30 protein-coding genes are annotated in these 46,485 nt (G+C 70.6%); 20 read left to right on the top strand and 10 right to left on the bottom strand.

Translation table 11 applies throughout. The annotated features are described in order from the left end of the window. Positions 1-130 precede the first annotated feature (130 nt). Positions 131-1,456 carry a dGTP triphosphohydrolase gene (gene dgt, locus AB0I10_RS28470; RefSeq protein ID WP_363155501.1) on the top strand — a complete coding sequence of 442 codons (1,326 nt, stop codon included), beginning with the start codon at positions 131-133 and terminating at the stop codon, positions 1,454-1,456. Positions 1,457-1,542: 86 nt separating this feature from the next. On the opposite strand, the gene AB0I10_RS28465 is transcribed toward dgt, so the two are convergent. The 7 genes from AB0I10_RS28465 to AB0I10_RS28435 all read right to left on the bottom strand — a co-directional run bounded on the left by AB0I10_RS28465 (position 1,543) and on the right by AB0I10_RS28435 (position 8,572). Further along, positions 1,543-2,376: a cytochrome c biogenesis CcdA family protein gene (locus tag AB0I10_RS28465; RefSeq protein ID WP_363155500.1), complete on the bottom strand. Its 834-nt coding sequence runs from the start codon at positions 2,374-2,376 to the stop codon at positions 1,543-1,545. Further along, positions 2,373-3,149, bottom strand: a complete 777-nt coding sequence (locus AB0I10_RS28460; protein WP_363155499.1) for a thioredoxin domain-containing protein — start codon at positions 3,147-3,149, stop codon at positions 2,373-2,375. The genes AB0I10_RS28465 and AB0I10_RS28460 overlap by 4 nt, the downstream gene beginning before the upstream one ends. 54 nt (positions 3,150-3,203) lie before the next feature. Continuing rightward, a complete protein-coding gene (locus AB0I10_RS28455) occupies positions 3,204-3,671 on the bottom strand; it encodes a hypothetical protein (RefSeq protein ID WP_363155498.1) in 468 nt (155 codons plus the stop codon). A gap of 439 nt (positions 3,672-4,110) precedes the next feature. Further along, positions 4,111-4,650 carry an ATP-binding protein gene (locus tag AB0I10_RS28450; protein WP_363155497.1) on the bottom strand — a complete coding sequence of 180 codons (540 nt, stop codon included), beginning with the start codon at positions 4,648-4,650 and terminating at the stop codon, positions 4,111-4,113. Between the two features lie 264 nt (positions 4,651-4,914). After that, positions 4,915-5,682 carry an enoyl-CoA hydratase-related protein gene (locus AB0I10_RS28445; RefSeq protein ID WP_363155496.1) on the bottom strand — a complete coding sequence of 256 codons (768 nt, stop codon included), beginning with the start codon at positions 5,680-5,682 and terminating at the stop codon, positions 4,915-4,917. 88 nt (positions 5,683-5,770) lie between these two features. After that, entirely contained in the window at positions 5,771-6,925 is a 1,155-nt protein-coding gene (locus AB0I10_RS28440) for an Ig-like domain-containing protein (RefSeq protein WP_363155506.1), read from the bottom strand. Between the two features lie 348 nt (positions 6,926-7,273). Beyond that, entirely contained in the window at positions 7,274-8,572 is a 1,299-nt protein-coding gene (locus AB0I10_RS28435; protein WP_363155495.1) for an Ig-like domain-containing protein, read from the bottom strand. A 338-nt stretch (positions 8,573-8,910) separates the two neighbouring features. On the opposite strand from AB0I10_RS28435, the gene glgX reads away from it, so the two are divergent. From glgX to AB0I10_RS28400, 7 genes are all read left to right on the top strand, one after another. Continuing rightward, complete coding sequence (glgX, locus tag AB0I10_RS28430; protein WP_363155505.1) at positions 8,911-11,160, top strand: glycogen debranching protein GlgX; 2,250 nt, start codon at positions 8,911-8,913, stop codon at positions 11,158-11,160. Between the two features lie 137 nt (positions 11,161-11,297). Continuing rightward, on the top strand, positions 11,298-13,253 hold the full coding sequence (locus AB0I10_RS28425) for an ABC transporter ATP-binding protein (protein ID WP_363155494.1): 1,956 nt from the start codon (positions 11,298-11,300) through the stop codon (positions 13,251-13,253). Beyond that, positions 13,250-15,139: an ABC transporter ATP-binding protein gene (locus AB0I10_RS28420; RefSeq protein WP_363155493.1), complete on the top strand. Its 1,890-nt coding sequence runs from the start codon at positions 13,250-13,252 to the stop codon at positions 15,137-15,139. The genes AB0I10_RS28425 and AB0I10_RS28420 overlap by 4 nt, the downstream gene beginning before the upstream one ends. A gap of 370 nt (positions 15,140-15,509) precedes the next feature. Beyond that, positions 15,510-17,516, top strand: coding sequence for a M4 family metallopeptidase (locus AB0I10_RS28415; protein ID WP_363155492.1), 2,007 nt, complete (start codon positions 15,510-15,512; stop codon positions 17,514-17,516). 285 nt (positions 17,517-17,801) lie between these two features. After that, the gene (locus AB0I10_RS28410) at positions 17,802-19,433 is read left to right on the top strand and encodes a M4 family metallopeptidase (protein WP_363155491.1); all 1,632 of its coding nucleotides are present in this window, start codon (positions 17,802-17,804) and stop codon (positions 19,431-19,433) included. A 170-nt stretch (positions 19,434-19,603) separates the two neighbouring features. After that, complete coding sequence (locus tag AB0I10_RS28405) at positions 19,604-20,260, top strand: response regulator transcription factor (RefSeq protein ID WP_363155504.1); 657 nt, start codon at positions 19,604-19,606, stop codon at positions 20,258-20,260. Next, positions 20,257-21,831, top strand: a complete 1,575-nt coding sequence (locus AB0I10_RS28400; protein ID WP_363155490.1) for a histidine kinase — start codon at positions 20,257-20,259, stop codon at positions 21,829-21,831. Before AB0I10_RS28405 ends, AB0I10_RS28400 begins: the two co-directional genes overlap by 4 nt. A gap of 114 nt (positions 21,832-21,945) precedes the next feature. On the opposite strand, the gene glgP is transcribed toward AB0I10_RS28400, so the two are convergent. After that, positions 21,946-24,612 (bottom strand): alpha-glucan family phosphorylase, encoded by a 2,667-nt coding sequence (glgP, locus tag AB0I10_RS28395; RefSeq protein WP_363155489.1) that lies wholly within the window; start codon positions 24,610-24,612, stop codon positions 21,946-21,948. A gap of 581 nt (positions 24,613-25,193) precedes the next feature. Between glgP and AB0I10_RS28390 the strand changes: the two genes are divergently transcribed. The 4 genes from AB0I10_RS28390 to glgB all read left to right on the top strand — a co-directional run bounded on the left by AB0I10_RS28390 (position 25,194) and on the right by glgB (position 33,768). Next, positions 25,194-27,197, top strand: coding sequence for an alpha-1,4-glucan--maltose-1-phosphate maltosyltransferase (locus tag AB0I10_RS28390; RefSeq protein ID WP_363155488.1), 2,004 nt, complete (start codon positions 25,194-25,196; stop codon positions 27,195-27,197). After that, positions 27,194-28,912, top strand: coding sequence for a maltose alpha-D-glucosyltransferase (gene treS / locus AB0I10_RS28385; RefSeq protein WP_363155487.1), 1,719 nt, complete (start codon positions 27,194-27,196; stop codon positions 28,910-28,912). Before AB0I10_RS28390 ends, treS begins: the two co-directional genes overlap by 4 nt. A gap of 339 nt (positions 28,913-29,251) precedes the next feature. Beyond that, complete coding sequence (locus AB0I10_RS28380) at positions 29,252-30,850, top strand: phosphotransferase (protein ID WP_363155486.1); 1,599 nt, start codon at positions 29,252-29,254, stop codon at positions 30,848-30,850. Between the two features lie 698 nt (positions 30,851-31,548). After that, positions 31,549-33,768 carry a 1,4-alpha-glucan branching enzyme gene (gene glgB, locus AB0I10_RS28375; RefSeq protein ID WP_363155503.1) on the top strand — a complete coding sequence of 740 codons (2,220 nt, stop codon included), beginning with the start codon at positions 31,549-31,551 and terminating at the stop codon, positions 33,766-33,768. Positions 33,769-33,848: 80 nt separating this feature from the next. On the opposite strand, the gene AB0I10_RS28370 is transcribed toward glgB, so the two are convergent. Beyond that, on the bottom strand, positions 33,849-34,268 hold the full coding sequence (locus AB0I10_RS28370; protein ID WP_363155485.1) for a DUF4259 domain-containing protein: 420 nt from the start codon (positions 34,266-34,268) through the stop codon (positions 33,849-33,851). Positions 34,269-34,600: 332 nt separating this feature from the next. Beyond that, a complete protein-coding gene (locus AB0I10_RS28365) occupies positions 34,601-36,016 on the bottom strand; it encodes a cation:dicarboxylase symporter family transporter (protein WP_363155484.1) in 1,416 nt (471 codons plus the stop codon). A gap of 142 nt (positions 36,017-36,158) precedes the next feature. On the opposite strand from AB0I10_RS28365, the gene AB0I10_RS28360 reads away from it, so the two are divergent. The 8 genes from AB0I10_RS28360 (at position 36,159) to AB0I10_RS28325 (ending at position 46,385) form a co-directional block, all read left to right on the top strand. Then, entirely contained in the window at positions 36,159-37,820 is a 1,662-nt protein-coding gene (locus AB0I10_RS28360) for a sensor histidine kinase (protein WP_363155483.1), read from the top strand. A gap of 46 nt (positions 37,821-37,866) precedes the next feature. Then, a complete protein-coding gene (locus AB0I10_RS28355) occupies positions 37,867-38,565 on the top strand; it encodes a response regulator (RefSeq protein ID WP_363155482.1) in 699 nt (232 codons plus the stop codon). 77 nt (positions 38,566-38,642) lie between these two features. Then, the gene (locus tag AB0I10_RS28350; protein WP_363155481.1) at positions 38,643-40,007 is read left to right on the top strand and encodes an extracellular solute-binding protein; all 1,365 of its coding nucleotides are present in this window, start codon (positions 38,643-38,645) and stop codon (positions 40,005-40,007) included. Beyond that, positions 40,004-40,918, top strand: coding sequence for a sugar ABC transporter permease (locus tag AB0I10_RS28345; protein ID WP_363155480.1), 915 nt, complete (start codon positions 40,004-40,006; stop codon positions 40,916-40,918). Before AB0I10_RS28350 ends, AB0I10_RS28345 begins: the two co-directional genes overlap by 4 nt. Next, on the top strand, positions 40,918-41,814 hold the full coding sequence (locus tag AB0I10_RS28340) for a carbohydrate ABC transporter permease (protein WP_363155479.1): 897 nt from the start codon (positions 40,918-40,920) through the stop codon (positions 41,812-41,814). Before AB0I10_RS28345 ends, AB0I10_RS28340 begins: the two co-directional genes overlap by 1 nt. A 137-nt stretch (positions 41,815-41,951) precedes the next feature. Continuing rightward, positions 41,952-42,659, top strand: coding sequence for a helix-turn-helix transcriptional regulator (locus AB0I10_RS28335; protein ID WP_363155502.1), 708 nt, complete (start codon positions 41,952-41,954; stop codon positions 42,657-42,659). Between the two features lie 237 nt (positions 42,660-42,896). Further along, positions 42,897-43,700, top strand: a complete 804-nt coding sequence (locus AB0I10_RS28330; RefSeq protein WP_363155478.1) for an ABC transporter ATP-binding protein — start codon at positions 42,897-42,899, stop codon at positions 43,698-43,700. Positions 43,701-43,802: 102 nt separating this feature from the next. Beyond that, complete coding sequence (locus AB0I10_RS28325; protein WP_363155477.1) at positions 43,803-46,385, top strand: FtsX-like permease family protein; 2,583 nt, start codon at positions 43,803-43,805, stop codon at positions 46,383-46,385. Positions 46,386-46,485: the final 100 nt, after the last annotated feature.

Genomic DNA, 46,485 nt, shown 5'->3' with positions numbered 1-46,485 from the left:
CCAATAGCTCCGCTATCGGGCCGCTCCGGCGCCTTGCGATGCACCGCACCAGACGCCGCGGCCTTTCCGACCCTGACCCATCGGACAGACCCTAGACGGGTCCGCCACCGGCACGGCGTAGCATCCGCGCATGCGACCTGCCAGATACAGCGATGAGGATCTTGAGCAGCACTCCCTGCGGCGCCGGGTGCCCGATGACGGGCAGCGGTCCGGGTTCGAGCACGACGTCGACCGGATCCTGTACTCGACGCAGTGGCGGGCGCTGGCCGGCAAGAGCCAGGTGGTGGCGAGCGCCGAGCTGGGCGCGTACCACACCCGGCTGACGCACTCCATGAAGGTGGCACAGCTCGGCCGGCGGATGGCCGAGCGCCTGGAGCGCAAATACGGCGGGCCGAATCCGGCCCTCGTCGAGGCGGCCTGTATGGCGCACGACATAGGCCATCCGCCGTTCGGGCACGCCGGCGAGCTGGCGCTGCGCGCCACGATGGACGAGCTGCACTTCGCCGAGGGTGTGCTGGACAGCTTCGAGGGCAATGCGCAGACCCTGCGGGTGCTGACCTTCCTCGCCGCCCACAAATACCCGGGCCACCGCGGACTGCATCTGACCCGTGCCTGTCTGGACGCGTCCACCAAATACCCGTGGGAGAGGGCGCCGGTCGACCAGGATCCGGCGCGGCATGTGAAGTGGGGCGTGTATGTCGCCGACCGGGAGGCGTTCGCGTGGGTGCGGGCGGGCCGCACCGACACCGCAGTACCGGTCGAGGAACAGGTCATGGACTGGGCGGACGATGTCACCTACGCCTGTCATGACGTCGAGGACTTCTACCGAACGGGCCTGATCCCGCTGGCCGCGCTGTTCCCACCGGACGGGTCCGCGGGTAGCGATACGGAACGGGAGATCCGCCGCTTCCTGGACTATGTGCAGGCCAAGCGGACGCGGGCAGGGGAGGCGTTCGACCGTGAGGCGGCGCTGCTGCTGATGGCGGACATCGGCAAGCGGCTCGCGGTGCACGCCCCGTACAGCGGCAGCCACGAGGACGCGGTCGCGGTCAACCGCCGTACCGCCGACCTGATTTCGTACTTCACCCGCGGGATCGAGCTGGAGGTGGGCGGTACGGCGGCGATCCGGTACGGGGCGCGGCTGGTGATCCCGGCGGAGCGGCGGGCGGCCTGCGATCTGCTCAAGGAACTGGTGTGGTGCTACGTCATCGACCGCCCGGCGCTCGCCACCCAGCAGCACGGCAAACGGCGGGTGGTCAGCGAGCTGCTGCGCTGGAGCCATGACGCCCCCGAGCTGCTGCCGCCGGACCGCACCGAGGAACTGGCGCAGCACGGCGACCGTCTGCGCGCCGCGGCCGACCATGTCGCCTCGCTCACCGAGGACCAGGCGCTGGCCCTGCACCGTCGGCTGTCCGGCACGGGCCTGGGGTCGGTCAACGACAACGTGTGGCTGTGAGCCGGAAACCGGAAAACGGAGTACCGGAAAAGGGAGTACCGGAGAACGGATACATGGCCGCCGCCGTTCTCCGGCCCCGCCCTCGGCTATTCGCCCCGCGGTTTCTTCTCCGGCCGCAGCGCGATACGGCCCAGCACCGCAGCGACGGCCAGTGCGGCCACCGCGATCAGCACATAGTCCGGCACGGCGTTTCCGATCCGCGCCGCCCATTCCTCGACCCGGATTTCGGCGTCCGGGTCGAGAATTCCCGGCAGTGCGCTGGTCCCGTTGAAGACCAGGAACAGGACGCCGATTCCGATGAAGAACACCCCGGACAGCACGGATGTGGTGTGCAACCGCAGCTTTCCGAGGGTGAATTCGCGGCCGCGCAGCCAGCCCCGTGTGCCGAGCTTGAAGCGGTCCCACAGCAGCGCGAGCACGAACAGCGGCAGCGCCATCCCCAGCGCGTAGACGGCGAGCATCGAGGCGCCGTACACCGGCGAGCCACTGACCGCTGTCACCGTCAGTACCGCGCCGAGGATCGGTCCCGCGCAGAAGCCGGCGAGGCCGTAGACACAGCCGAGGAGGAAGGTGGAGGCGGCCGAGCGCGGGGTGATCTTTGCGGCGGCCGCCTGGGCGCGCTTGGAGGCGAAACCCAGACCCAGGATCTGCGCGACGCCCATCGCGATGACGACCCAGCCACCGATGGCGACCAGTAGATCGCGGTGGCCGTTGAACAGCCGGCTGGCCGCCGTACTGGCCGCGCCGAGCGGGACCAGCGTTGTCGCGAGCCCCAGATAGAACACTCCGGTGCGGGCCAGCAGCCGGCCCGGATTCGAGAGCGAGTACGCGAAGAACGCGGGCAACAGCAGCGCGCTGCACGGGCTGAGCAGCGCGAGCGCGCCGCCGAGAAAGGCCGCGAGGTAGCCGATGTCGGTCACTTCCCGGCCCCTTCGCTCTTCTTCGCCGCGGCCGCCGCGGCGTCCTTGATGACCTGCTCGAAGACGTCGGTCTGCATGGCGCCGGCGACCGGCCGCCCGTTGATCAGGAAGGACGGCGTGGACTGCACACCCAGCCCATAGCCCTCCTCCTGGTCCCGCTTCAGCGCGCGCTCGGCACCCTGGCTGTTCATGTCCTTACGGAACTTCTCGATGTCCGGTACTCCGCTCGCCCGCGCCATGTCGACGAGCTTGTCCTCGGCCAGCGCGTCGCCCTTGCGGGTCTTGGCGTACAGCTCATGGTGCAGCTGCCAGAACGTGCCCTGCTGCCCGGCGGCCCAGGCTGCACGGGCGGCCCGCTCCGAGTCGGCGCCGAAGACGGGGAAGTTGCGGAACTCGATCCGCAGCGTGCCCGCGTCGACATACTTCTTGACCAGCTCCGGCTGGGTCTCGCGGGTGAAGCGCCCGCAGAACGAGCACTGGTAGTCGGCGTATTCGACGAGGACGACCGGGGCGTCCTTCTTGCCGACGGCCAGCGCGTCGCCGTCCTCGCGCCGGTTGGTCTGCTTGGCGAGGGCGTCGTACATCTTCTGCTGTCCGGCGTCCTCCGGGGCCGGGCCGGACGCGGCGGCACGGGGTGCGCCGGTGCCGTCGCCGTCGCGGCCGCCCTCGACGGCCTTGCCGACGGCGACGGCGACGGCGATCACGGCCACGACGAGCGCGATGATCGCGCCGATGGCGGCCAGTTTGCGGGTGGGAGAGGCGGATGTGGGCATGCGGAAGCTCCAGTCGTACGGGGAGGGAAGGTGGCCGGGTGCGTCGGCAGCGGCCTATATCCGTAGGACGGGGCGGAGCGAGGTGTGTTCGGTGGCGGGCGAGCTGCCCGTCGGGGGCCGGGCGAGCGCGAACTGCGCGGCTGCGTCGGTGGCGAGCGGCGCCGGGCCGGCGGCGACGGGGGCGAGCGGCTCGCCGCGGTGCGGGGTGGGCAGCGGGACGGACTCATCGGGTGCCGGCGCGTGCCGGCCCGAGCACTTCTTCGGCGTATCGGCCATGGCGATGGGTGCGGCGGCGTCGGGCGCCTGGCCCGAACTCGCCGTCAACACCGCATCGGGTATCTGGCCCGAACTCGCCGTCAACACCGCATCGGGTATCTGGCCCGAACTCGCCGTCAGCGCGGCCTCCGACGACCGGCCCGCCAGCCACGCCTGGTCGCCGCCGATCCGGCACAGCAGCGGCCCGAAGGTGACCGCGAGGAGAAGCAGCAGGGTCATCGCGGCCGACCGGCGCACTTGCTGCATGTCCCCTCCTCCGCGGTACGTGGCGCGAGCATGAACGTCCCATCCTACGGACCGCGCCCGGGCATCCTGAGCCCGGACCGTCCGGCCGCCGCGCCGCGTCACACCCTCCACGCCACGCCGCCGTGCGCGCTCACCACGACCGTATAACCATCGCCAGAAGCGGTTGCACAACCGGCATTCATAAGGCCGGTGGCACAGCTCACCATTGATCACACACCAATAAGTGCCACTACATCCCGACATGCCCGCGTTTGCACCTTTTGGCAAGGTCCTGCCCGAGCTGCGATAGTCGACCGCGGCGCCCCCCGTTACGGACCGGGCCGCTCAAGACCCCGCGGGCACCCCCCTTCCGCCCGCCGGAGGCCGGCACTGGGGCCCGACCCGCGTCACCGCGGGAGGGCCCCAGTCCGCTTCCGGAGTCATGCGGGCGGCGCGCCCCTCAGCGGTCGGTGACCCGGATCTCGAACCAGGTCGTCTTGCCGCGCGGCAGCAGATCCACGCCCCAGCGGTCGGAGAGCTTGTCGACGAGGAAGAGACCACGGCCACTGGTGTCCATTTCCTGGACCGGCATGAGACACGGCAGACCGCGGGACGGGTCGCGCACCTCGATCCGGATCCAGCCACGGCGGCGGAGCATCCGCAGCCCGAAGCAGCGGGCGCCGGTGTGCCGTACGGCGTTGCCGACCAGCTCCGAGACCAGCAGTACGGCATGCTCGGCGAGCTGCGGCGAGAGGGACCACTGCTTCAGCAGGACGGCGGCGGTCAGCCGGCGGGCGATGCCGGCGGACTGGGGGCGCGAGGGCAGTCGGACCTCGTCGAGAGTCGGGTCACCGACCAGTTCGAGTGCCGCGGACGCCGGGCCTCCCGGAGCCGGCACCCTGTCCCTGTCCGCTTCGGGGAGTCCCCAGCCCGCGGCGGCCGTACCGCTCCGCGGCCGCGGCTGCTCCATTCCTTCGAGGCCCGCCATGCCCCCCATCATGGCCGCTACTTGGCCCCTTCGGGGGCGGAACCGACGGAATCCGTTGCCCGGAATCAGCGGTCCCCGCCCCCCTGCGGGACATATGCCAACGGCAGTTAAGGTTCCGGCGCGACCCGACTGACCTGCGACGACCTCTCGCATGTGAAGGATCAGCGGGCTCGGCCAACAAGGCGCCCTTAAGCCGCAATTAAGTTTTCCGCAATTCGCCCACACGAGGCATAGACTCCCGGCCAAACCTCACGTGTCCCGCCAACACCAGCTGTTTCAGCGGAACTTGGCCTTGCCCGGTCCCTCCTCGACGAAACTGCGCATACCGGTCTCCCGGTCCTCGGTCGCGAACAGCCCCGCGAACCAGTTGCGTTCGATCGTCAGACCGGTGTCGATGTCCGTCTCCAGGCCCGCGTCGACGGACTCCTTGGCGGCCCGCAGCGCCAGTGCCGGACCGGCCGCCAGCCGGGCCGCCCACGCGTGCGCCTGCTCGTACACCTCGGCGGCCGGAACCACCCGGTCGACCAGACCGATGGTGAGCGCCTCGTCGGCCTTCACCTGGCGGCCGGTGAAGATGAGGTCCTTGGCCTTGGAGGGGCCCACGAGGCGGGACAGCCGCTGGGTGCCGCCGGCGCCCGGGATGAGGCCGAGCAGGATCTCGGGCTGGCCGAGCTTGGCGTTGTCGGCCGCGATCCGGAAGTCGGCACAGAGCGCCAACTCACAGCCGCCGCCCAGCGCATAGCCGGTGATCGCGGCGACCACCGGCTTGGGGATCCTGGCCACGGCGGTGAACGCGTCCTGCAGGACCTTGGAGCGCACGATCATGGCCGCATGGTCCATGGCCTGCATTTCCTTGATGTCCGCACCGGCCGCGAACACCTTCTCGCCGCCCCAGACCACGACGGCGCGCACATCGTCGCGGCGGCTTGCCTCCTCGGCCAGCTCGCGCAGCCGGTCCTGGGTGGCGATGTCCAGTGCGTTCATCGGCGGGCGGTCCAGGCGGATGGTGCCGACGCCGTCGGCGACCTCAAGATTCACAGTCATGGTGGAAGGTTAGTCCGCGTTAACGGCATGGGGCCCGGTGCACTTGGTCACAGTGCGCCGGGCCCGCGGGCCTGTCTCCCCGCCGGACCTACTGGCCGGCCTTCCACTTCTCCCAGGAGAGGTTCCAGTCGCTGAAGCCGTTGTCCGGCTGGATCGTTTCATCATGCGAGTTCTTGACGATCACGACATCGCCGACGAGGGAGTTGTCGAAGAACCAGGCCGCCGGGGTGGACTTGTCGTGGCCTCCGCGCGCGTCGAACAGGCCGACGCAGCCGTGGCTGGCGTTCCGCGTGCCGAAGGTCGGCTTGCCCGACCAGTAGTTGCCGTGGATGAACGTGCCGGACGTGCTCAGCCGCATCGCGTGCGGCACGTCCTTGATGTCGTACTCGCCGCCGAAGCCGACGGTGTCGCCGTTCATCCGCGTCACCGGGTGCTTCTCGCTGATCACCAGCTGGCCGTTGTACGTCTCGGTGCCCGGCGCACCCGAGGTGATCGGGATGGTCTTGACCGTCTTGCCGTCGCGGACGACGGTCATCTGCTTCGACTTGGCGTCGACGGTGCTCACCTGGCTGCGGCCGACGGTGAACGAGACCTCCTTGGACTGGGTGCCGTAGACACCCGGCCGGCCCTGGACGCCGTCGAGATCGAGCTTGAGGGTGACCTTGGTGCCGGCCGCCCAGTACTTCTCCGGGCGGAAGTCGAGCCGGTCGTTGCCAAACCAGTGGCCCTCGACCGGGACGGACGGCTTCGCCGTGACCTTGATGGCGTCCTCGACGGCCTGGGGGTCGGTGATCCCCCGGGTGAAGCGGATGGAGACCGGCATCCCGACGCCGACCCGCTGGCCGTTCTCCGGGGTGTACTGGCCGATGAAGGTGTTCTTGGGGACGAGGGTGGTGAAGCGGGAGTGCTCGGCGGCCTCCCGGCCCTGGCCGTCCACGGCTATCGCGTCGACGGTGTACTCCGTCGAGGCGCCGAGGTGGCCGCTCGGCTGCCACAGGGCCCCGCCGCCGGATATCTTCCCCGCCACCGCATTGCCCTTGCCGTCCTTGACCTTGACGGACTTGAGCTTGCCCTTCTTGGCGGTCACCTTCAGCGCGCCGCTGGTGGCGACGTCGTCCGCACCGTCCTTGGGCGCTATCGTGACGGCCGCCTGCGAGGCGGACTTGTCGGCGCCCGCCTTGCCGGCCGGCTTCTTGCCGTCGTCGCCGTCATCGCCACCGCATGCGGTCACCAGCAGCAGCATGGAGGCGACCAGCGAGGCAAGGGGCAGCGCGAGCGGCGCCCGTCCCTTGCGTGGCCACCGCCGCCGGCGAGCCGGCTCCCCCGATATCGGCTGCACGTTCACGACTGGCCCCTTTCCCCCTCGCACGGCCCGCGATCCCCCGCGCGCGGATGCGTACAGCGCGCGCTTGCCGTTAGATAACCACACCGCAGTGACAGTGAACTCCCCGCCACTGTCACCGTTTAGTCCCAAGTGCAAGGCGTGGGGCGCGGGCCTACGGACGGTAGCGAAGTGGCGGTCTGATTCGTCCGGAAGTCGGCCGAATTCAACCGGCCCCGCGAGGACGGATCGCCACAGCGCGGAGCCGGATCAGCGCAGCGCGGAGCCGGCCCGCCAGCGCGCCCACGACATGTTCCAGCCACCGAGACCGTTGTCGGGCGCGACCGTACGGTCCTGCGAGTTCCGCACCTCCACGGTGTCGCCGACGATCGAATGGGCGAAGAGCCAGCCGGCCGGGGTGTCCGGGCCGCCGCCCCGGATGTCCTTGAGCCCCACACAGCCATGGCTGGTGTTGAGGCCGCCGAAGATGGCGGGCGGCGCCCAGTAGTTGCCGTGCAGAAAGGTCCCGGACCGGGTGAGGCGCATGGCGTGCGGGACGTCCTTGATGTCGTACTCGCCGCCGAAGCCGACGGTGTCCCCGTCCATCCGCGTCACCGACTGGCGGGCCAGGATCACCATCTTCCCGTTGTAGGTGGGGTTCGCGGCATTGCCCGCGGTGACCGGCAGCCTCGCCAGCACCCGGCCGGACCGGCGCACCGTCATGGTGTGCCGGGCGGCGTCAATGGTGCTGATCTGATCCCGGCCGACCCGGTAGCGGATCGTCTTGCGCTGCGTCCCGTAGGCGTCCGGTCCGGCCTTCACATCGCGCAGCCGCAGATCGACGGTGATCACGGTGCCCGGCTTCCAGCGCGTCCGGGGCCTGAAGTCCAGCCGCCGGGAGCCGAACCAGTGGGCGCCGATCTCGACGGCGGGCCGGGCGGTGACCCTGATGCCGCGTTCGACGGCCGCGCGGTCGGCGATCCGCCGGTTGAAGGTCAGCGAGACGATCATGCCGGTGCCGACCCTGGTGTTGCTCTCCGGCGTGTAGAAGCCGATGAAGCGGTGCGGGGGCACGAAGGTGGTGAAGGTGGTGTGGCGTGCGGAGCGGCGGCCCTCACCGTCCAGCGCCACCACGTCGACGGTGTACTTCGAGCCGAGCGCGAGGCGGCCGGAGGTCGGCCGCCAGGTCAGTCCGTCCGGCGAGATCCGGCCGGCGAGGGGCTGCCGGCCGACGTCCCCGGCGCGTCCGGCGACGTCCCCGGCCCTCCGGACCTCGACCCGCTGCAGCCGCCCGTCCGGCACCCGGACCTCCAGCCGCTCCCGGGCCCCTACACCGCGCGCGCCATCGTCCGGGACGATCCTGATCGCCTCTGCCGCGGAGCGCGGTCGGCCGTCGACGAGCATGCCCGAGGGGGCGCAGCCGGCCAGCGCCGCCGATCCGGCGAGCACGGTCACGACGATCACAACGGCGGCGCGGGTACGGCGGGACCGGCTCCCGGCCCGGCTCCGCGCCCGCGTCCCCTCTCGTCGCGCCGGGCCCTTCGCCCGGCCCTCCTCATGGACGGTCATATACCGAATTGTGCCTGATGATGCGTCAGTTACGGGTGATGCCCTGAATCGGTATGTCACGGAGGGTGTGCCGGGCGCCCGCTCCTAGGGCCTGTCCGAGCGGAAGCGTGAGGCAACGCCCGGTTGCGGGAAGAACAACGGAGAGGGCGGAGACACACGCACGGCCGGGACTCCCCCGGCCAACGCTGGAGGTGCCCCCAGGCACGGGCCGCCGCCCGAATGAGCCATGAGCCGCAGGAGGCCGGCACGTGTCGAGCGCACCCCAGCAGGAGGCAGCACAGGACGGACCGGATGAACGGCGCCGGCAGGGCGGGCCGAACGGTCCGGAGGGGGACACGGTGCGGAGCGGGCCGGAGCTGAACGGCCGGCCGGTCCCCTCGCGCGCCGCACCCGCCACCGTCCGTCCCGGTAGTCCGACCCCCCTCGGGGCCCGATACCGCACCGGGCCCGACGGCGTCGCGGGCACCAACTTCGCCCTGTGGGCGGGCGGCGCCGAGGCCGTGGAGATCTGCCTCTTCGACGACGAGGAACACGAGACGCGCCATCCGCTGACCGAGCTGACGCATGAGATCTGGCACGGTTTCCTGCCCGGCGTACGCCCCGGGCAGCGTTACGGCTACCGGGTGTACGGGCGGTGGGACCCATGGGCGGGCGCCCGCTGGAATCCGGCCAAGCTGCTCCTCGACCCGTACGCACGGGCCGTGGACGGCGACTTCGACGGCGGCGCGGAAGCCACGGCCCCGCACCCCGCCCTGCCCGCGGAGCTCTACGGGCATGTCCGCGACTGGCCGCAGCAGCAGGTCGCCGACACCGTGCGCGACGACCGCGACTCGGCGCCGTACGTCCCCAAGGGTGTGGTGGTCGGCGATGACGCCGCCGACGGCTTGGGGGACGACGAATGGCGGGACGACCGGCGCCCCAAGACCCCCTGGCCGGATTCCGTGCTCTATGAGCTGCACGTCCGCGGCTTCACCATGCGTCATCCCGGTATCCCCGAGCGGCTGCGCGGCACCTACGCCGGGCTGGCGCACCCCGCCGCCCTGGAGCACCTCACCCGGCTCGGGGTCACCGCCGTGGAGCTGCTGCCCGTCCATCAGTTCGCGCACGAGGACCACCTGGTGCGCCGGGGGCTGCGCAACTACTGGGGCTACAACTCCATCGGCTACTTCGCGCCACACGCCGCATACGCCGCCACCGGCACCCGAGGGCAGCAGGTCGGTGAATTCAAGCGGATGGTGCGGGCGCTGCACGATGCGGGCATCGAAGTGATCCTCGACGTCGTCTACAACCACACCGCGGAAGCCGGCGAACTGGGCCCGACGCTCTCCCTCCGGGGCATCGACAACCGCGGCTACTACCGCCTCCAGGGCGACGCCCGCCGCTACGCCGACTACACCGGCTGCGGCAACACCCTGCACGTCGTACAGCCCCATGTGCTGCGGCTCATCACCGATTCGCTGCGCTACTGGGTCACCGAAATGGGCGTGGACGGCTTCCGTTTCGACCTCGCGGCCGCGCTGGCCCGCTCCATGCACGACGTCGACATGCTCTCCCCGTTCCTCGCCGTGATCGCCCAGGACCCGGTACTGCGCCGCGTCAAACTGATCGCCGAGCCCTGGGACGTGGGCTCCGGCGGCTATCAGGTCGGCGCCTTCCCGCCCCTGTGGACGGAGTGGAACGACCGCTACCGCGACACGGTCCGCGACTTCTGGCGCGGCGCCCAGCCCGATGTGCGCGATCTGGGCTACCGCCTGTCCGGATCGAGCGACCTGTACGCCTGGGGCGGCCGCCGCCCGTACGCCTCGGTCAACTTCATCACCGCCCATGACGGTTTCACCCTCCGCGACCTGGTCACCTACGAGCACAAGCGCAACGGGGACAACGGCGAGGGCAACCGCGACGGCACCCACGACAACCGGGCCTGGAACTGCGGCGCCGAGGGCGAGAGCGACGATCCGGCCGTCAACGCCCTGCGCCGCCGCCAGCTCCGCAACCTCCTCACCACCCTCCTGCTGTCCACCGGCGTCCCGATGCTGGTCGCGGGCGACGAGATGGGCCGCACCCAGCACGGCAACAACAACGCCTACTGCCAGGACAACCCGACCAGTTGGCTCGACTGGTCGCTCCTCGGAGACCCGCAGTGGCGCCCGCTGGCCGACCTCACCGCCCGTCTGATCGCACTGCGCCGCACCCATCCCGTACTGCGCCGCCGCGCCTTCTTCTCCGGCCGCCCGCAGCAGCTCGGCGGCCTGCGCGACCTGGCCTGGTTCAACGCCGAGGGGACGGAAATGACCGAGCGGGACTGGTACGCACCGGGGGCCACGCTGAGCATGTACCTGTCCGGCAACGACATCTCGCAGCGCGACGCCCAGGGCGGCCGCATCGTCGACGACAGCTTCCTCGCCGTCCTGCACGCCGCCGCGTGCCCCCGGCCCGTCACGCTCCCCGGCCCGCCCTGGGCCCAGACGTACGAACTCCTCGTCGACACCGCGGAGGAGCAGCCGACGGCGGATACCCGGTACAAGGCCGGCATCACCATCACCGTTCCGGGGCGGTCGGTGCTGCTGTTCCGGGCGGATCCCGGCTGACGGGCGACGGTTTCGCCTTCGCCTCCGGCTTCGGCTTCGGCATCGGCATCGGCATCGGCATCCTGCCCGGCAAAAAACCGCGTGAGCATTGTCAGTGGTGCGGCTTACGCTCGCGAGTGATGGCCGATACCGCGCAAATGACGCCCCAGACCGACCGGACCACCCCCTCACGCCGCTCCGCAGTGCGCTCACTGCTGCGCCTGTGGCCCTTCGTCCGCCCGGTGCGGACGCGGTTGTCCCTGGCCGCGTTCGTGGCGGTGATCGCGTCGTGCATAGGGCTGGTCATTCCGCTGGTGCTCAAGTGGCTGGTGGACGGTCCGGTGGCGGAGCGCGATCCGGGCGGTACGTGGCTGGGCGGCGGCTATCTGCTGCTCCTCGGGATTGCCGAGGCGGCCCTGTTCGGGATACGGCGGGTGCTGGTGGCACGGCCCCTGGCCGGTGTCGAGGCGGCGATGCGCGAGGCGCTGTACCGCCATGTCCAGCGGCTTCCGGTCTCCTTCCACGACCGCTGGACGTCCGGCCAGCTGCTGTCGCGCGGCACCACCGACCTTCAACTGGTGCGGATGTTCCTCGCCTTCCCCCTGACGTTCCTGCTGGTCAACGGCGCGACGATCCTGGTGGGCTGTGTACTCCTGCTGGTGCAGCGGTGGTCGCTCGGACTGGTGCTGCTCGCGCCGGTGCTGCCGCTGATGGTGATGTGCTCGGTCTTCGAGGCGAAGTACGCGGTCGGGGCGCGCCGGGCCCAGGACCAGGTGGGTGATCTGACGACGGTGGTCGAGGAGTCGGTGCTCGGCATCCGGATCATCAAGGGCTTCGGACGGCATCGCAGCCAGGCCCGCGCCTTCAAGGAACTGACGCACCAGCTGCGTACCACCGAACTGCACAAGGCGCGGCTGCTGGCCGCCATCTGGTGTGTCATGTCGATGCTGCCGGAGATCGCCATCGGCGCGACCCTGGTGATCGGCACGGTTCAGGTGGCCGACGGCGCGCTGTCCGCGGGCACGCTCGTCGCGTTCCTGTCGACGGCACTGGCGCTGCGCTGGCCGGTGGACTCCATCGGCTTCCTGCTGGCCATGAGCAACGAGGCGGCGACGGCCACGGACCGGTATTTCGAGGTCATGGACGAAGCCGCGGTGCGGGACGAGGCCCGTGCCGGGGAAGCCGGGAGCGAGGCGGCCGGCGGCCGACGGACGCCCGGAGCGGGTGAACGCGCCGCTGGACGGGCGTCCCCCCGCGCCCCTGAGGCGTGCGGGAGCTCCGTCGGCGGGCTGGTCTTCGACGGTGTGGAGTTCCGGTATCCCGATGCGGCGACGGACACCCCGCCGACCCTCCGGGGCATCGATCTGCACATCAGGCCGGGCGAGACGATGGCGCTGGTGGGAGCGACGGGCAGCGGGAAGACCACGCTCACGGCGCTGGTGCCCCGGCTGTACGACCCCACCGCGGGCCGGATCACCGTAGACGGCCGGGACCTCGCGACGCTCAGCCGGGACGAGGCGCGGGCGCTGGTCGCGGTGGCCTTCGAGGAGCCCACCCTCTTCTCGGCGACCGCGGCGGAGAACGTCCTGATGGGCGCGGAGGACGCCCAAGAGGCCGATGTGATACGGGCGTTACGGGTCGCGCAGGCCGACGGCTTCGTCCATGCCCTCCCCGAAGGCACCGCCACCCAGGTCGGCGAGCAGGGCCTGAGTCTCTCCGGCGGGCAGCGGCAACGGCTCGCCCTGGCCCGCGCGGTGGTCGGCCGGCCGCGCTTCCTGATCCTCGACGACCCGCTCTCCGCACTCGACGTGCACACCGAGGCCCTGGTGGAGGCCGCCCTGCGGCAGGTCCTGGCGAGCACCACCGCCCTGGTCGTCGCCCACCGGCCGTCCACGGTCCTGCTCGCCGACCGGGTGGCCCTGCTGTCCGGCGGCCGGATCACCGCCGTCGGCACGCACCACGAACTGCTCCGGGACAACCCCGAGTACGCCGTCTTGATGTCCGGCGAACCGGACCGCGACGGCCGCGTTGCCCATGAGTGCGCACCGGAACACAGCGACCACGACCAGGGCCGCGGCGACACGGGCCGCCGCGAGGGGGAGAGCGTCCGATGACGACCGCCGCGACCGGCCTGCCGGCCGATGACCACGAGGGCAGCCAGGCGCACGGCAACCACGAGGGCGAGGACGCCCCACAGCCGCCGCCCGAATCCGACGCGTTCGAACGGGACGTGCTCCCCACGCCCAAGGGCGCCTCGCGTTCCCTGCTGAGGTCGTTGCTGGCGCCGCACCACGGCCGTGTCTGGGTGACCGCCGTGCTCCTCCTGATCCAGCAGATCGCGGTGCAGGCCGGCCCGCTGCTGGTGGCGTACGCGATCGACCACGCCGTACCGGCGCTGCGGGCCGACGACTACGGTCCGCTGATCTTCGTGGCGGTGGCGGCCGCGCTGTGCGCCATGGCGTCCGGCGGGCTGCAGTTCGCGTTCATCAGGATCTCGGCCCGGGTCAGCCAGGACGCCCTGCTCGACCTCCGCGGCCGGATCTTCCGGCACGGGCAGGCGCTCAGCCTGGACTTCCACGAGCGTTATACGTCCGGCCGGCTGATCTCCCGGGCCACGACCGATGTGGAGTCGCTGCGCGAACTCCTCGACGAGGGCCTGCAAGAGCTGATCACGGTCGTTCTCTCGACCGTCTTCATCACCGCGACGCTGGTCTTCCTGGACGGGGGTTTCGGCGCCGCGGCCATCGCCTCCGCCGGGCCGCTCTACCTCCTCGTACGCTCCTTCCAGCGCCGCTCCCAGCGGGTCTACAGCACGAAGTCCACCGCGATCGCGGCCGTCATCGTGAAGTTCACCGAGACCATCAACGGCATCCGCCCGGTGCAGGCGTTCCGCCGCGAGCGGCCGAACGACGCCGCGTTCGCCCGGCTGAACCACCACCACGAGCGGATCAACGGCTCCGCCACCCTGGAGATGGCCCGGTATGTCGTCTCGTCCCGGCTGGTGGCCAACTTCGCGGTCGCCGCGATCGTCCTGTGGGGCGCGTACCGCGTCGCCTCCGGCGGTCTCGCGCTCGGTGTGCTGGCCGCCGCGGCGCTCTATCTGCGCCGGCTGTACGACCCCATCGACCGGCTGGGGATGTTCCTCAACTCGTACCAGTCCGCGGCCGCTTCGCTGGAGAAGATCGCCGGGCTGCTCGCCCAGCGGCCCGGCGTCCCGGAGCCGGTGGAGCCGGTCGCGCTGCCGGCCGTGGCGGCCGGCCGGCCCGGCCGCGAGGTCGACTTCAGCGGCGTCCGCTTCGCGTACCGCTCCGGCGGCGAGGTGCTGCCCCGCTTCGACCTGACCCTCGCGGCCGGTTCGACCGTCGCCGTGGTGGGCGCCACCGGCGCCGGCAAGTCCACCCTCGCCAAGCTGCTGGCCCGCTTCTACGACCCCACCGAGGGGCGCGTTCTGCTCGACGGTGTCGACCTGCGCGATCTGTCCACCGCAGAGCTGCGCCGCGGCGTCGTGATGGTGACCCAGGAGGCGTTCCTGTTCTCCGGCACGGTCGCCGAGAACATCGCCGTCGGCCGCCCGGACGCCACCCGCGCGGAGATCGAGCTGGCCGCGAAGGCCATCGGCGCGCATGACTTCATCACCGGCCTGCCGGACGGCTACGACACCGACGTCCGCAAGCGCGGCGGCCGCATCTCCGCAGGTCAGCGACAGTTGGTGGGCTTCGCCAGGGCGCTGCTCGCCGATCCCGCGGTGCTCATCCTGGACGAGGCCACCAGCTCGCTGGACATCCCGGGCGAGCGGGCGGTGCAGCGCGCCATGAGCACCGTGCTGCTGGGCCGTACGGCCGTCGTCATCGCGCACCGCCTGTCGACGGTCGAGATCGCCGACCGGGTCCTCGTCATGGCCGACGGCCGGATCGTCGAGGACGGCCCCCCGTCCGAACTGATCGCGGACCGCGGCCGTTTCGCGGCGCTGCACGAGGCGTGGCGGGAGAGCGTGAGGTGAGGACCGGGTGAGCGTCGGGTGAGGACCAGGGGGGAAGGCGGGCGGTCGATGCGCAACGGCTCCGGCTCATGGTGCTCGCCGGGCGTCCGCGCCCTCGGCCACCGACTGTCCGTCATCCGAACACGAATTTCGCGCAACGGACGGTTTCCGGCCAATTAATTGAAGGGAGCCTGACAATCGCGCGTCTGAGGTGGGACTCTTCCCGGCAACCGCCGCGGGGACCCCCACAGCGCTTCTCCCCGCGACGTCACCTGTACGTCTCCCCCCACACGCTCCATGAGTTCTGCCTCGCTCTGCCCGGTCGGCCGCTTCGCCGCCCGGTCCCCCTCGGCCGCACCGTCGAGTCGCGGCCACCGCAGAAGGAGTCAGTGTGAGACGCACCCCCCATAGACGCGCCGTAGCGACCGGCGCGTTGGTCGCCGTCACGGCGATGCTGGCCGTCGGCGTGCAGGCCGGCACCGGCACGGCGGCCGCCCCCCGGCCGGGCACCACGCATGCCACAGCCGACCCCGGCGCACTGCCGGCCAAGCTGTCCCCGTCCCAGCGTGCGGAGCTGATACGGGCAGCCGGCGCCACCACCGCCGAGACCGCGAAGCTGCTGAAGCTCGGCGCGAAGGAGAAACTGGTCGTCAAGGACGTCACGAAGGACGCCGACGGCACCACGCACACCCGCTACGAGCGCACCTACGACGGGCTGCCCGTCCTCGGCGGCGACCTCGTCGTGCACCAGAGCAAGGGCGGCGCCCTCAAGGGCGTCACCAAGGCCGTCCGCGCGCAGCTCAAGGTCGCGGGCACCACCGCGAAGGTCAAGCCGGCCGCGGCCGAGGCGAAGGCCGTCAAGTCGGCGCAGGCGCACGGGTCGAAGCAGACCGCGGCCGCGAAGGCGCCGCGCAAGGTGGTCTGGGCCGCCGACGGCACACCGGTGCTCGCGTACGAGACCGTGGTCGGCGGGCTCCAGGACGACGGCACGCCCAACGAGCTGCATGTCATCACGGACGCGACGACCGGCGCCAAGATCTTCGAGTACCAGGGGATCGAGAACGGCACCGGCAACAGCCAGTACAGCGGCAAGGTCACGCTCGGCACCGCGCCCTCGTACACACTGACCGACACCGGACGCGGCAACCACAAGACCTACGACCTCAACCACGGCTCGTCCGGCACCGGGACGCTGTTCTCCGACGCGGACGACGTGTGGGGCGACGGGACTCCGCAGAACGTGCAGACGGCCGGTGTGGACGCACACTTCGGTGCCGCGCTGACCTGGGACTACTACAAGAACGTGCACGGCCGCAGCGGCATCAGGGGCGATGGCGTCGGGGCGTACAGCCGGGTGCACTACGGCAACAACTACGTCAACGCCTTCTGGAGCGACAGCTGCTTCTGCATGACGTACGGCGACGGCAGCGGCAACGCCAATCCGCTGACGTCCATCGACGTCGCGGCGCACGAAATGACGCACGGCGTCACCTCCGCCACCGCCAACCTCACCTACAGCGGTGAGTCCGGCGGACTCAACGAGGCCACCAGCGATATCTTCGCGTCCGCCACGGAGTTCAACGCCAACAACCCCAGTGATGTCGGCGACTACCTCATCGGCGAGAAGATCGACATCAATGGCGACGGCACCCCGCTGCGCTACATGGACAAGCCCAGCAAGGACGGCGCGTCCAAGGACTCCTGGTATTCCGGCATCGGCAATATCGACGTCCACTACTCCTCAGGGGTCGCCAATCACTTCTTCTACCTGCTGTCCGAGGGCAGCGGCCCGAAGGACATCAACGGCGTCCACTACGACAGCCCGACCTCCGACAACCTGCCCGTCCCGGGCATCGGCCGGGCCAACGCCGAGAAGGTGTGGTTCAAGGCGCTCACCCAGTACATGAGCTCCAACACCAACTACGCGGCGGCGCGCACCGCCACACTGTCCGCGGCCGCCGACCTCTTCGGGCAGGGCAGCGCGACGTACAACACGGTCGCCAACACCTGGGCGGCGGTCAACGTCGGCTCCCGTGTCCCGGGGGACGGCGGCGGCACCGTCTTCGAGAACACCACCGACGTGCCGATCCCGGACGCGGGCACGGCGGTGACCTCGCCGGTCATCGTCAGCCGCAGCGGCAACGCGCCCAGCGGGCTCCAGGTGGCGGTGGACATCGTGCACACCTACCGCGGCGACCTGGTCATCGACCTGCTCGCCCCGGACGGCACGGCGTACCGCCTGAAGAACTCCAACGCCAACGACTCGGCGGACAACGTGAAGGCGACCTACACCGTCAACGCCTCCTCGAAGGCGGCGAGCGGCAACTGGAAGCTGCGGGTCCAGGACGTTTACGCCGAGGACAAGGGCTACATCAACGGCTGGAAGCTCACCTTCTGACGAGGCGACAACACCTCAGCGTCACCTTGGTGTGACAGAGGGGAATCGACACCTCGCAAACCACCACAAGTCGCCCGCTAAGGCGACAAGTTGGGCGTCGTCCCGGACGTTGGGGGCGGCGCCCAACTCCGTTATACGGACAACGATCTTCACTCCACGAACCATTTTCAGCCAACCTGCGAAAACCCTCCTGACATGCACGCGTTCGAATGGCAGTCTTCCCGACGCATGTCACACCCGCATCGCTTTGCACCCCCACCACTTGGCAAAGTTGAAGGAGCACGCGTGACCCCCCGCATATCCCGTAAGACCCGTGTCACCGGTACCGCCCTCGCCGCCGCGGCCCTCCTGGCCGCCGGCATCACCGTTGGTACCGCGGGCGCTTCGACCACGCAGACCAGCGAGAAGAGCGCACTGCCGATCAAGCTGAGCGCCTCGCACCGTGCAGAACTGCTGCGTGACGCGAGCGCCGTCAAGGCGCAGACCGCCAAGGAGCTCGGCCTCGGCTCGCAGGAGAAGCTGGTCGTCAAGGACGTCATCAAGGACGCCGACGGCACCACGCACACCCGCTACGACCGCACCTTCGCCGGACTCCCGGTCCTGGGCGGCGACTTGATCGTGCACACCGCCAAGGGCGGCGCCGTCAAGAGCACCACCAAGGCGACCGGCAAGTCCATCAAGGTGGCCTCCACCACCGCGAAGATCGCCGCCTCCGCCGCCGCGAAGTCCGCGCAGGGCACCGCGACCAAGACCATCAGCGCGAAGGGTGCCGACGCGCAGACCCCCACGAAGGTCGTCTGGGCCGCCTCCGGCACGCCCGTCCTCGCCTACGACACCGTCGTCAAGGGTGTCCAGAAGGACGGCACGCCCAGCCGGATGCACGTCATCACCGACGCCAACACCGGCAAGAAGCTCTTCCAGTACGACGACATCCACACCGGCAAGGGCGAGAGCCAGTACAGCGGCAGCGTCGAGCTGGGCACCACCAAGGAAGGCAACAAGTTCACGCTGACCGACGGTGAGCGCGGCAGCCACAAGACCACCAACCTGGAGAACAGCGAGAACGGCGAGGGCAAGCCGTTCTCGGACGACGACGACGCGTGGGGCACCGGCAAGCCCGACGACCCGCAGACCGCGGGCGTCGACGCGGCCTACGGCGCGGGCGTGACCTGGGACTACTACAAGAACGTGCACGGCCGTGCGGGCATCAAGGGCGACGGCAAGGGCGCCTCGTCCCGCGTCCACTACGGCGACAGCTTCGTCAACGCCTTCTGGGACGACAGCTGCTTCTGCATGACGTACGGCGACGGCGAGGGCAACAAGAAGCCGCTCACCTCCCTCGACGTGGCGGCCCACGAGATGTCGCACGGTGTCACCTCCGCCACCGCCAACCTGGAGTACAGCGGCGAGTCCGGCGGCCTGAACGAGGCCACCTCGGACATCTTCGGTACCTCGGCCGAGTTCTACGCCAAGAGCGAGAAGGACCCGGGCGACTACCTCATCGGCGAGAAGATCGACATCAACGGTGACGGCACCCCGCTGCGCTACATGGACAAGCCCAGCAAGGACGGCCAGTCGCAGGACAACTGGGACTCCAACACCGGCGGTCTCGACCCGCACTACTCCTCGGGCGTCGGCAACCACTTCTTCTACCTGCTGTCCGAGGGCAGCGGCCCGAAGGAGATCGGTGGCGTGAAGTACGACAGCCCGACGGCGGACGGCTCCAAGGTCGAGGGCATCGGCCGGGACAAGGCCGAGAAGATCTGGTTCAAGGCCCTGACCGAGTACATGACCTCGACCACCGACTACAAGGGCGCGCGCGAGGCGACCACCAAGGCCGCCACGGACCTCTACGGTGCGGACAGCGCCGAGGTCAAGGGCGTCGACGCCGCGTGGACCGGTGTCGCCGTCAAGTGACGCGTCGCCCGACACGTCGCCGGCCATCACACCGGCCGCAACGCACTGAAGGCTCCGGGGTAGCGTGACCCCAAGAGCGGGCGGTGTCCGGACTCCCTCCGGGCACCGCCCCGTTGCGTGACGGGGACGCTCAACGGGGGGCGCGTGACGGGGGATTGGCGATGAGCCGGATGATCAGGGTGTTGCTCGCCGACGACGAGACGATGATGCGGGCCGGCATCCGGGCGATTCTCGGTGCGGTGGCCGATATCGAGGTCGTCGCGGAGGCGGCGGACGGCCACGAGGCGGTCGAGCTGGCCCGCGAACACCGGCCCGACGTCTGCCTGCTGGACATCCGTATGCCGCGGCTGGACGGCCTGGGCGCCGCCGCGGAACTCGCCGGCGCGGTCCCCGGAACGGCCGTCGTGATGCTGACGACCTTCTCCGAGGACGAGTACATCGCGAGCGCCCTCGGCTCCGGCGCCGCCGGATTCCTGCTCAAGTCCGGCGACCCGCGGGAGCTGATCGCGGGTGTACGGGCCGTCGCCGAGGGCGGCGCCTACCTCTCGCCGTCCGTCGCGCGGCGCGTCATCACGCAGCTGGGAGACGGGCAGCTGAGCCGGGGCGTGGCCGCCCGTGCCCGGGTCGACGGGCTGACCGGACGCGAACGCGAGGTGCTCGGCCTGGTCGGCGCGGGACTGTCCAACGCCGAGATCGCGGAGCGGTTGTTCCTGGTCGAGGGCACCGTCAAGGGGTATGTCAGCGCGATCCTCGCCCGCCTCGGCGTCCGGAACCGCGTCCAAGCGGCGATCCTCGCGTACGAGGCGGGCCTGGTCCCCGCATCGTGACCACTGTCCTCCCGGCCGGCTGGCGCGCACGCCTCCCCGGGCTCGGTATATGGCTGATTCTTTGCGTTGTACCGGCCAGCGCGTTCAATGGCCCGACCGACCTCCGGCTGTGGGCGACGGCGGCCGCCGCCTTCCCCTTGCTCGCCGTGGCCGTACTGCTGCGCAACCGCCTGCCCCTGGTAGCGGTGGCGCTCCCGGTCGCAGCGAGCCTGGTGGTCTCCAGGGACCTCTTCACCCCCGTGTACTGCCTCGCACTGGCCGTATTCGGCTATCTGGCCGGCGTACAGATGGCGCGTGCCCGCCCCGCGCTCTGGTTCTTCACCGGCATCGCGGCCGCCGGACTGCCGCTGAGCGCGCTCCTCGACCGCACGGTGTGGCCATGGTTCTCCCTTCTCCTGACACTGCTGCTCAATGTGGTCCTGCCGTGGCTGCTGGGGCGCTACCGCCGCCAGTACCGCCAACTGGTCCGCACCGGCTGGCAGCTCGCCGAGCGGATGGAGCACGAACAGCAGGCCGTCGCCGACCGCGCCCGGCTGCGCGAACGCGCCCGGATCGCCCAGGACATGCACGACTCCCTCGGCCACGATCTGGCGCTGATCGCGCTGCGGGCCGGGGCACTGGAGATCGGCCCGCGGCTGGACCCGGACGGCCGGGCGGCGGCCGGTGAGCTGCGGGAGGCGGCCGGGACGGCGACCGAGCGGCTGCGGGAGATCATCGGCGTACTGCGCACGGACGACGAGACGGCGCCCCGTTCACCGTCCGACGAGAGCGTGGCGGCAGTGGTGGACCGCGCACGGGCGTCGGGGATGACGGTGACGCTGGAACAGACAGCGGAAGGCGCGGGCGAGGAGCCGGCCGCCGGCTCCGGACTCCCCGCCATGACCGGGCACGCCCTGCACCGCGTCGTCCAGGAATCGCTGACCAACGCCGCCAAGCACGCCCCGGGCGCGGCCGTACGGGTGCGGATCGTACGGTCCGCCGAGCAGCTGCACATCACGGTGGCCAACGCCCCGCGGCCCGCCGGGCCCGCACCGGCCGCGGTCTCCGGCGGCAGCGGGCTCGTCGGGCTGGACGAACGGGTCCGGCTGGCGGGCGGCGCGCTGCACACCGGGCCGACGCCCGAGGGCGGTTTCACGGTCTCGGCCCGGTTGCCGACGACCGGCAACGCACCGCCCTCGTCCGCCGGCCGGCCGCAATCGACCGCAGCGGCACGCGAGTTGGCCGCCGAGCGGCAGCAAGTACGGCGGCGGCTGCGGCAGACGGTGGCCGTGCCGCTCGCCGTCATCGCCGCCCTGCTCGTACTGATGGGTGTCTTCGCCCTGGTCAGCCCGTCGTGGACGGTACTGGACCGGGCGGTCTACGACGGCCTTGGGATCGGCACGCAGCGCACGAAGGCGGAGTCCGTACTGCCGTTCTTCGCGCTGGACGCCCCTCCGGTCGACACGCCGCCGCCCCCGCGCGGCTGGTCGTGCGTGTACTACAGCGTCCGCGAGGGATCCAATTCGGCCTACCGTCTCTGCTTCGCCGACGACCGGCTGGTCGGCAAGGACATCCTGGAGCGACGGGGCTGAGGGGGCTGCCACGCCACTCCCCTCAGCCCCTCACCCCCTCGCCCCTCACCTCCAGCGCGATCTCGGCGTCCCAGCAGGGACGTTCGGCCACGCCGTCCCCCACCCCGTCGGCGATCACCGCAACAGCACGCCCGGCGCCCCGCCCGCCTCCCCCGTCGACTCCGCAGGCAGAGCGACCAGGCCCGGCTCCGCGCCGGTCGCCAGCAGCCGGTGGGCGGGCAGGATGCGGACGGTGTAGCCGAAGGAGCCGGTGCGGTCCAGGGCGAGCGGGCCTTCGTAGAGGTGACCGCCCGTGAGGTCGGGTCCCGCGGTGGGTTTGAGCGGTACGGCGGTGGCGTCGGTGATCCGGTCCGAGCCGTCGACCCGGCCGGAGACGACCTGCACCTCGACATCGTCGGGGGTGAGGGCGCCGAGCGTCACCCGGACCCGCAGGGCGAGGGCGGCGCCCAGCTCCCCGCTGCCGTCGGGCTGCCCGGCGGGCGCGCCGGTCTCCACATGGTCGACCGAGACCCGCGGCCAGGCGGCCCGTAACCGCGCCTTGTAGTCGGCCAGTTCGCGGGACGCGTCCGGAGTCAGGGCGCGATGGGCATGCGCGGCCGGGGCGTAGAGCCGGTCGACGTACTCGCGCACCATGCGTCCGGCGAGCACCTTGGGCCCCAGGGTGGTCAGCGTGCGACGGACCATTTCGACCCAGCGGCCCGGGACCCCGGCGTCGTCGCGGTCGTAGAAGCGCGGCGCCACCTGCTCTTCCAGCAGCGTGTAGAGGGCGTTCGCCTCCAGGTCGTCACGCCGGTCGTCGTCGGTGGCGGCCCCGTCCGCGGTCGGGATGGACCAGCCGAAGTCCGGCTCGTACCACTCGTCCCACCAGCCGTCCCGCACGGACAGGTTCAGCGCGCCGTTGAGGGCCGCCTTCATCCCGGAGGTGCCGCAGGCCTCCAGCGGCCGCAGCGGGTTGTTGAGCCAGACGTCGCAGCCGGGGTAGAGCTTCTGGGCCATCGCCATGCCGTAGTCGGGCAGGAAGACCAGCCGGTGCCGGACGCGGGGGTCGTCGGCGAACCGCACCAGCTCCTGGATGAGCCGTTTGCCGCCCTCGTCGGCAGGGTGGGCCTTGCCCGCGACGACGATCTGGACGGGGCGTTCGGGATGCAGCAGCAGTTCCGTCAGCCGTTCGCGGTCACGCAGCATGAGGGTGAGGCGCTTGTAGGACGGGACCCGGCGGGCGAAACCGATCGTCAGGACGTCGGGGGCGAGCACCCCCTCGATCCAGCCAAGCTCCGCGGTGCCCGCGCCGCGCTGCCGCCACGAGGTGCGCAGCCGTTCGCGGACCTCGGCCACCAGTTGTTCGCGCAGGGTGCGGCGCAGCTCCCAGATGGCGGCGTCGGGGATGCCGGCGACCGCGGCCCAGCGCTGCGACCCGCCGACGGTCAGCGCTTTCTCGGTCCGGCCCGCGCCGACCTGGCGCGCGCCGAGCCGCAGCACCTCGGGCGCCACCCAGGTCGGCGCGTGCACCCCGTTGGTGACGGAGCTGATCGGCACCTCGTCGGCGTCGAATCCGGGCCACAGGCCGGCGAACATCTCCCGGCTGACCTGTCCGTGCAGGGTGGAGACGCCGTTGGCGCGCTGGGCCAGCCGCAGCCCCATCACGGCCATGTTGAAGAGGCCCGGTTCGCCGCCCGGGTAGGACTCGCGGCCCAGTTCGAGGACGCGCTCGGGGTCGATGCCTGGCAGCTCGGCGTCGTCGCCGAAGTGGCGGGCGACCAGTTCGCGGTCGAAGCGGTCGATGCCGGCGGCGACGGGAGTGTGCGTGGTGAAGACCGTGCCGGCGCGTACGGCTTCCAGGGCGGCGTCGAACTCCGCTCCCCCGTCGGCGAGTTCACGGATGCGTTCCAGGCCGAGGAAGCCGGCGTGGCCCTCGTTGGTGTGGAAGACCTCGGGCGCGGGGTGGCCGGCCAGCCGGCAGTACGCGCGCACCGCCCGTACGCCGCCGATGCCCAGCAGCATCTCCTGGAGCAGCCGGTGCTCGCTGCCGCCCCCGTAGAGCCGGTCGGTGACATCGCGCTCACCGGGGCCGTTCTCCTCCACATCGGAGTCGAGCAGCAGCAGCGGGACCCGGCCGACCTGGGCTTGCCAGACGGCCGCGCACAGCCGGCGGCCGCCGGGCAGGGCGAGCGTGACCTGTGCGGGTGTGCCGTCGAGCTCCCGCAGCATGGTCATCGGCAGCTCGTTCGGGTCGAGGACCGGGTAGTGCTCCTGCTGCCAGCCGTCGCGGGACAGCGTCTGCCGGAAGTAGCCGTGCCGGTAGAGAAGGCCGACGCCGATCAGCGGGACACCGAGGTCGCTGGCGGCCTTGAGGTGGTCGCCGGCGAGGATGCCGAGGCCCCCGGAGTACTGGGGCAGCGCGGCGGTGATGCCGAACTCGGGCGAGAAGTAGGCGATGGCGGCGGGCCGGCCCGGGTCTCCGCCGTCGGCCCCGCCGCTCACAGGGTCTTCCTGGTACCAGCGGCGGCCGCCGAGGTAGTCGTGCAGATCATCGGCGGCGGCGGTCAGCCGGCGCAGAAAGCGGCGGTCCGCGGCCAGCTCGGCCAGCCGCTCGGCGGAGACGGCGGCGAGCAGCCGTACGGGGTCGGCACCCGCCCGCCGCCAGCCCCCGGGGTCGACGGACTGGAACAGCTCACGGGTCTCGGGATGCCATGACCAGCGCAGATTGCGCGCCAGGTCGCACAGGGGTCGAAGGGGTTCGGGAAGGACGGGACGCACGGTGAATCGACGAATGGCCTTCACTCCTCGACCGTAGCGGCGCCGCGCCCCCGGCAACCAGCACGCGCCCAGGACACGCCCCGGACATGCCCCGACTCCCGTACTCGCGCGTCTGCCGATATGGCCGAATCCACACCCTGATGCGCTCTTGTACGGACCCCCTCCTGGCGAGAGGCTGCGGGAAGCGCCGACGGGCCCCGGCGCGGCACCGGACAACCGCACACCGCAACTCCGCTGTGTTCACACCGAGTTGAGGAGGCGACGCCGAACGTGTCAGCGCTGCGCAGGGCCCGCCCGCGCGGGATCCCGGGCCGTCCCGGCGGATCACTGCGTGCCCGTGGTTACGTACCAGTAGTTCGCATACAACCGGATTGCCCGGCCGCCACCCGAGGAAGACTCAGCCAGTACGCCGTCCCCCGCTCACGTTCCGCACACGGCCCGGCTCTCCCCCACTCTCGAAATTCGCTCGACCGGGGGGACCCCCGTCCCGCCGCCAACCGAGTGAAAGCGGACAGAAGCGCCCATGCGCGCGCCCCGTCCACCTGCCATGGAGCGGATACAAAGGACAAAATCCCTGCAAAGCGTCACGAGCCCCTGGTGAGCCCATGATCGGTCGCATCCCTGTTCTGGACATCCGCCCGCAGATCGATTGCGGCCGCCGCCCGGCGAAGGCGGTGGTGGGCGAGACGTTCGAAGTCTCGGCCACCGTCTTCCGCGAAGGCCATGACGCGGTGGGCGCCAATGTGGTGCTGCGCAACCCTGCCGGCCGCTGCGGCCCCTGGACCCCGATGCTGGAGCGGATGCCCGGTACCGACCGCTGGAGCGCGGAGGTCACCCCGAACGTCGAGGGCCGCTGGACATACACCGTCGAGGCCTGGTCCGACCCGATCGCCACATGGCGGCACCATGCCACGATCAAGATCCCGGCCGGCATCGACTCCGAGCTGGTGCTCGCCGAGGGCGCCGCGCTCCACGAACGGGCGGCCTCGGACGTCCCCAAGAGCGACGGCCGGGAGCCGGTGCTCGCCGCCGTGGACGCGCTGCGCAACGACGGGCTGCCCGCAGCCACCCGACTCGCCGCGGCGCTGTCCCCCGAGGTCACCGACGCGCTGGAGCGTCATCCGCTGCGCGAACTGCTCACCGTCTCGCGCCCGATGCCGCTGGTCGTCGAGCGCCGGCGGGCCCTGTACGGCTCGTGGTACGAGCTCTTCCCGCGCTCCGAGGGCGCCGCCACCGCACCGGACGGGACCCTCGTCAGCGGCACCCTGCGCACCGCCGCCGAACGGCTGCCCGCCGTCGCCGCGATGGGCTTCGACGTGGTCTACCTGCCACCGGTGCACCCCATCGGCACCGCCTTCCGCAAGGGCCCCAACAACGCGCTGTCCGCGGGCCCGGACGACGTCGGCTCCCCCTGGGCCATCGGCTCCGCCGACGGCGGCCATGACGCCCTCCACCCGGGCCTGGGCACCTTCGAGGACTTCGACCACTTCGTGCACACCGCCCGCGGTCTGCGGATGGAAGTGGCCCTGGACTTCGCGCTGCAGTGCTCCCCCGACCACCCCTGGGTCGTGCAGCATCCGCAGTGGTTCCACCACCGCGCGGACGGTTCCGTCGCCTACGCCGAGAACCCGCCGAAGAAGTACCAGGACATCTACCCCATCGCCTTCGACGCCGACTTCCGCGGACTGGTCCGCGAGACGCTGCGGCTGCTGCGCTTCTGGATGGCGAAGGGCGTACGGATCTTCCGCGTCGACAATCCGCACACCAAGCCGGTGGCCTTCTGGGAGAAGGTGATCGCCGACATCGGCCGCACCGACCCGGATGTGCTGTTCCTCGCCGAGGCGTTCACCCGGCCCGCGATGCTGCACACCCTCGCCCAGGTCGGCTTCCACCAGTCGTACACCTACTTCACCTGGCGCAACACCAAGCAGGAGCTCACCGACTACCTCACCGAGCTGTCCGGCGACAGCGCCGCCTACCTGCGGCCGAACTTCTTCGTGAACACCCCGGACATCCTGCACGCCTACCTCCAGGAAGGCGGCCGCAGCGCCTTCGAGGTACGCGCCGTCCTGGCAGCGACGCTCTCCCCCACATGGGGCGTCTACGCCGGATACGAGCTGTGCGAGGCGGCTCCCGTACGCCGCGGCAGCGAGGAGTACCTCGACTCGGAGAAGTACCAACTCAGGCCCCGTGACTGGGAAACGGCGGCCCGGGAAGGGCGCACCATCGCGCCGCTCATCACCGCGCTGAACCGCATCCGCCGCCGGCACCCCGCCCTTCAGCAGCTGCGCTCGCTGCGCTTCCACCACGTCGACAACGACGCGGTGATCGCGTTCTCCAAGCGCGCCGGGCACGGTGCCGGGAGCGACACGGTGCTCACGGTGGTCAACCTCGACCCGCACCACACCCAGGAGGCGACGGTGTCGTTGGACATGCCGGAACTCGGCCTCGGCCGGCACGATTCCTTCCCGGTGCGCGACGAGCTCACCGGCGACACCTACCACTGGGGCAGGGACAACTATGTGCGCCTGGAGCCGGGCCGTACTCCGGCGCCCGCTCACGTGCTGTCCCTGCGACCGTCCTCACCGATCGGAGGGTCACCCAATTGATCGTCAACGAGCCTGTCCCCGACAAGTTCGAGGACACACCGGCGAAGGACCGCGATCCCGACTGGTTCAAACGGGCCGTCTTCTACGAAGTCCTGGTGCGGTCGTTCCAGGACAGTAACGGCGACGGCGTCGGTGATCTCAAGGGCATCACGGCAAAGCTCGACTATCTGCAATGGCTGGGGGTGGACTGCCTCTGGCTCCCGCCGTTCTTCAAATCCCCGTTGCGGGACGGCGGATACGATGTCTCCGACTACACCTCGGTGCTTCCGGAATTCGGTGACCTGGCCGACTTCGTGGAATTCGTCGACGCCGCCCACCAGCGCGGCATGCGGGTCATCATCGACATGGTGATGAACCACACCAGCGACCAGCACCCGTGGTTCCAGGAGTCGCGCACGGATCCCGAAGGGCCGTACGGCGACTATTACGTCTGGGCGGACGACGACAAGCAGTACGCCGACGCACGGATCATCTTCGTCGACACCGAAGCCTCCAACTGGACCTTCGACCCGGTGCGCAAGCAGTACTACTGGCACCGCTTCTTCTCCCACCAGCCGGACCTCAACTACGAGAACCCGACGGTCCAGGAGGAGATGATCTCCGCCCTGCGCTTCTGGCTCGACCTGGGGATCGACGGCTTCCGGCTCGACGCGGTGCCGTACCTCTACGCCGAGGAAGGCACCAACTGCGAGAACCTGCCCGCCTCGCACGCCTTCCTCAAGCGGGTCCGTGCCGAGATCGACGCGCACTATCCGGACACCGTGCTGCTGGCCGAGGCCAATCAATGGCCCGAAGACGTCGTCGACTACTTCGGCGACTACGCCGTGGGCGGCGACGAATGCCATATGGCGTTCCACTTCCCGGTCATGCCGCGGATCTTCATGGCGGTACGCCGCGAATCGCGTTACCCGGTATCGGAAATCCTCGCCAAGACCCCGGCGATTCCGTCCGGCTGCCAGTGGGGCATCTTCCTGCGCAACCATGACGAGCTGACCCTCGAAATGGTCACGGACGAAGAACGCGACTACATGTACGCGGAATACGCGAAGGACCCCCGGATGCGCGCCAACATCGGCATCCGGCGGCGGCTCGCCCCGCTGCTCGACAACGACCGCAACCAGATCGAACTCTTCACCGCTCTGCTGCTCTCCCTGCCCGGCTCGCCGATTCTTTACTACGGCGATGAGATCGGCATGGGCGACAACATCTGGCTCGGTGACCGCGACGCGGTGCGCACCCCGATGCAGTGGACGCCGGACCGCAATGCCGGCTTCTCCTCCTGCGACCCGGGGCGGCTCTTCCTCCCCACGATCATGGACCCGGTCTACGGCTACCAGGTCACCAACGTCGAGGCGGCGATGAGCTCGCCCTCGTCGCTGCTGCACTGGACCCGCCGGATGATCGAGATCCGCAAGCAGAACCCGGCGTTCGGGCTCGGTAGCTACACCGAACTGCCCTCCACCAACCCGGCGGTGCTGGCCTTCCTGCGGGAAGCGGAAGGCACCGGCGGCGCGGACGACGACCTGGTGCTGTGCGTGCACAACTTCTCCCGCTTCGCCCAGCCGACGGAGCTGGACCTGCAGTCGTTCAACGGCCGCCACCCGGTGGAACTCATCGGCGGCGTCCGCTTCCCGGCAATCGGTGAACTCCCGTACCTGCTCACCCTCGCGGGCCACGGGTTCTACTGGTTCAGGCTGCGCAAGAACCCCGCGTAGACAGGTACGTCCAACGGGCGGACCCGACCGGGCGCGGGGCCAAGAATCCGCCCGTACGCGGCCGGACGGCGCGTACGGGCGTTTTTTGACCTTTCGCTCGGGCAGTCTCCCTATTACCGCACGGGCCGGGTGGGCCATCGTCGGTCCTCCCGGCTCGGAGGACCGCCACGCAGCGGACGCGACACCACGCCGGAACACCGCTGCAGGACGGGGCGATCCTCGCTTGCACCTCCCCCGGACTCCGTCTGGGGGTAACCCCACCGTGCCGCCGCACAGTCAAGGCCGTATTCCGGGACACTTGCCCTATCTGTCGTGTGCCCGGGGAAAGGACGCGACGCCATGTCGGACACCGCCTCGACCCGTGCCACCCGTAACACCCCTGACCGCCCGCTCGTCGCCGCCCCCGATCTGCTGTCCTCGCTCGTCCCGCTGCTCGCCGCATGGGTGCCCCGCCAGCGCTGGTTCGCCGGCAAGGGACGGCTGATCACCGGCTTCACCCTGGTCTCGGCGACCGAACTGCTGCCGTGCTCCGCCAACGGCAGCGCACCGGGCCTGCTCCAGCTGCTCGTCCGCACCCAGCAGAACGCACCGGCCGGCCGTACACCCGCCGCCGACTGCTATCAACTCCTGCTCGGTGTACACCCCGCGCTGCCGCCGCAGCTGGCACCCGCGGCGATCGGCCGCCCGGCCGGCGGCCCGCTGCGCGGCCGCACCATCTACGACGCGCTGCTCGACAACCGGCTGTGCGGGCTGCTGCTGGAGCGACTGCGGATGCCCGGCCGGATCGGCGCACTGCGCTTCCGCCGCGAACCGGACAGCGACATTCCGTCCGGGCTGGCGGCCCGGCCGATCGCCGTCGAGCAGTCCAACTCCTCGATCGTGTACGGCGATACGTTTATTCTGAAGGTTTTCCGGCGGATCGCGCCCGGCATCAACCCGGATCTGGAACTGCCGCGCGCACTGGCCGACGTCAAGTGCGCACGGGTGCCCGCACCGGCGGCGTGGTTCGAGGCGGACGCCGCCGAGGACGGCGGGGAGGCCACCACACTCGGGGTGCTCCAGCCGTTCCTGCCGGGCTCGGCGGACGGCTGGCAGCTGGCGCTCAACGCGCTCTCGGTACGGGCCGACTTCACCGGCTCGGCGCGGGCGCTCGGCCATGCCACCGCCGAGGTGCACACCGCGCTCGCCCAGACCCTGCCGACCACCGAACTCCGGCGCCCGCAGCTGGAGGCGATCGCCGCCCGCATGAATGAGCGGCTGGACGCCACCGCCCGTGCGGTACCCGTGCTCCAGCCCTACCGCGCCCGGCTGCGCGCCGCCTTCGACGCGCTCGCCGCGGTCGGCCACGACGGGCGCAGCTGGGCCGCCCAGCGCATCCACGGCGATCTGCACCTGGGCCAGACGCTGCGCTCCGCCGAGGAGGGCCGCTGGTCGCTGATCGACTTCGAGGGCGAACCGGCCCGCCCACTGGGCGAGCGGCGCCGGCCGCAGCCCGCGCTGCGCGATGTCGCGGCGATGCTGCGCTCCTTCGACTACGCGGCGCGCAGCGGGCCGGCCGGCAGCGATCCCTGGTCACAGGAGTGGGCGCGGCGCACCCGCGACGCCTACTGCCTGGGATACGCCGAGGCCGGCGGGCTCGATCCGCGCTCCGCACCCGAGCTGATGCGCGCGTACGAGACCGACAAGGCCGTCTACGAGGTGCTCTACGAGGCCCGCCACCGGCCCGACTGGCTGTCCGTCCCGATGGCCGCGATCCGTCGGCTGGCGGCGGCCGGGGAGCGGCTGGAGGGGATAGATGGCCTGGGTGGGGGTGCCGGGCAGTCGTCGGGGGACTCGCGGTGGGCTCCGTCGCCGCGGTCGTCCGCCTCGGCCCGGTACTCCGACTCCCCCGGCTCCGCCGACTCCACCGGATCGGACGGAGCCAACGGACGCGGGTGACCGGTGCCCGGCCGCTCCCCCTCGGTCCGACCCGATGACCGTCCCCGAGGAGGCTCCTCTCTTGAACCCTCCCCCAGCGGAAGCAGGGGGATTCCTGGCTCACGTCGCCTACCCCTCAGCGAGAGTGCAGGTCTTACACGATCAACACCAGCCGGGTTGGAACCAGCCCGGTTGCCCCGAAAGACAAGGAGGTTGCGCGTGCTTGGTTCTCGCAACGCACGGTGTGCAGCTTACCCGTTTCTTGCCCTGCTCCGCAGGGGTCCTTTTGCTCCCCCGGCCGAAGCCGGGGGCATCCTCGGAGGTTCCAGGTGACCACCCGTCCGCCGTCCCGCCGCACCACTTCCGACACCGCGCCTGCCAAGGCCGCGACCGACGCCCCCGCGGCGGGGCGGCCCGGCCGCACGTCGACGTCCCGGCCATCGGCCGACAAGCCCAGCACCAGGTCCACACCGGCCACCACCCCGGGCCCCACCGCCGGGGCAGCCGACGCCACCGAGACCGCGCCCGCCGCGACAGCCACCGCAGCCGCCTCCGTCTCCGCGGCCACGGCGACCAAGTCCGGGGCCGAGACCGAGACCGCCACAACGGCCCCCGCCGCCAAGCGTTCCTCCGCCCCGCGCCCACCCGCGCCCCGGGCCGCCGAGCCCGCGCATGCGGCCTCCCGTACCGCCGGCAAGCCGGCGGCCCGCTCCCGTGCCGTGAAGCCGAAGGCCGCCAGCCGCGGCGTACGGGTCGCCACCCCGCTGTCCGACGAGGACCAGGGGCGGCTGCTCGCCGGCGCACATCACGATCCGCACGGCCTGCTCGGCGTGCACCCCGTGCGCGGCGGGCTGCTCTTCCGGGTCCTGCGCCCGTACGCGAAGAGCGTCACCGTGCTCGGCAAGGGCCTGCGCACCACCCTGCACCCCGAGGGCGACGGGCTGTTCGCCGGAGTGCTGCCGCTGCGCAAGATCCCCGACTACGAGCTGCTGGTCGAGTACGACGACAACACCCTGACGGTGCGGGACCCCTACTGCTTCCTGCCCGCGCTCGGCGAGCTGGATCTGCATCTGCTCGGCGAGGGCAGGCATGAGCAGCTCTGGCACGCGCTGGGCGCCCGGACCATGGACCACCAGGGCGTGACCGGCACCCGCTTCACGCTCTGGGCGCCCAATGCCCTCGGCGTCCGCGTCGTCGGCAACTTCAACTACTGGGACGGCACCGCCTTTCCGATGCGCTCACTGGGCTCGTCCGGTATCTGGGAGCTGTTCCTCCCGGGCATCGGCGAGGGTGAGCTGTACAAGTTCGAGATCACCCGGCCGGACGGCTCCCGGACCGTACGCGCCGACCCGATGGCGCGGCGCACCGAGTGCCCGCCCGCCAACGCCTCGGTCGTGGACGAGTCGCACTACCGCTGGAAGGACGCCGCCTGGATGGCGCAGCGCGGCGAGCGCCCCGTGCACGAGGCACCGCTTTCCGTCTACGAGGTACACCTCCCTTCTTGGCGCCCAGGCCTGACCTACCGCCAGCTGGCCATGCAACTCCCGTCCTACGTCAAGGACTTGGGGTTCACCCATGTGGAGCTGATGCCGGTCTCCGAGCATCCCTTCGGCGGGTCATGGGGCTATCAGGTGACCGGGTTCTACGCACCCACCGCCAGGATGGGCACCCCGGACGACTTCAGATTCCTGATCGACGCGCTGCACCGGGCCGGTATCGGCGTACTGATGGACTGGGTCCCGGCGCACTTCCCGCGCGATGACTGGGCGCTGGCGGAGTTCGACGGGCGGCCGCTGTACGAGCACGGGGACCCGGCACGGGCCGCGCACCCGGACTGGGGCACCCTGGAGTTCGACTACGGCCGCACCGAGGTCCGTAACTTCCTGGTCGCCAACGCCGTGTACTGGTGCGAGGAGTTCCATATCGACGGCCTGCGGGTGGACGCCGTGGCCTCGATGCTCTACCTCGACTATTCGCGCGAGGACGGCGGCTGGACACCGAACGTCCACGGCGGGCGGGAGAATCTCGATGCAGTCGCCTTCCTCCAGGAGATGAACGCGACGGTCTACCGCCGCTGCCCCGGCGTCGTCACCATCGCCGAGGAGTCCACGGCCTGGGACGGCGTCACCCGCGCCACGCATCATGTCGGTCCGGGCGGATTCGGCGGCCTGGGTTTCGGTCTGAAATGGAACATGGGCTGGATGCACGACTCCCTCGTCTATGTGTCCAAGGAGCCGGTGCACCGTAAGTACCACCACGGTGAGATGACCTTCTCCATGATCTATGCCTACTCCGAGAACTATGTGCTGCCGATCTCCCACGACGAGGTGGTGCACGGCAAGCGCTCACTGGTGTCGAAGATGCCCGGTGACTGGTGGCAGCAGCGGGCCAACCACCGGGCGTACCTCGGCTATATGTGGGCCCACCCAGGCAAGCAACTCCTCTTCATGGGGCAGGAGTTCGCGCAGGGTGCGGAGTGGGCGGAGAGCCATGGCCCGGACTGGTGGCTGCTGGACCCGTCGTACGAGGCGGAGTCGGACCACCGGGGCGTACGCGATCTCGTCCGCGACCTGAACCTGCGCTACGCCGCCACTCCCGCGCTCTGGGAACGGGACACCGACCCGGCCGGATTCTCCTGGATCGACGGGGATGCCGGCGAGGACAACGTCTTCTCCTTCCTGCGCTTCGCCGCCGACGGCGCCCCCCTGATCGCGGTCACCAACTTCTCGCCCGTCGTACGCCACGCCTACCGGCTCGGCGCCCCCGACCACATCCCCGCCTGGCGCGAGGTCCTCAACACCGACGACCCCCGCTATGGCGGCAGCGGCGTCGCCAACCCGGACGTCCTCAAGGCCGAACCGACCCCCTGGAACGGCCGCGCCACCTCCATCGCACCGGTGCTCCCCCCGCTGGCGACGATCTGGCTGCGACCGGTCTGAGGGAGGGAATCACGGGCGGGTGCTGTCGCCGCCCTCCCCCGCCGCGGCGGCACTCGGGCCCGCCGCCACCCCGCCCGGCCTCAGACGGACTCCGAGGCCGGGCGGAGGGCGGTACGCAGAGCGTCCACCGAAGCGCGCCATTCCGGGCCGCTCGCGGAGTCGTCCCACAGCTCGGCGATCTCGGAGTCCGCCGCGAGCACCCGCTCCAGGGCCCGGACCGCCAGCCCGGCCAGTTCCTCGGACGGCTCGCCTATCGCCCCCTTGGGCCCGTACACCACATCGACCGGGCGCCCGCCGGGGCGGCCCGCCGCGACCAACGCGGCGGCGGCCACGGCGACTTCCCCCTCCGGCGCCTCCAGATAGTCGCTCTCCTCGACGGCGGCGGACAGCGCCGCACGGATCGCGGCGAGCCGCTCGGCCCCGTCCGCCAGGTCGTCCAGATCACCTGCGAAGTCCGCCGCGGCGTCGCCGCCGAACGGATCCGTCCCCCAAGTACCCATGACTTCCCCCTCGTTCCTGGCCCCTCGTACATGGCCGCAACCGGCCCTCACCGGCTGCTGATCTGCCATCAACTGAATGGTGCCAGGCACCACTGACAATCGGCCTCGGACAGCCATGCCACGGAGGAAAACCGCAGGTCAGAGGAAGTTTGAGGGGTCAGGGGCGGCCGGACGGGGCCGCCGGGGATCGCCGGGCACCGGCCCCCCCCGGCGACGACGAAGGGGCGGATGCCTCGCGGCACCCGCCCCTCCCCTGTTCGCCGGGTCTCGGACCATGACGTCGGTCCGAGGTGTCGGTCCGTGACATCGGTCCGAGGTGTCGGCCCGTGACGTCAGACCTTCGCCGACGCCTTCGCCCCGCCGTCCCGCGGCCCGATGACCTCAGCGGTGGGCGCCTCGCCGGACGCCTCGCCGTGCCCGTCGACGGAGAGCGTCTTCTCGTCGAACGGCACCCGGCCGGACAGCACTTCCGCCGCCCGCGCCTTGTCGATCTCCTTGGTCCAGGTGCCGACCAGGACCGTGGCCACCGCATTGCCCGCGAAGTTGGTCATCGCACGGGCCTCGCTCATGAAGCGGTCGATGCCGACGATCAGGCCGACACCGTCGACCAGTTCGGGGCGGTGCGACTGGAGGCCGCCGGCCAGCGTCGCCAGACCCGCACCGGTGACGCCCGCCGCGCCCTTCGACGCGATGATCATGAAGACCAGCAGTGAGATCTGCTGGCCGAGCGAGAGCGGATCGCCCATCGCCTCGGCGACGAACAGCGAGGCCATCGTCAGATAGATGGCGGTGCCGTCGAGGTTGAAGCTGTAGCCGGTGGGAACGGTGATGCCGACCACCGGCTTGCTGACGCCCAGGTGCTCCATCTTCGCAATCAGCCTGGGGAGTGCCGACTCCGAGGACGACGTGGACAGGATCAGCAGGAATTCGCGCGCCAGGTACTTCAGCAGCAAGAAGATGTTGATGCCGGCGACCAGCCGCAGCAGCGCGCCGAGCACCAGGAAGACGAACAGCAGGCAGGTGGTGTAGAAGCCGATCATGATGACGGCCAGCGTCTTCAGGGCGTCCAGGCCGGTCTCGCCGACCACCGCCGCGATGGCGCCGAAGGCACCCACCGGCGCCACCCACATGATCATGGAGAGCACCCGGAAGACCAGCTTCTGGATGTGCCCGATACCGCGCAGCACCGGTTCGCCGGCCGAGCCCATCGCCTGCAGCCCGAAGCCGGCCAGCAGCGCCACCAGCAGCGTCTGGAGCACCTCGCCCCCGGTGAAGGCGGAGACCAGCGTGGTGGGGATCATGCCGAGCAGGAAGTCGGGCAGGGACTCGCCGCCGCCCTCCGTCTGGGCCTGGCCCGCGTGCCGGACGGACTCGGTCAGATGGAGACCGGAGCCGGGATCCAGGATGTTGCCGACGACCAGGCCGATGGCCAGCGCGACGGTGGACATCACCATGAAGTAGCCGAGGGCGAGTCCGCCCACCGCGCCGACCTTGGCGGCCTTACGCACCGAGCCGACGCCCAGCACGATGGTGCAGAAGATGATGGGCGAGATCATCATCTTGATGAGGTTCACGAAGCCGGTACCGAGCGGCTTGAGCTGGACGGCGACACCGGGGGCCGCGAAGCCCACGATGATGCCCAGCAGCACGGCGCCGATCACGGCGATATAGAGGAAATGGGTGCGGTCCCGCTTCTTCGGCGCGGTCTCCTTGGTGATGCCCCCGGACGGCGGGGTCTGTGCAGCCACGGCTGCCTCCTCGGTATACGGCTGTGCGCTGATCTGCGGCTCTGTCGCACAACAAGTCCCGGCGACTATGCACTCCGCTGTGGCGTGCGTCACCCTTGCGTTCATTTCGTTCATGCAAAAGTGACCGTGCAGACTGTTATGTATGCGACTCCCCCGTCCCCGGCCTCCCCGGAGGCTGCGCGGCCCCCGCAGCCTCGCCGGGCAGCTCTTCGCGATGCAGGCCGTGCTGGTGGCGGTGGTCGTCGTGGGCTGCGCCGTCTTCGCGTATCTGAGCGCGGGACGGCAGGCGGAGGAGACCGCGCGGCGGCAGGCGACCGCGGCGGCCACCGCCGTCGCCGACTCGCCCGCCGTGGTGGCGGCGGCCCGCTCCAAGGACCCGACGGCCGCGCTCCAGCCGTACGCCGAGCGGCTGCGGCGGGACGCGGGCGTCGAATTCGTCGTGGTGATGGCCCCGGACGGGACGCGCTGGACGCACCCGCAGCCGTCGGCGATCGGCGACAAGTACCTAGGGCACATCGGGCCCGCGCTGCGCGGCGAGATCTTCCCCGAGACGCACCGGGGGGTCCTCGGGCCCTCCGTACGGGTCGTCGCGCCGGTCCATGACCCGCAGCGCGGCGGTCGGATCACGGCGCTGGTCAGCTCCGGCATCACCATCAAAACGATCAGCGAGGAGCTGCGTGAGCAGGTGTTCGCGCTGGCCGGGGTCGCCGCGGCGGCGCTGGCGCTGGGCGGCCTCGGGACGTACGTGATCAACGCCAGGCTGCGGCGGCACACCCACGGGATGAACGCCGCCGAGCTCAGCCGGATGCACGACTACCACCAGGCGGCGCTGCACGCGGTGCGCGAGGGGCTGTTGATGCTGGACGGGCAGCGCAGGGTCGCCCTGGTCAACGACGGCGGGCGGGAGCTGCTCGGGCTCTCCGACGACGCGGTGGGCAGGGTCGTGACGGAGCTGGGGCTGCCCGCCCCGCTGACCGAGGCGCTGCTCGCACCGGGACCGCGGGTCGACGAGCTGCACCTCACCGGCGAGCGGGTGCTCGTCCTCAACTCCGCGCCGGTCTCCGGCGGCGAGCACCGCGGCAGCGTCGTCACCCTCCGCGACCACACCGAACTCCAGGCGCTCTCCGGCGAGTTGGACTCGGTACGCGGCTTCGCCGAGGCGCTGCGCTCGCAGGCCCACGAGGCCGCCAACCGGCTGCACACGGTGGTGTCGCTGATCGAGCTGGGGCGGGCCGAGGAGGCGGTGGAATTCGCCACCGCGGAGCTGGAGTTGGCGCAGGCGCTGACCGACCAGGTCGTCGGCGCGGTCGCCGAGCCGGTACTCGCCGCGCTGCTGCTCGGCAAGGCCGCGCAGGCCAACGAGCGGGGCGTCGAGCTGACCCTCACCCCGGACAGCCGGATCGACGACGGGCTGCTCCCGCCCGGACTGCCCGCCCGCGACCTGGTGACGGTGCTGGGCAACCTCATCGACAACGCCATCGACGCCGCCGCGCCGCCCCAGGAGCACACCGCCACCGAACCACCGCTGGTGCGCGTCGCCGCGCGGGCGGACGACGGTGAGCTGCTGCTGTGCGTGGCGGACAACGGCCCCGGGGTCGCGGCGGACGCCACGGAGGAGATCTTCCAGCGGGGCTGGACCACCAAGAGCCCCGCCGGGTCGCCGGCCCGGGGCCGCGGCCTGGGCCTCGCCCTCGTCCGGCAGGCCGTACGCCGTAACGGCGGCACCATTACTCTCGACCCGCAGCCGGAAGGCGGCGCGCGGTTCACCGTACGGCTGCCGCTGCACACACGGGTGGCGCCATGAATGGCAAGAGACGCAGACCCGGCACCACCACGAGAGGATGTGCCCGGTGAGCCCCTCTCCCTCCTCGCCCCGCTCCGACATCCGAGTCCTCGTCGTCGAGGACGATCCGGTCGCGGCCGCCGCGCACGCCCTGTACGTCGGACGGGTGCCCGGCTTCACCGTCTCCGGCACCGTGCACTCCGGCGGCGACGCCCGCCGCCACCTCGACCAGCACGCCGTCGATCTGCTGCTGCTCGACCTCTATCTTCCCGACGGCCACGGCCTCCAGCTGGTGCGCACACTGCGCGCGGCCGGACACACCGCCGACCTCATCGCCGTCACCTCCGCCCGCGATCTGACGATGGTGCGCGAGGGCGTCTCGCTCGGCGTGGTGCAGTACGTGCTGAAGCCGTTCACCTTCTCCACCCTCCGCGACCGGCTCACCCGTTACGCCGAGTTCCGCGCCACCGCGGGCGAGGCCAGCGGGCAGGACGAGGTGGACCGGGCGATCGCCGCACTGCGCGCGCCGCGCCCCGCCGCGCTCCCCAAGGGGCTGACCGCGGCCACCCTGCGCGCCGTGACCGATGTGCTGCGAGCCGCGGAGAGCGGTCTGACGGCGGCGGAGGCGGCCGCCGACGTCGGGATCTCGCGGATCACCGCCCGCCGCTATCTCGAACACCTCGTGGAGAGCGGCCGGGCCGCCCGCGCCCCGCAGTACGGCCAGGTCGGCCGTCCGGAATTGCGCTATCGCTGGTCGGGCCATTGACCCGTTGTGAGCGGTGACTTACTTTCAGCGGGCAGCCCGCCGTGGTTGGTTGACCGTGGTTAGTTGGAGGTCGTGCCGTGCGCCCCACCGCCCCGCTGATTCTTCTCACCGCCGCCGTTCTGGCCGCGGGCACGCTCACCGCCTGTGGCGGTGGGGCCGGGAGCGACCGGAACACCGTCAAGGTCGCCTTCATCAAGGACACCAACAGCAAGGTCACGGTCCGGGACGACTACATCAAGCTGGTGGCGAAGCAGTTCGAGAAGGCCAACCCCGGCAAGAAGGTCAAGCTCATCCCGATCCAGGCGTCGGAGAACGACTACTACACCAAGATCCAGCAGATGATGCGCTCCCCGAAGACCGCACCCGACGTGGTCTACGAGGACACCTTCCTCATCAGCTCCGATATCGAGGCCGGGCTGCTGCGCCCTCTGGACACCTATATCGACACGTGGGACGACTGGGGTCAGTTCGAGGCGACCGCGAAGACCGCCGCGAAGGCGCAGGACGGCAAGACGTACGGCGTCCCGGACGGCACGGACACCCGCGGGCTGTGGTTCAACAAGAAGATCTTCAAGAAGGCCGGGCTGCCGGCCGATTGGCAGCCCAGGACCTGGGACGCGGTGCTCGACGCGGCCCGGCAGGTCAAGCGGAAGGTCCCCGGCGTGATCCCGCTGAACGTCTTCACGGGCAAGGGCGCCGGCGAGGCCGCCGTCATGCAGGGCTTCGAGATGCTGCTGTACGGCACCGGGGACAACCAGCTCTACGAGCCGGGCGCGAAGAAATGGGTCACCGGCAGCAAGGGCTTCAAGGACAGCCTGACGTTCATCGACACCGTCTACAAGGAAAAGCTCGGCCCCGACGTGTCCGACGCGCTCAGCCCCAACATCCAGACCAATGTCGCGGCCGAGCTGTTGCCCGAGGAGAAACTCGCCATCGACCTCGACGGTTCCTGGCTGGGCCAGCAGTGGCAGAAGACCGGCGGCGGAAACCCGTGGCCCGAGTGGTCGACGACGCTCGGCCAGGCGCCGTTCCCGACCCAGCACGGCACCCCGCCGGGCAAGGTCAGCCTGGCCGGCGGATGGACGTGGTCGGTGCCGCGGAAGTCCCAGCAACCCGATCTGGCCTGGAAGTTGATCGAGACGTTCCAGTCGAAGCAGAACGCCCTCGAATGGTGCGTACGGGGCGCGCAGATCGCGGTACGCAAGGACGTCGCCGCCGAGCCGCGCTATCTGACGTCGGTACCGGGCATCGGCTTCTTCACCGGCCTGGTCGAGATCAGCCAGTACCGGCCCGCGCTGCCCGCCTATCCCAAGGTCGCCTCGGCGATCGGTGAGGCGATGGAGGCGGTCACCGCCGACGACTCCTCGCCGGACCAGGCCGCCAAGGACTACGACGAACAACTGAAGTCCATCGTGGACGGCCAGGTCGTCGCCAAACCATGAACGGCGTCGTCACCAAGAGCGCGCGCACGGCCCGCAGGCCCCGCGCCCTCCCCGCCCGTAAGAGCCTGCTCCGCTGGTCCCCGCTCGCCCCGGCCACGGTCGTTCTGCTGCTCTTCCTCGCCGGGCCCATCGGCTACTGCGTCTATATCGCCTTCACCGACACCCAGTTGACCGGCCAGGAATCGGCGTCCTTCGTCGGCCTGGCCAACTTCCGGCACGCCTTCGGCGACGCCGGATTCCGCAACGCGGTCGTGCTGACCCTGGTGTTCACCGTGATCTCCTCGATCCTCGGCCAGAACACCCTGGGGCTCGCACTGGCCGGCCTGATGCGGCGCGCCTCACGGCCCGTACGCGCGCTCACCGGTGCGGTGGTGATCACCGCCTGGGTGATTCCGGAGATCGTCGCGGGCTTTCTCCTCTATTCCTTCTTCGAACGCCGCGGCACCCTCAACGCCATCCTGGAGTGGCTCCAACTCCCCACCCAGAACTGGCTGTTCACCCTCCCCATCCTCGCCGTCTCGTTCGCCAACGTGTGGCGCGGCACCGCCTTCTCGATGCTCATCTACTCCGCGGCGCTCTCCGAGGTCCCCCAGGAGGTCAAGGAGTCGGCGGAGGTCGACGGCGCGGGCGGGCTGCGGCGGCTGTGGCACATCACGCTGCCGATGATCCGCCGTTCCATCGGCACCAACCTGATGCTCAACACCCTTCAGACGCTCTCCGTCTTCGGGCTGATCTGGGCGATGACCCGCGGCGGCCCTGGCAACCGCAGCCAGACGCTGCCGGTGTTCATGTACGACCAGGCGTTCCTGAAGTCCCTGATCGGTTACGGCACGGCGGTGGCGCTGCTGCTGCTCGTCGTGGGCGCGCTGTTCTCGGCGGTCTATCTGCGCCTGATGCGCGAGGAGGTCTGATGCCGCACCCGGCCCGGTCCACCCGACGCCTTCTGACCCGGCCCGCCCTCCCCCGAGCTCTCCGACAAGCTCCGAGCAGGGGGCACCCCCATCGGTTCGCCGCCGACGCCGGGCTGCTGGTCGTCGCGGTGGCGTTCGCGATCCCGCTGGCCTGGCTGGTGCTGTCGTCGCTGAACACGGAGGCGACCCTGCGGCTACGGCTGCCCGCGTCGCCCGCTCCGGACAACTTCTCGGCGGTCATGACGGACGAGATCACCTTCACGCCGATGCTCAACAGCCTGCTGCTGTGCGGCGGCGCCACGCTGATCACCGTGGTCTGCGCGGCCCTGGCCGCCTATCCGCTCTCCCGTTTCCGCGCCCGCTTCAGCCGCCCGTACCTGCTGGCCATCCTGTTCTCGACCTGTCTGCCGATCACCGCGATCATGGTGCCGGTCTACGGCCTCTTCGTACAGGTCAATCTGATCGACACGATGTACGGCACCACGCTCTTCCTCGCCGCCGCCCAACTCCCGTTCGCCATCTGGCTGATGAAGAACTTCATGGACGGCGTCCCCAAGGCCCTGGAGGAGGCGGCGTGGACGGACGGCGCCTCCTGGATGCAGACCCTGTGGCGGATCATCCTGCCGCTGATGGGCCCCGGCTTCACCGTCGTGACGATCTACACCTTCATCATGATGTGGGGCAATTTCTTCGTCCCGTTCATGCTGCTGCTCTCCCCGGAGCAGCTGCCCGCATCCGTCAGCATCTTCAACTTCTTCGGCAACTACGGAGCCATCGCCTTCGGTGAACTCGCCGCGTTCTCGATCCTCTACTCGACACCGGTGATTCTTCTGTACATCCTCATCTCCAGGCGGCTCGGCGGCGGGTTCGCACTCGGGGGCGCAGTGAAGGGTTAGAAACAGTGGGTGCGCGGCGGGTGGCACAATGGAATACGCACCACGGGCGGCACCGCAACCGAACGATCGTAGGAACCTACGACTTCACATCTTGTTCATATACACCATAGGTGTGAATGCACCTGGTCACTTACCGTGTGCCGGTGAACACGCACGCCGGGGAGCCGCGCAGGCCCCCTTTCAACGCCGAGGCCGCCCGCCGGCACCGCGACGCCCTCGGTATGACCCCTGCCCATGTCGCGTACGGGATCGGGGCCGCGTACGGCATACGGATATCGCCCGCGACGGTGGCGTCCTGGGAGCTGGGCGAGACCTCGCCGACCGAAGCCGAGCTGAGCGCGCTGGCCGGAGCGCTGTGGTGTGCGCCCGGCGAGCTCCTCGGCGCGCCCGGCACACTGCGCGAGTACCGCCTGGCGGCCGGCCTGGCGCCCGACGATCTGGCACTGCGGATCGGCATGGACCAGGCCGCGTACGACGCGATGGAGGCCGGCGGGGCGTGGCGCGGCAATGACCGGCAGGCCGCGGCGCTCGCCGAGGTGCTGGACCTTCCGCTGCCCGCGCTGGTCCGGTTCACCGGCCAGGAGGCGAAGCTGACCGAGATGCTGACCAGCGCCGCCACCACCCGCTGGCAGGGGTACGTGCGGCCCATCGGCAAGGTCGTACCGCTGCCCAAGCAGCAGATCCAGGACGTGCTGCAGGAGCTGTTCGGCGAGTACCACGACACGATGGCGGCCTCGCTCAACTGGGGCGGCGGAGGCAGCGCCGATGAGTCCGGCAGGGCGGGGCGCGCGTTTCTCGGCCGCATCCTGGAGGAGTTCTGGCAGCGGGCCGGGCTGTCGGGCTGAGGGCGGCGGGCGCGGTGCGGGCGGATCGGTGACGGTGGGAGCGGCCCCGCAGCCCGTAGGTCACAGGTCGGACGGGCGTCCCCCCACAGGATGACGGCGGGGGCCGGCGTCGGACTTCCCACCGACGCGACTTTCCGTCCCTCGGGTTGAGGACTGGGGTGACCTGCGCATTCGAGAATTGGGACAGCACGTTGCACAACATCTTCCGTCCCTTTTCTGTCCCCTTCAGGAGTCCCCGTGTCCCACGCGGCAGCATTTTCGGGTTTCCCCGGATCCCCCGGTTCCCCCGCCCGAGCCACCGCGGCCGTCGCCGCCCGTGCCACGGACCTGAGCAAGGTCTACGGCCAGGGTGAGACCCGCGTGGTCGCGCTGGACTCCGTCTCCGTGGAGTTCGGCAAGGCCCGGTTCACCGCCATCATGGGCCCGTCCGGGTCCGGTAAGTCCACGCTGATGCACTGCATGGCCGGGCTGGACTCGATCTCCAGCGGCTCGGCGCGGATCGGCGATGTGGAGCTGGCTTCGCTGGGCGACAAGCAGCTGACGCGGCTGCGCCGGGACAAGATCGGCTTCATCTTCCAGGCGTTCAATCTGCTGCCGACGCTCACCGCGCTGGAGAACATCACGCTGCCGATGGACATAGCGGGCCGCAGGCCCGACCGGGAGTGGGTGAACACCGTCATCGAGACCGTCGGCCTCTCCGGGCGGCTCTCGCACCGGCCCGCGCAGCTCTCCGGCGGACAGCAGCAGCGGGTCGCCGTCGCCCGGGCGCTGGCCGCCCAGCCGGAGATCATCTTCGCGGACGAGCCGACCGGCAATCTCGACTCCCGTTCCGGCGCCGAGGTGCTGGGCTTTCTGCGCGAGTCGGTGCGGGCGATGGACCAGACGGTGGTGATGGTCACCCACGATCCGGTCGCGGCCGGGTACGCGGACCGGGTGGTGTTCCTCGCGGACGGCCGGATAGTCGAGGAGCTGTACGAGCCGACCGCTGACGCCGTCCTGGACCGGATGCGGCTTTTCGACTCCAAGGGCCGTACGAGCTGACACCGGCGGACCTGGCGCGCCCGCCGCCCGCCGCGGCGGGCCGCCCGCCGCCCCGCCCCTCCGTATCCAGAGCTACCGGACTCCAGGACTGACACCACCACCATGCTGCGTACTGCCCTGCGCAATGTCCTTGCGCACAAAGCCCGGCTGATGATGACCGCGCTCGCGGTCCTGCTCGGCGTCGCCTTCGTCGCCGGCACCCTCATCTTCAGCGACACCGTCGGCGAGGCCGTCAAGAACGCCTCCGCCAAGAACCTCAAGGATGTGGCCGTCTCCGTCCGGGCCACCTCCGGCCCCGACGCCCCCGACGCCGGCGACGGTGAGAAGGACGGCAAGCGGGCCACCGCGCTCGACCAGAAACTGGCGGACCGGATCCGGGTACTGCCCGGCGTGCAGTCCGTTCGGTCCGACGTCACCGGAACGGCGACGCTCGCCGGGAGGGACGACCAGCCGATCGGCAACGGCTGGCAGAACCTCGCCGTCAACTACCAGCCGGGCAAGGACGGCAAGGACAGCCGCTACCCGCTGGCGCAGGGCCGCGGCCCGGCCTCCGAGAACGAGATGGCGCTCGCCGAGAGCACCGCGAAGGCCGCCGGCTACAAGATCGGCGACACCGTGCGGTTCGCCACCGACGGGCCGGTGCTGAAGAAGAAGCTGGTCGGCATCGTCGCGACGGACGACCCGCAGGTGACCGCGGGCGGCAGCCTGGCGCTGTTCGACACCGCCACCGCGCAGAAGCTGTATCTGCACCCCGGTCAGTTCGACGAGCTGGTCGTGGCGGCGACGCCCGGCACCGACCAGCGGGCGCTCACTGCGAAGGTCCGCGAACTGCTGCCCAAGGACCGTGCCGAGGCGACCAGCGGCAGTGAACTCGCCGCCGAGCAGGCCAAGATGATCGCCGAGCAGAACAGCGCGCTGAGCAAGACCCTGCTGACCTTCGCCGGAATCGCCCTGTTCGTCGGCGTCTTCATCATCGCCAACACCTTCACCATGCTGATCTCCCAGCGCAGCCGCGAGATCGCCCTGCTGCGTGCGGTCGGAGCCTCGCGCCGGCAGGTGGTGCGCTCGGTGCTGGCCGAGGCCGGTCTGCTGGGGCTGATCTCCTCCGTCGTCGGGTTCGCGCTGGGCACCGGAATCGCGGTGGGCCTGCGTGCGGTGCTGAACGCCAATGGCGCGGGCTTCCCGGACGGGCCGGTCATCATCAGCCCGGCCGCGGTGCTCTCCGCACTGGGGGTGGGCGTCGTGGTGACCGTACTGGCCGCGTGGCTGCCGTCCCGTAAGGCGGCGAAGATCGCGCCGGTGGAGGCGCTCAGCACCGTCGAGGCGCCGCCCGCGCTGCGCAGCCTGGTGCTCCGCAACACCATCGGTGCGGTCATCGGCGGCCTCGGTGTGGCGGTGATGCTCTACGTCTCCACCCTCAAGTCCGGTGACGATCTGCCGATCGCGATGCTGGGCTCGATGCTGACGCTGACCGGCGTGATCATCCTTGCCCCGCTGCTGTCCCGTCCGCTGGTCTCGCTGGCCGGTCTCGTCACCACCCGGCTGTTCGGCATCGGCGGCAAGCTGGCCAAGGAGAACGCCCTGCGCAATCCGCGCCGGACCGCCGCGACCGCGTCCGCGCTGATGATCGGCCTCACCCTGATCACCGGGATGACGGTCGTGGGGCACTCGGCGCAGCTGGGCATGGACAAGATGGCGGCCAACGGGCTGACCGCCGACTACCAGGTCAAGACCTCGACCTACGTCGGTCTGGATCCCGAGCTGTCGAAGAAGGTGGCGCAGGTCCCGGGCGTGGAGGCGATGGCCCCGCTGCGCGGCACGTCCTTCACCACCGGCGGCTCGGGCGCCGACGGCGGCTTCGGCTACCTGCGCGGCACCGACCTCGCTCAGATCGACAAGGTCACCCGACTCACCTTCACCCAGGGCTCGTTGGATGCCGTCCGGGCCGGCGGGATCGCTGTCTCGCAGAAGGGCGCCAAGGAGCACGGCTGGCACGCCGGTGACACGGTGAGCGTCCGGTTCGACGAGAACGAGAAGAAGACCACGAAGCTGAAGGTCGCCGCCGTCTACAAGGACAACGAGGTGCTGGGTGAGCTCTTCGCCGACGTGTCGCTGGTCGACCCGCATCTGACCCGGGTCAAGAACGAGGAACTGCTGGTGAAGGCGGCCGGCGGCGGCTCTCCGGCCCTGGTCAAGGACATCCGGCAGGCCCTCGGCGACAGCCCGCTGCTGAAGATCCAGAACCACGACGACCTGCGCAAGGAGAACGCCGGGCAGATCGACACCGTTCTGAACATGATCTACGGACTTCTGGGCATGGCCGTCGTCATCGCGGTGGTCGGCGTGGTCAACACCCTGGCCATGTCGGTGTTCGAGCGGACCCGGGAGATAGGGATGCTGCGGGCGATCGGTCTGGCCCGCAGCGGCATCAAGCAGATGGTGCGGCTGGAGTCGGTGGTCATCTCGCTGTTCGGCGCGATCCTCGGCATCGGCGTGGGCGTCTTCCTGGCCTGGGCCGGCGGCAGCCTGGTCGGCTCGTCGTTCCCCACCTACGAGATGGTGCTGCCCTGGGGCCGGCTCGGGCTGTTCCTGCTGATCGCGCTGGTCGTGGGGGTGCTGGCGGCGCTGTGGCCGGCCCGCCGGGCCGCCCGGCTGAACATGCTGGAGGCCATCGGCGCGCAGTGACCCGTACGGCGAACGGGATGTTGACGAAGAAGGTCCAGCGCCAGTCCATGTACTCGGTGAGCACACCGCCGAGGATCAGCCCCACTGCGCCACCACCACC

The sequence above is a fragment of the Streptomyces sp. NPDC050636 genome, from assembly GCF_040654775.1.
Classification (GTDB): Bacteria; Actinomycetota; Actinomycetes; order Streptomycetales; family Streptomycetaceae; genus Streptomyces.
Note: the sequence above shows the minus strand (reverse complement) of the source record. Positions and strands in the feature narration are given on the sequence as shown.

Coding starts and splice junctions, on each gene's coding strand:
- AB0I10_RS28390 (WP_363155488.1), top strand. CDS start 25,194: ATGATCGGTCGCATCCCTGTTCTGGACATCCGCCCGCAGATCGATTGC.
- AB0I10_RS28425 (WP_363155494.1), top strand. CDS start 11,298: ATGACGCCCCAGACCGACCGGACCACCCCCTCACGCCGCTCCGCAGTG.
- AB0I10_RS28340 (WP_363155479.1), top strand. CDS start 40,918: ATGCCGCACCCGGCCCGGTCCACCCGACGCCTTCTGACCCGGCCCGCC.
- AB0I10_RS28420 (WP_363155493.1), top strand. CDS start 13,250: ATGACGACCGCCGCGACCGGCCTGCCGGCCGATGACCACGAGGGCAGC.
- AB0I10_RS28455 (WP_363155498.1), bottom strand. CDS start 3,671: ATGCAGCAAGTGCGCCGGTCGGCCGCGATGACCCTGCTGCTTCTCCTC.
- AB0I10_RS28345 (WP_363155480.1), top strand. CDS start 40,004: ATGAACGGCGTCGTCACCAAGAGCGCGCGCACGGCCCGCAGGCCCCGC.
- AB0I10_RS28445 (WP_363155496.1), bottom strand. CDS start 5,682: ATGACTGTGAATCTTGAGGTCGCCGACGGCGTCGGCACCATCCGCCTG.
- AB0I10_RS28360 (WP_363155483.1), top strand. CDS start 36,159: ATGCGACTCCCCCGTCCCCGGCCTCCCCGGAGGCTGCGCGGCCCCCGC.
- AB0I10_RS28370 (WP_363155485.1), bottom strand. CDS start 34,268: ATGGGTACTTGGGGGACGGATCCGTTCGGCGGCGACGCCGCGGCGGAC.
- AB0I10_RS28440 (WP_363155506.1), bottom strand. CDS start 6,925: ATGCTGCTGCTGGTGACCGCATGCGGTGGCGATGACGGCGACGACGGC.
- AB0I10_RS28450 (WP_363155497.1), bottom strand. CDS start 4,650: ATGATGGGGGGCATGGCGGGCCTCGAAGGAATGGAGCAGCCGCGGCCG.
- AB0I10_RS28325 (WP_363155477.1), top strand. CDS start 43,803: ATGCTGCGTACTGCCCTGCGCAATGTCCTTGCGCACAAAGCCCGGCTG.
- AB0I10_RS28460 (WP_363155499.1), bottom strand. CDS start 3,149: ATGCCCACATCCGCCTCTCCCACCCGCAAACTGGCCGCCATCGGCGCG.
- AB0I10_RS28380 (WP_363155486.1), top strand. CDS start 29,252: ATGTCGGACACCGCCTCGACCCGTGCCACCCGTAACACCCCTGACCGC.
- dgt (WP_363155501.1), top strand. CDS start 131: ATGCGACCTGCCAGATACAGCGATGAGGATCTTGAGCAGCACTCCCTG.
- AB0I10_RS28435 (WP_363155495.1), bottom strand. CDS start 8,572: ATGACCGTCCATGAGGAGGGCCGGGCGAAGGGCCCGGCGCGACGAGAG.
- AB0I10_RS28405 (WP_363155504.1), top strand. CDS start 19,604: ATGATCAGGGTGTTGCTCGCCGACGACGAGACGATGATGCGGGCCGGC.